This window comes from Planctomycetota bacterium (assembly GCA_039182125.1).
Classification (GTDB): domain Bacteria; phylum Planctomycetota; class Phycisphaerae; order Tepidisphaerales; family Tepidisphaeraceae; genus JBCDCH01.
Map to the genome: position 1 here is coordinate 1 of JBCDCH010000024.1, position 56,885 is coordinate 56,885.

Here is a 56,885-nt window from a genome sequence, read left to right on the forward strand (position 1 = left end):
GGGGGGGGCGGGGTTTTTTGGGTTTGGGCGGGGTTGACCTTTTGGTTGGGGGGGGGGGCTACGCCGCGGGGGTCCACTTTCCTCCAACGGGGGGGCTTCGCCGCAGCCGCAAAATGTGTATGTACGAGTTCTGCTTCGGCTATCGACGCCGGCGGATGAGCAAGGTGCCTGCGGCACCGAGCAGGCCGAGGCTGGCCGGTTCGGGCACGACGATCTGGCCGCGTAGCTCACCGGGTCCGTTCTGCTCAGTGTGGAAGTTGACGTAGTAGTTTCCGCCGAGCAGGCCGTCGATGAACATCTGGTCGATGTTGGCGGTGCCGGTGAGGTTGCCGGTGGCGGGTTGGCCGTTGGGCACGATACCGCCGATGGGGTCAACGCCCGACGGCGTGTCGCCGACGAGATCGACCACGGTCGGCCCGTTGCCGCCAAAGGTCTCGGCCGAGTGGACGTGCGCACCAGGCGCCACAATCGGGCCGGTCAGATCCTGGTAATCAATGTCCCAAGAGAAAGTCATCGCGTCGGTGTCGAGCGTCAGCACGGCGTTGCCCGTGGGCAGCGTCTGGCCGGGATCAAAGTTCGCGCCCGGGTTGGTCTGCAGGCTGTCGAGCGGGACGGTAAAGGTCTGGGCCGACGCGACGCCCGCAGTCAGTGTGACGGCGGCGGCAGCGGGCAGGGCAAAGCGAAGTAAGTCGTGCATGGATTCTCCTTGAGAGAAAAATTGAGTGAGTATTGCGTGTCGGATGGGATTACGAAGTCCCTCGCCCGACGGATGTCGAAAATCCCGGTCGATGGAAGGTCAGGGAGAAAGCCCGTGCCAGCGCCGTGCATGTGCTGCAAATGTCCACCTATCCTCACCGCGTGTCTGAACCAACCGCCAAACCCCGCCTGCTCACCGGCGATACGCCCACCGGGCAACTTCACCTGGGCCACTGGGTCGGGTCGCTGGAAAACCGGCTGGCGATGCAGGAAACGCATGACTGCTTCTTCCTGATCGCCAACAAGCACGCATTCACCACGCGGGCCGACAAGCCGGAGGAGATCCGCCAGTCCGTGCTCGACGTCGCGACCGACTGGCTCGCGATCGGCATCGACCCGGACAAGTCGGCGATGTTCGTTCAGTCGGAGGTCCCCGCGATTGACGAACTGACGTTCTTCTTCGCGATGCTTTTGCCGTTCAACCGCGTGATGCGCAACCCGACGCTCGCGCAGGAGATCAAGGACAAGGGCCTGGGCGACAAGCACAGCTTCGGATTTCCGTTGTACGCGGTGGGGCAGTGTGCGGACATTCTCGCGTTTCGACCGGACGTGGTGCCGGTCGGCGAGGATCAGACGCCGCACTTGGAGATGACGCGCGAGGTCGCTCGCAAGTTCGATCAGCTCTACTGCGGCGTCGACAGTCACGCGGACGATGCCGACTACGCCAAACTCGGCGGTGTGCTGCCGGTGCCGCAGTTGAAGATCGGCCGCGTCGGTCGCCTGCCCGGCATCAACGGCCCCGTCGAGCCGGGCGGCCCGCTGCAGAAAATGTCCAAGTCGCTCAACAACGCGATCTACCTCGGCGACTCCGCCGATGAGCTTCAGGCCAAGGTCCGCAGCATGTACACCGATCCGGCCCGCCTGCGCAAGACCGACGCGGGCAATCCCGATCCCGACGCCAACCCGCTCTTCGCTTTCCTGCGCAGCTTCCATCCGGACCAAGCGTGGGTCGACGAACAGGCCGACGCCTACGCCAAGGGCGGCGACACCGCCCCCGGCGACATGCAGCTCAAGAAAGAGCTTGTCCAAGTCCTCGAAGCCGTCATCGCCCCGATCCGCGAGAAGCGTGCCCACTTCGAGCAACGCCCCGACGACGTGATGGACGCTCTCAAGTCCGGCACCGCGCGGGCCAACGCCGTCGCCGAGGAAACCCTTGCGTTGTGCAAAGCCGCGATGAAGCAGGACTTCTTCGAGCGGACGCTGACGATCAAGTAGCGCGGTATCCGTAGCCCGGTCGCCACGCAACCGAGCTACATCATTCGGTTTGATCATCCGGCTCCACGCTCGTGGGCATGATCGGCTCGAAGCCGCGGGGGGCGTTGTCCTCGGGGCCCATGCGGATCACGTCGAAGGATTTGATCAGCAGGTAGAGCAACTGCGAAAACGCGATGAGAAACAAGACACCGACGCCGAGCATGACGTAGCCGCCGATGTTGACGTCGCCGTCATCGACGAGGAGCACGTTGATCAAGCCGCCTGCGATGATCATGAGACAGCCCAACAGCAGGAGCGACGTCAACACCAGCCCGACGATCACCGCCCATGTCTGGTACCGCTTGAGATAGATCGACGTGATGATCAGCAGTGTGCCGGGGACGACGTAGAACGTCGAGAACACCACGATTGCGATGACGGCCGCAGAGCCTCCGGCGGAGATGGTGAGCGCGCCAAGCAGCACGGCGATGCTGATCAACAGCACACCCACCGACTGCATTGAGGATGCTGCGGCGAACAGTGGCCGCCGTGGATCGCCACGTTTAGGTAACCCCATCGATCAAACGCTACCGGCTTGTCGGGCCGGTGCAAGCATTGCCCGCTTGACGCTCACCCAGGTCCGGGCAACTCGCCGGGGCCGATGGGGACTTGAAACGTGGCCGGGCGGACGTCACCGATCTCGGGCTCCGGGCCAACGTCGTCGCGGGCCTTTGCCATGAGCGCGATGACCCACCCCAGCAGCATCGCCGGCCCCGCGAGCAGGATCGACACCAACGCCGACCCCGGCGCGAACAGCGCACCGAGTACGCCAACGAAACCGATGGCGACGAACGCGAACATCAGCACGCCCACCGCGATCGCGCCCGTTCGCAAGGCCCGCGCGCTCCCGCTCCGTAGCCGAACGCCCGAAACCGCCAGGACGACCGACGCGATGATCAGCCCGCTGATCAGCACCGCGAGAATCGACAGCAGCCATGTCGCGCCTCGTACGCCGATCGGCGGCTGGCCGATGCTGCTCTGTTCATATGTCGCGTTGATGGCCGCAAGCATCTCTGACGGCGTCGTCGTCACGACGGGCAGGAGGTTCATGCCGAGCAGCACCGCGCATGCCACGCCGGTGAAAAGCATGAACCAACTCGCCCGTTCGCGGGGTGTCTGCGACGATGTCGGCGGCTGCGACATGCGAAAGTCTACGACCCCCGCAGCAGCGTCGCGAACACGCCGGTGCCCACGACGGCCGCGGTTTCGATCCGCAGCACCGTCGGCCCGAGCGTGACGGCGGTCGCCCGCCGGTCGGCCATCAGCGTGAGCTCGCGATCCGTCCATCCGCCCTCGGGTCCGATCAGCAGCGTGGCGGCTTCGCCCGGCGTCGGTCGGGGCGGTTCGGAATCCACGGTGCTCAACACATGCAAGGGGCCGTCGGCGGTTTCGAGGAACCGCTCGAGCTTTACCGGTTCGCCGATGCTCATTACGCCGGGCGTGCCCGCTTGCTTGGCCGCTTCGATCACACGGCGGCGGAGTTTCTCGAGTTTACCCGGACGCGGGTCCACCGTGCTCCGCTCGGTGAGCAGGGGATGCCAGGACGCCACGCCGAGTTCCGCGAGCTTTTCGACGAGCCACTCCACGCGATCCCCCTTGGGCACGGCCGACGCAACGCTCAGCGTGACGTCCCGTTCTCGACGCGTCGGCGGTGCGTGTTCGATGGCGTCGCCAGCGATCGTGCCGTTCGCCTCGTTGCCGTGCGCGTCAAAGAGCTGGACATGGTTACCATCGCCGAGCCGCAAGACGTTTCGTAGGTGGTGACGTTCTTCGGGGGCGGGAACGGTGCGTGGCGGCGTGAACTTCTCGATGAACACGCGCGGCATTCGGCTTGGTCCCTTGGCCATGCGGGCATGCTAAGGAACGATCGAGGTTTCGCTTGAGATTCGTGTGGGCTGACCGATAATGAACCGGAGCCGCGCTGCGTGGCACGGATGGACGATGGTGTAGAAGCATGGACGCTGACCGCGATCAACCCGAGTCTGCCACCGCCGTTGCCGATCGCGACGGCCGGCCCGAAGTCGCCGAGCGCGCCGAGTCCGCCGCCGCCGAAAAACTTGCCGAAGCGGACGGCGTTCTCGAAGCCGAGCTCGACGAGTTGTTCAGCGCGGTCGGCGGCGAGGAGGGTGACGAAAAGCCCCTCGATCCGACCGATGAGCTGATCCAGCACCTGTCCGTCGAGTCGCAGGACGATCCGGAGGTCGACGAAGAACTCGCTGACGGCGACGCGCTCGACGAACTGCTCGGCGAGCTTCAAAGCGATACACCCGCAGCACCATCCGAGCCGGCTGCCAAGCCCGCCGAGTCAGCGGAGACGGTCGATGAATCGGAGCTCGACGCGTTGTTCGATGAGATGCGGGATGCCGACTCGGCCGAGGCACCCGCAGCGGAAGCCGATGTTGCCGCTCCCGAACCGGAGCCCGTGCAAGCCACCGAAAAGGTCGCGTCCAAGGCCGAAGGTCTCGAAGGCGAACTGAACGAGTTGTTCGACGCGATCGAAACCGGTGTGGTGCCTGACGACCCCGAGCCGGCCGCGAGCGTTGCGGCCGAGCCGGCCGAACAGAAGGACGGCATCGACGGCGAGCTTGATGAGTTGTTCGACGCGATGCAAAGCGGCGAAGTCCCGCCTGATGCCGAACCGGTAGCTGAATCTGTTGCCGAGGACGACAGCCCCGACGCGGCGGCATTGCGGGCCGAGATGGCGATCGACGAAGCCCCCGCGCCCGCGAAAGACGTCGCCGAAACCGCTCCGGCTGATGACCCAGTTGCTGAAGATGAGCCGGCGGACCCGCCCGTTGCCGACACGGCCCCGTCGGATACCGCCGATGATCCGTGGTGGGTCAAGGCATTGATCATTGCCAATCGCCCGTTGGACAATCTCAGCGATGCCCATCGCGACGCGGTCGGCAAGATCGGCATCGTCACGCTCGCAAACGCGCTGGCGCTGATCGTTTACACGCTCGTGATCCGATAGCGCGGCGTGAACGCCGGCGGCTGGTATCATGTCACCGGAGAGCGTCACATGCGTTTGTTGATCCTGGGACTCTTGTTGTTCGGTGTCACCACGGCCGCGACCGCCGACGTCGTCGTGCTCAACGATGGCAGCGAAGTACAGGGTGACATTCGCCGTGCCACTGGCGGCTACGACGTCATTCTCAAGGACGGCACTCGGCAGTTCATCCCCGACTCCCAGGTCAAGTCCCTGCGGATGGGCCCGTCGCAGACCGACGCCGATGTGCAGTTGGCCAACCTTCGGCGCAGTGTCGAGCCGCTGGAAGATCTCGACCTCGTCATCGAGCGATACGAGCAGTTCCTGGAGCGTATCGGTGAAGGCGAGGTTGCCGACAAGGCTCGCGTCGAACTCGCCCAATGGGTGCGGTGGCGCGAGGAAGGCCGGGTGTTGTTCGACGGCGAATGGATGAAGCCGCAGGAACAGCGTGAGCGTGCGGCACAAAACATCGTTGCGGTCAACGAAGTTCGCGGCATGATCAAGTCGGGCAAGCGCGGCGAAGCGCTCAAGCTCGTACACGACCGATTGCGCGAGAACCCGCGTGATGTGTCGTCGCACTACCTGCTTGGGCTGATGCAGTATCGCAGTGGCGATGTCGCCGGCGCGCGGCGAAGCTTCGAGGAGGCCGCCGTGCTCGCGCCGGACCACGCGCCGACGGCCAACAACCTCGCCGTCGTGCTTGTGCGGCAAAATCAACTGCCGCGTGCCGTCCTCGCGCTCGGCAACGCCCTGCGTGACGCGCCCGACACCAAGAGCCTGCTCGACAACGCCGCCGAACTGATCGAGCTTGTTCCCGAAGCGCAACGTGACACGACCGTCTATGCAAACCTCCGCACGCGATTCGAGGCGCAGGATCGAATCCTCGGCTCGCGACTCGCCGAGCAGGGTTGGCATCGTTTCGGGGCCAAGTGGGTCGATGCCGCCACGTTTGCCACGATCGAAGCCCAGCGCAAGGAAGCGAATGATCGGCTCGATGCGCTCCAGGCCGATTACGACGTGACCAACCAGCGGATCGTGGCCGTGCAAAATGACATCGCCGAGGCCGAGCAAACGCTCGCCAGCATCCGTGCCAACAGCCTGCGTCGCACCGGCGACGGTCGGATCATCCAACTGCCGCTGCCGGACGTATACTTCGAGATCGAGCGTGAGAAGCAGGCCGATGAGCGCGACTTGGGCGATCTCGCGAGCCGGATCGGCCTGCTCCAACAGGAAGCCATGCGGGTTCGTGAGCGGATGCCCAAGCCCCTGTACGACGGCACTCTCGAGCTGATCGGCGCGGACGGCGTCCCGGTAACGATGCCGATGCCGGAGTGAGTTCAGCGGGTCGGTCGATTCAGGCGGGCATCCCGTGCGGCGGCAGCGTGACGGTGAAGACGCTGCCACGGTCGGGGCCATCCGTTTTGCTCTCGGCTTCGGCGCTACCCCCGTGCAGTTCGACCAGGTGCCGCACCAGCGCCAGTCCAATGCCGAGCCCGCCGGGCCGTGTGCGGCCGTTAGTGTTGACATCCAACCGGGTGTCGCCCTGGCGGAAGCGGTCGAAAATGAACGGAAGGTCTTTCGCGCCGATGCCCGGCCCGTTGTCGGCGACGGTGATGACGACGTTGGTGTCGTCGGCCGTGAGCCGCAGCGCGACGTGGCCGCCGTCTTGCGTGAACTTCACCGCATTGTTGGCCAGGTTCCAGACGATCTGTTGCAGCCGGGTCGGGTCGCCGAAGAACGCACCCATCGTGTCAGCCGCGGCGAGGTCGCTGGTCACCTGAATCTGTTTGGCCAAAGCCAGGGACTGACAGCCCTCGAGCGCATCCTCGCAAACCCGCGCGAGATCGACCGGTTGTCGCTTGAGTTCGAGCTTGCCGGCGACGATTCGGCTCACGTCCAGCAAGTCGTCGACGAGTTGTGCCTGCAGACGCACGTTGCGCCCGATGGCGTCGATCGCTTCGGCGAGTGTTTCGGTGTCGATTTGATTTACGTCGTCGAGTTCGAGCAGCTGCACCCAGTTCGAGATCGCATTGAGTGGCGTGCGGAGTTCGTGGCTGAGCAGAGCGAGGAAGTCGTCCTTTGCCTGATTGGCGGCTTCGGCGGCGCGGCGGGCGGCCTTCTCGCGGATCAATCGACTCCGCTGTCGTTCGAGCCGTCTGCTCTGGATCGCGTACCGAACCGCGCGCTCTAGCTCCACCGCCGTGAGCGTGCCTTTCTGCAGGAAGTCCGCCGCACCCGCGCGCATGGCGTCGGGATCGACCGATTGGTCTTCGGACCCCGCCAGCAAAAGAATCGGAACATTGGAAGTCCGCACGTCTTCGTCGTCGAGCAGGTCAATACCCGTTTGCTCTCCGAGTCGATAGTTGAGCAGGGCGACGTTGTGACACGCATCGGTGAGCATCCGCTTGCCCGCCGCGTAGCCCTCGGCCAAGTCCGCCTCGAACGGTTCGCGCATGCCTTCCGCAAGCAACCCGCGTACTCGCCGCGCGTTGGCTTCGTCGTTGTCGATGATGAGCACGCGGACGGGCATGGTGCGGGTCCAACGGACTTGGACTCCGTGCTGGGAAAATATCCGCCTAGTTTGGGCATGGGTAGCCGGGCAACCCCCAAATCAACCGACAACGTGATCTCGCTCACGCCCAGTCTGTTTGGTTCGAACCTCTACCGGTTTCGGAGGAAGTAGCCCATGACCAGCAGCATCGCCATGCCCGCGAGGCAGATGCCCGCCGTCGCGGCGAGACCGACGTAGGCGATGAGCGCAGGAAAGCCCGCGACGGTGAGGATCCCGCCGCCGATGAACGGCGCGGTCAGCGGGGCGGCGGCGGCATACGTCTCGGCCGCGGGGGTGTCGAGATCGCGGTCGACGATCCGCAGCAGCAGCATGCCCTGCGCCGTCGTCGCGGTGCTCATGCCGTAGTTGATCAGGCCGAGCTCGAACCAGTAATCCCTTGGCAGCAGCCAGCGCCCGATGACGACGAGTCCGACGATCGCCCAAAGGCTCCCGACGATGAGCAGCACGACCGCCGGCGCGAAGTACGTCGCGATCGCCTCGACCCGCAACGACGCGATCGCCGCGACGATCAAGAACTCCATGGCAAAGCCGATGATCCGCTGCACGCTCGGCGGATCGATCAGGTCGCCGAGCTTCATGGCGTGCAGCACTTCGCGGACGATCCAACCGCCGACGAGCGCGAAGAGAAACAACGGGATGTTGTCGATGAACCCCATGGCCCGCTCGGTCGCAACCAGGCCGGTCGCGGCGAGGAAGAGCTGTTGCAGTCCGTAGCCGACGCCTAGCGCCGCACCGACGATGAGCACTTGAAAGACGAACGGGTCGATCACCTGCCCGCCGACACGTCCGAAGGCGACGGGCTTGGGGGCGCGGCGTGGTTCGAGGCCGGTATCGGCGGCGGTTTGCAGGTCGGCGGTTTGCAGGTCGGCGGTTTCGCCCGAACGCTGGGCGAGCCAGCCGGCACGGACGCCGATGTTGACCAGCACGATGCCGGAGAGGGTGCCGTAGATCAAGCCGTAGGTGGCGAAGAAAAATCCGAGGTCGCGGCCGGCGGTGAAGTCGAGGCTCGCGAAGACCTCGCCCATTGCCGCTGCGGTGCCGTGTCCGCCGGCGAAGCCGGTTTCGATCAGTTGGCCGAAGCTGCCGGGCACGTCGGCGTCGAGCAAGCCCAACGGCTTGAGCACTAGGAGCACCGTGAGCAATCCGACGGTGACTTGCCCGAGGATGATCAGCCAAGCCACGACGCCTTGCTTGGCCGTACCAACGGCGGTGTCGGCCAGCGACTTGCTCGACCGCTCCAACAGCAGCCCGGCGAAGACGACGCTGATCAGAAAGCCCGGCCACTTGGAAAGCACGCCGCTGACTTCGGTCGCGAAGCCGGCGATCGCATCGACCCGCAGCAATCCCTGTATCAGCCCGAGCCCGACGACGCCCCCGACCACCGCCGCCGGGACGTACAGAACCCGCAGCAGCCCGACCCCCGCCCGCAGCGCGAAGCCGATCAGCAGCAGCCCGCAGGCAAGCAGGATCGCGTGCATGAACGCGTCAGGCATCGCTTACTCGATCTCCAGTCCGAGCAGCGTCGCCGCGTTGTCGAAGTAGATCTTCTTCAGCACGTCATCGGGCAGGAACACGCCATAGATGCGCCAGTCGCCGGTCGGTGGGAACGGGTGGTCGTAGTACTTGAAGTACTCGTCATCGGTCTCGAGGAAGCGGAAGTAAATGCGATGGCGTGGCTGACGCTCGCGTCCCGGGTACCGGTCGGTGCCGAAGAGCACGCGGTCCTGGAACTCGATGAGGAACTTGCGTGCCGTGTACGGCTGACGCCCGAGCTCGGCGACCCGGCCGCTGATGTCCACGCTCAGGTTCGGCAGCTTCCGCATCCGCTCGGCCAGCGTCGCAAGGTCCTCCGCGTCACCCGCCATGTGTGGGCCGATGAACTTCGTGTTCGGATGGTTCGCGAACATGCGGTCCTGTTCGTCGAGCACCTCGCGGAAGCTCGGGAACTGCTCGCCGTGGAAGCTCCATGACGGATGGCGATGCAGCTGCATCCAGCGTTCGTTGTGCTCATCGATCGGCTCGAAGAACGCCACGGGGTCGCCCGAGTGGATGAGCACCGGCACCCCGAGCTCGCCGGCCTTGTCCCAGATCGGCGCGAGGCGCGGGTCGTCGATCGCGAGCCGCTGGCCCGTCTCGTCCAACACCGTCAGGCCCAGATCCTTCCAAACCTTCAATCCACCGGCGCCCGCTTGCACCGCTCGCTCGAAGTCGGCGACCGTCCGCTCCACCCACGCCTCGCCGTCGAAGCCGTCCCACGAGATCGTGTAGAACATGATCAGCCGAGGGTCGTCGTACTGCTCCAGCATCGCGATCACGTCGTCGCCGTTGCCGCCGGAGAGGTTCACGACGTACGCGACATTCCTTGCTTCCATCGCGGCGAGGAGCTGGGCTTGGGGCACGTCCTTCGACCAGTGGCCATGCACGTCGATAACCGGAAACTTCGCGGCCTGCACCGGGTTCGCGTCGACCTTCAACGCCGGCGTCGGGTCGTAGCCGAAGATGACCGTGTCGCCCACATACACCGCCATCCCCGTCTCGGGCACCTCGGCGGGGCGCGTCGCGGGGAGCGTGACGATCGTGGCATCGTGTTGGGGCTCGGCCGGCTGCGTGGTCGGTGGACCGGGGTGCAGCAGCGTCAATAGCAGGAGCAAGTGGGCCATGCGAGTATTGCAAACCGTCCCGCCCGCCGACGCAACCCGCTAACATGACATTGTCATGGGCAAACGCACGATCGAACTGAGCGACGCGGACTGGGCCGGCCTTGAACGCGAAGCCCACCGCACCGGCCACGCGAGTGCTCAGCAGTACGCCCAGCACCTGCTGCACGAAGCGGTCCAGCTTGCACCCGAATCCGACGGGCTCGGTGACATCCTTGGCGATGACCACAAAGCTGTTCTCACCGAAGTCCGTCGCCGGCAGGATACGCCGCTGGAAGACTCCATCCCGGCCGACGAGTTCTTCGAGCGGCTGCGAAACCGCATCGCTGAGCGAACCGGTCGCCGGCCCGATGAGGTGGAGTTCTAAGTGGGCCGGGCCGACATTGCTTACGCGATCGAGTACCACCCCGGCGCGTTGATTGATCTGGACATCATGCATGGCTTCATCGCGGCACGCTCCGAGTCTCTGCGTCCGGCGGATCGGTTCGTCGCGGCAGTGCGAGCCGAGGTTGAGCGTCTTGATCGGCTCCCTGACGGGTACCCGATTGCCAGCGAACCACCCCCGCGACACGCGTTCTGGATTCCGTTCAAGCGGAAGTACCTAATCTTTTTCGAGGTCTTTGAAGTCGAGCGGGTGTGCCGGGTGTTGTACCTTTGGCACGCTGCCCGATCGGACCGGCCGGACTTCGCGCGGCAGGATGACCAACTGCCATGACCCTCGCCTTGGGCCCCATCATGCTCGACGCGCCGCTTATGCAGGCGGGGCTCGCCGGGTATTCCGACCGGGCGATGCGGAGCGTCGCGCGGCGGCGGGGGTGTCCGTACGCCGTCACCGAAGCGCTGCTCGACATCACGCTCCTCGCCGGCGGCAAGGGGCTGACCAACTCCATCGACATCGACGACGAGGATCACCCGGTCGCCGGCCAGATCATGGGCAGCGAGCCGGCGCAGGTCGCGGCGGCGTCGGCCATTCTTGCCAACCATGGGTATGACGTGATCGACCTGAACTTCGCCTGCCCGGTGAAGAAGGTGAAAAACAAGGCACGCGGCGGGTGGATGCTCAAGGACCTGCCGCGCGGCTTCGGCATCCTGCGCGCCGTGCGCGACGCGTTGCCGAACTATCCGCTGAGCGTGAGCCTGCGGCGTGGCTTCGACGACACGCCCGAGTCGGCCGAGTGTTTCTTCAAGCTCTGCGACGAGGCGTGGCAGCTCGGCTTCGTTGCGGTGCGCGTGCATGGCCGAACCGTCGAGCAGAAGTACGCCGGCCGCAGCAAACGCCCGTTCCTCGCCGAGGCCAAAGCGGCCTATCCGGACCAAATCATCTGGGGCAGCGGCGACGTCTTTACCGCGCAGGACGCCGTCGACATGCTGCGCGAAACCAACGTCGATGGCGTCTGGATCGCCCGCGGCGCGATCGGCAACCCGTGGATCTTCCGCGACACGATCAAGCTTCTCGCCGACGAGCCGATCACGCCCCCGACCGTCGCCGAGCAACGCGACGCCCTCGCCGAGCACTTCGACATCGCGATGGCGATTCACGGCGAACAGCTCGCCGGCCGACGCATGCGCAAGATGGGCATCAAGTACAGCCGCTTCCATCCCGACCACTCTTTTGTCAAGCAACGCTTCATCAACATCCGCAGCCTGCGCGACTGGCAAGCGGTGTTGGACGAGCACTACACCGACGATCGTCCCGGCGTTTGGCCGGCGAGCGAAGCGGTGGATGAGGTGAACGCTTGTGCCCCGACCGCGGCGCGGTAGGCTTGGCGGGCGTGGTCTCGGCCGCGCCCGGTCCGCGGGAAGGGCTCAGCCCACCGATCCGATTCGTACATTTCATCGGCACCTTCTTTCCAGCCCGATCGTGCGGACACCGGGCATTACCGAAGGAAGGTCCGCATGGACTCCATCAAGAAACTCCCGGTCGACCCGTCGGTCGAGCACCTCCGCAAGCAGGCCAAGCGTCTGCTCGCCGATCATCGCCTTGCCCAGCCGTGGGCAACGCAGCGGTGCTCAGCAGTCCTGCCCGGCAAGGCGATCAAGCTCGCCGATGCGCAGCATGTCGTCGCCGTCGAGTATGGATTTACGAGTTGGGTAAAACTGATCGGCCACGTCGAGTCGGTCACCGCGGACTCCGCGGCGTGGAGTGCTGATCCCAATGACAACATCCCGAAGGCGGCGACCGCCGGCGACTTCGAGCGCGTCCGCCGGCTCGTTGACGAAGGCCGCTTCACGCAGCACGACCTCGACCTTGGACTCGCCCGCGCGACGCACCAGCACCTCGACATTGCTCAGTACCTGGTCGACCACGGTGCCGACGTCAACGGCGAGTACGGTGGCGGCTACGGGCCGATCCTGCTCGCGTCATGCGAAGGGGCCAACCTCGCGGGAATCCGCTTTCTGCTCGAACGCGGGGCCGACCCCGACAGCGACCCGGACCGACGGACCAAGTACGCCAACCACAACACGCCAATGCGGATGCTGCTCGGCAGTTACATGCGCGTCGACCCGGCGACGAAACACGCGGCCATCGATCTGTTGCGCGAGTACGGCGCGACGCAGCCGAGTGAAGTGGACGACCTTGCATTTGCGGTCTTCCGTGACGACGCGGATCAGCTCGCGGCGTTGCTCGACGCCGACCCGTCGCGGATTGCACAACGACTCGCCGGCTTCGACTACGGCAACATCAAACTCGAAGGCGCGACTTACCTCCACCATGCCGTCGAGCATCAGGCGGTCCGTTGTGTCGATCTACTCTGCGAGCGTGGCTACGCGCACGGGATCGAGATCAACACGCGGGCCAATCAGACCGAAGGTCCGATCAACGATCGCCGCGATTTCCGTGGTGGCGGGCAGACACCCATCTTCCATGCCATCGCCTCCAACGGCGGTGGCAACTTTCCCATGTTCGAGCACCTGCTTGAGCGCTACGGCCGATGGATCGACTTCTCCATGCGGGCGACGATCCGCATGTATAGCTGGCGCACCAAGCGTGATGAAACGTTCGAGAACGTCACGCCGCTTGAGTTCGCTAAGGCGAATTTTGATTCTGAAGACGCTAACTCGTGGTGGAAGACGCGTGACCGAGAGCTGGCGATTCTCAGACAACGCGACGTGCGCAGCGCAATGGAGCAGGCGGTCAAGCGCGGCGATCTTCTTGTAGCTTCCGAGTTGATGGACGCGCATCGCCAGCATGTTGGGCCGCACCTCTGGGCGGCGGCGGTTCACGATGCACGTTCGTTGGCGTTAACCGAAGCGTTGCTTGAACGCGGACTCAACCCCAATGCTCGGGCCGACCCACGCTCGGCATTGGATATGGCATGTTACATCGGCAATCCGGCGATCATTGCCGCCCTTGTTGCCGGCGGGGCGAAGGTAAACACGACCAATCCGTTGGGCGAGTTTCCGGCCGAGCTACTCGGCCGATACGAACCGCTCACGGAAGATCGGCTAGCCGCGTGCCGCGCCGCTCTAGGCCTGTCAACGACGTAGACTGCCGCGTGCCCGATGAGCCGCCCATCGACTACGCCACCGGTACCAACCAGCGACTTCCGTTCTGGTGGACGCCGTGGGTGGCGGCGGCGATTGGGGCGTTCGGGTTGCTTTGGATGAGCGTGGGCTGGGGGAGCGTGTTTCTCGCCGAGCCGAGGAAGGCCCAAGCGTCGGGCGTCCTGCTCGGGATGCTCACGCTGGCGATCCTGCCCGGGGCGGCGGTCGGAATTTTCCTCTCGGTCGTCGCGTTGCAACGTGTCGGCGGTTCGATCGCGTGGATCGCGCTCGGGCTCAACCTGACGAACCTCGCCGCCGGTCTTGCGGGGATTGTCTGGAGCTTCTTCTGACCCCACCACCATGGCCGGCCCGACCCGCAATCGCCTCGCTAAACCCCTGCCCGATCGCTGGCGGGATTGTCTCGTCGAGCTCGGTTGTCCTCGCCGCAAATACACGGCGGTCTGCACGTTGACGCTTGCCGACGGCACGGTCGTCGAGCAGGCGGTGGTCGAGGACGGTTGGCTCATCGCCATCGGTACCGATGTGCTGACCGCGAAGTTCGAGCAGCGGATCGACATCGATCCGGACACGGTCATCGCGCTCACGCTCGATCTGCTGGTGTGACCATGACGTCGCTTGCAGTAGCATGGCAAACCTCAGTGAGGAAGCCCATGAACACATTCGCGTTGGTCACATTGCTTGTTCTCGCCGGTTGTCAGATGTCTCGTGTCGCGGGAGGCGATGACAGGGCGGGTGTGCCCATCGAGCCGACTCGTGAACCAACCTTGCCCGAAGCGGCCGAAGGGCGGTTCCTCATCGGCACGGCGATCATGGCACGTGCGTTGGACGATCCCGCCGTCGCCGATCTGATCCGCACGCAGTACAACGCGATCACCGCCGAGAACGAGTTGAAACCTAAATCAGTTCAACCCGAGCCCGGCGCTTTCGATTTCACGGCCGGCGACAAGCTCGCCGATTTCGCCGAGGCCAACGACATCGCGCTTATCGGCCACACGCTGGTCTGGCATCAGCAGGCACCCGCATGGATGTTCGAGGACGAGGCCGGCGAGCCGTTGCCGCGCGACGAAGCCCTGGAGAATATGCGGGCGCACATCCACACGGTGGTCAAGCATTTCAAGGGCCGCGTGCACGGTTGGGACGTGGTCAACGAAGCGATCTCCGACAACGGTCCGTACCTGCGTGACACGCCGGCCCTTCGCGCGATCGGCGACGACTATGTGATCAAGGCGTTCGAGTTCGCCCGCGAAGCCGACCCGGACGTCGAACTCTACTACAACGACTTCAATATCGAACTCGACTACAAACGGGACAAGGCCTTGCGCCTGCTCGCCGAACTCGATGCCGCCGGCGTCCGACCGGATCGCGTCGGCATCCAGGGCCATTGGCTCATCGGCGGTCCCGACATCGAGCAACTCGAGCGCGGCCTCACCGCCTACTTCGACGCCGGATACGACATCGACATCACCGAACTCGACATCGACATGCTCCCCCGCGACGCGGCCGGTGCCGATCTGGACATCAGCCCCGGCGCGGTCGGCAACCCGTATGCCGACGGCCTGCCCGACGAAAGGCAACAAGCGTTGGCCGACCGCTACCGCGAGATTTTCGAACTGCTCACCAAGTACGACGAACGCATCAGTCGCGTGACGTTCTGGGGGACGCACGACGGAGCGACCTGGCTCAACGGCTGGCCGGTCAGGGGCCGCACGAACCACCCATTGCTCTTCGATCGCCAACTCCAGCCCAAGCCCGCATTCGACGCGGTGATTGAAGTGTTGCAAGCGAAGAAACAATGAACCCGTCGCGGCGTCACTGGGGTATGGACATGGGGTATCGAGTTGAAGTGTTGGAACCTCGCCGTCTCTTGGCAGCGGGTGTTTCGCTTGTTGATGGCGTGCTGCGTGTAAGCGGAACACCAGCGGACGATCGGATCGAGATTGTGCAGTCGTCACGGCCGCCCGCAGACGGGTCTGGCCCCTGGACACTCGGCCTGATTGCGCGGATCACGAACAGTCATGACAACGTGGTTGGTGAGTTCGTGCCGTATGGCATTCTTGAGCGTGTCGAAGTGGAAGCGGGCGGGGGCGATGATTGGGTCGAGTCCGGGCGCTACCGCGTGCCGATGACATTCATCGGCGGCCGCGGCGACGACGTGCTGATTGGCGGCGATGGGGCCGACCTGCTCTCGGGCGGACCGGGTGCGGACATCCTCTACGGCTTCCTTGATGCCGACACGCTGCTGGGCAACGACGGTGATGACGAACTCTGGCCCGGCACCGGTTCCAACATCGTCGGCGGCGGAAGGGGGACGGACCAACTCGTTCGGGATGGCGGCAGCGCACGCGGCCCGGCGTTCGGCGAGGCGGACCTCTCCGCCGAGCGCGTCACCGATACCGATGGCAACCCGATCAATGGCGACTACACCCCGCGCATCAACCTCCGCAACGCAGTCGGCAACATCTACCTCGGCAGCGCCAACGGCAACCGCGCCGCACTGGTCAGTTTCTATCTCTCCGACTCCGGCTTCCGGCTCGACTGGGTGGTGCTTCCGAGCTTTGACCGCACGTTGCGTATCCGAGTGACACCGACCGACCCGCCGGTCGGAGCTGCACAGGCGTTTACCAACTACAACGGGCGGTTCGACCTCGGCCCGGCTGGCGGCGAGTCGTTCGACCGCATCGAAGTCATCACCCCCGACGACGGCGTCGTGCTCAGTCGCAACGTCGTTCGCGGCGACGACGACCTGCGCGGTCTGACGGGTGTCGGGTCCATCGCGATGTTCCCGCCGGTCACTCATGCGGTTCCGCTGGAAGGTCCCGGCCTGCCGGCAGGAAGCGTTTACATCGGCGGAACGGTCTTCGGCGACGAGCTGCTTATCACAACAACTGGGTCACAGATCCTCGTAACCGGCCGGTATATCGAGCCCATCGCGATCAACCAGGAGAACGTGATCCGCCTGAGCGTAGAGGTCGGCGCGGGTAACGACAGCGTCGCGGTATCGGGTGACCTGCCAGTCGTGTTGCGCGGCGGCGACGGCGACGACCTGCTCATCGGTGGTGACGGCGGGGGGTACCTCGTCGGCGGTGAGGGCGACGACACCCTTGGCGGCGGTGACAGTCGCGACCGCATCGAAGGCAATGCCGGAAACGACCTGCTCTCGGGCGTGGACGGCGACGACGTGCTCAACGGCGGCGCGGGCGACGATCGGCTCTTCGCCGGTACCGGCATCAACGAACTCATCGGCGGTGATGGTTTCGACTGGTTCCGCGACGGCGGCGACGACGGCTGGGACCGCACCGTCGGCGTCGAACAACGGCGCAGCTTTCCTGGTGATCGTCGCGAGCCACGCATCGACTGGGTCGACACTGGTCTCTTTGAACGTGCCCGCACCGTCTTCGGCGGTCCGGCGTTCGATCTCTTCCGCAACGTCTTCACCAACGACGGCACGGGCTTCCAGGCACAGTTCTTCCTCAACGTCCCCGACAACTACACCTACGACATCACCTCCCGCCGTGAGGGCGAGGTGCTTTTCATCGACTTGAGCAGGCCGCGGGAGGGGCGGGGCTTCAACAATACCGCCACCGTCGTCTTTGGCACGGAGAATCCGCCGGCCGAGGTCGTCCTGTTCGACGCGTTTGCCGGCCGCGAGATCGAGCGCCAGACGCTCGACCCGACCACCGTCCCCGACGAGCCCGGCCCGTTCGGCACTCGCGGATTAATAGGCTAGCAACGAAACAACCCCCGCCGATCGGCGAGGGTTGAAAAGTGCGGATGAGAGGACTCGAACCTCCACGACCAATGGTCACCGCCACCTGAAGACGGCGCGTCTGCCAATTCCGCCACATCCGCAGTAGTGGGTATTGTTCCCCGACCGGCGCGGCGAATCAAGCTACACTTTCGCCGTGGCCAAGAAGGGCAAACAGAAAGTCGACCACAGCCCGCGGCTACTCAACCGCCGGGCCCGGCATGACTACTTCCTCTCCGATCACATCGAGTGCGGCATCGCGCTGCTCGGGTCGGAAGTGAAAGCCCTGCGCGCCGGCCAGGGCAATCTCGGTGAGGCCTACGCACGGTTCACGCCGCGTGGTGAACTCGAGGTCGCCAACTTCCACATCGACCCCTACCGCAAGTCGGGCATCGCGAACCAGCACGAGCCGCTGCGGTCCAAGAAGCTGCTCGTCCACAAGCGTGAGATCCGCAAGCTGCAGGAAGCGACGCGCGAGAAGGGCACGAGCCTGATCCCGACAAGCGTGTACTGGAAGAACGGCCGGGCCAAGCTTGAGCTCGCGGTCGCCAAGGGCAAAAAGGAACACGACAAACGCGAGACGCTCAAGCGAAAAGTGCAGGAGCGCGAGATCCGCCGGGCGATGACGGTGAAGCAGTGACTTCCCGGAACGGGTAGATTGCGGCGGTGAACGTTCTCCTGCTGCTCACCGACCAACTGACGTCCCGTGCCTTGTCGATGTACGCAAAGGGTGATGCGACGCTTGCGCCGACGCCGAACCTTGATCGGCTGGCGACCGAGGGGGTGGTCATCGACGACATGTGTTCGACGTGTCCGGTGTGTACGCCGGCACGGGCGATGCTGTTGACCGGTCGACATCCGCAGACGACCGGACACGTGATGAACTCCGTCCGCCTGCGGCATGACGAGGTGACGCTCGCCGACGTGTTCCGCGATGCGGGGTACCGCACCGGCTGGATCGGCAAATGGCACCTGCACACGGGTGCGTTCCCCGCGGCGAACGTTCCGGATTACGTCCCCGTCGGCCGTGACCGCGGCGGCTTCGAGCATTGGCGGGGCTACAACCAACACATGATCTACTGGGATGGCCCGCTCGCCGGTGACGATTGGGACACGATCCGGTGGAAGGGCTATGAGACCGACGGGCTGGGCGATTTTGCGTTGGACTTTCTCCGGGCGGACGATGATCGGCCGTTCCTGTTGTGCGTGTCGCCTCACCAGCCGCACGACTCGACGTGGTCGGACCTGAAGCAACACGCGCCGGACTGGGCCTACGAAGGTCTGCCCAACGAGGCGAATTTGGTGCTCCCGCCCAACGTCGCGGCGTTCGAGGAACACGAAACCACCCGCTGGGGCTACCGCGAGTACCTCGCCATGATCCGCTGCGTCGACGCAATGGTCGGCCGACTGCTCGACGAACTCGAAGCACTCGGCAAGCTCGACGACACGCTGTTCATCTTCACCAGCGATCACGGCAACGAGGGCGGCGCACGCGGCGGGCGGTTCTTCGAGAAGCGCTCGCCTCACGAGGAGTCGATCAGCATTCCGCTCATCCTGCGGCATCCGGCGTTGGGCAGCGGTCGGCGGTCGGTGCTGATGGGGATGCCGGACATGATGCCGACGCTCTGCTGCATGTGCGGGTTGGGCGTGCCGGCCACGGTCGAGGGCGTCGATTGCTCGGCCGGCTGGCGGGGTGCGTCGGCGGGGCAAGACGCGTTGCTGCTCATGCGGTTCAGCGAGGCGTTCGATCACCTCAAGACCGGTGCCGAGTGGCGCGGCGTCCGCACGCCGACGCACACCTACGCCCGCTGGCTGACCGGCGAGCGTGTGCTCTTTGACAACGCGGCCGACCCGTGGCAGATGAACAACCTCGCGGATACGCCGTTGGCCGACGAGTTGGAAGCGACGATGCAAACACTCATGGCCGAGCGCGGCGACGCACTGGGACCGTGTACGAACTACGCCGACTGGTTCGACGAACAACGCCGCGTGGTACGCAATGCCTGGGGGCCGTTGCCGGTATCGGGTTGATGACGTCGGAGACCTTCGCGATGCCTCACGCCCAACGGCGGACGGCGTCGACGGTGTCGAACGGCAGCGTGTTGAACGCGATTCGGCAGCCGGGGGCGTGCCGGACCACGAGGTTGATCACCTTCTCGAAGAGCAACAGGTGGTCCGGGTCGTTGCGCACACCCGCGCCGATCACCACCACGTCCGGGGCGAACTCGTCGAGCGTCTCGACGACGACTTGCTCGGCCGTCTCGCCGGTGTCGACCAGGCAGTTGCGTGGCTCGAACCCTTGGGCGGCTAGCTCGTTGAGGAGGTCCTTGAACCCTGCCTCGAGTTTCTCGGGCGTGAGTTGTGGCCACTTCTCGAAGTCGACCGCGGACGTCTTCAAACCGATCAGCATGACTTTGGTCTGGCTCATGGTGGTTCCTTTCAGGCGGTTTCGGAAAGCGCCGCGAGGGTCGCGTCGATTCGGGTGAGGGTTTTGTCCTTGCCGAGGAAGGCCAGCGTGTCGAAGATCGGCGGGCTGACCGGCCCGCCGGCGACGGCGATGCGCAGCGGCTGGGCGACCTTGCCGAGGCCGGCGCCGCTGCCCTCGCATTGTTTGCGGATCGCGGCCTCGATCGTCGCAGTGTCCCACGTCTCGACCGCCGCGAGCACCTCGCGGCTGGTTCGCAGATGCTCCAACCCGCTCGGCTCGCCCTTGCGGATGAACTTCGCGACCGCCTTCTCGTCATACTCGGTCGGTGCTTCGAAGAACAGGGTCGACTTTTGCTCGACCTCGGCGAGGACGTGAAAGCCGGTGTTCATCGCGAGAAGCGTGCGCAGCTGATCGTCGTCGCACCGGTGCAACGGGCTGTCGGGGTTGACGCTGAGCCAGTCCGTCATGGCGCCGAACACGCGTTGCGGCTCGGCGTGTTCGAACGCCTCGGTGCTGAACTTGGTCAGCTTCGCGCGGTCGAACTTGGCCGAGCTCTTGCCGATGCGGTCGAGGCTGAAGCGTGACACGAGCTCGTCCATGCTCATCCGCTCGGTGTCGTCGCCGGTGGACCAGCCGAGCAGGGCGAGGAAGTTGTTGAGCGTTTCCGGCAGGTAGCCGGCCGCGCGGAAGTCGGCGATGTTAATCTCCGGCAACTCACGCCGCTCCATCCCGATCACCGCCATCACTTTGTCCTGCTCGGCGGTTTCGAGCTGGCTCTTCTTGTCGCTGAGGAACTTCTCCACGTCCACGCCGTCGACGACGATCTCGCCGTGCGCGTCACGCCACTCCCGGGCACGCTCGCGGATGAGTTTGTCCTGATCGCGCTTGGACATCTTGCCGCCGCCCATCTTCTCGATGACCGGCAGGTGCGCGTACTTGGGCCGGTCGTAGCCGAGGGCTTCTTGCAGGGCGATGTGTTGGCAGGTGTTGAGTAGGTGCTCGGCCCCGCGCAGGATGTGCGTGATGCCCATCTCCGCGTCATCGATGACGACGGCGAAGTGGTACGTCGGCATGCCGTCGGTCTTTCGGATGACGAAGTCCTGAGCCTGGTCCGCGTCGACGCCGCACTTGGGCCCGAGCACCTCGTCGTCGAAGTAGTACGGCTTCTCCGCCATCGCGAACCGCACGACCGGCTTGCGGCCCTCGTCCTTGAACTTCGCCAGCTGCTCGTGGGTGTAGTTCTGCCGCTTGTACAGGAACGGTCGCTTGGCGATCGCGGCTTGGCCGCGCATGTTGTCGAGCTCGGCCTTGGTCTCCCACGCCTCGTACGCAAGTCCGCGCTCCATCAACTCACTGATCAGCTTGTCGTAGATCGGCACGCGCTTCGACTGGTACATCAGGTCGTCGGCGTTGTCCCAGTCGTAGCCGATCCACTTCAGGTCGCGCAGCAGCGATTCGACCGACGACTGGGTGGAGCGTGCTTGGTCGGTGTCCTCGATACGGAGGTAGAACTTGCCGCCGGTGTTGCGGGCCAGCAGCCAGTTGAACAGTGCGGTGCGAGCGCCGCCGACGTGCTGCTCGCCGGTGGGGGAAGGTGCGTAGCGGGTGACGATCTGGGACATGGGGTCAAGCGTAGGCCGGGCATTGCCCGGACTACGACGCGCTCGCATGGGCTCGGCGCCAGCGGCCGTGGAGCCACACGATCGGTCCGCTGAGCATGAGCGTCAAGGCGAACAGTCCCAGCACATAGCGGTGTTGCACGATGAGCAAGGCCACGATGCCAACGGCGAGAACCAGAACGCCGAGGTTTCTGCGACCGCGTAGCCCGCGGTTGACCAAGTGCGGGTAGCGGATGTTGCTGACCATGAGCAAAGCCGCGCCGAGCGTGACGACCGGAACGGCGATGGTCGCGATGATGCTCAACACGTGCAGCGTGGAACCGATCCCGCTGCCGGCGAAGCGGACGGCCTCTTGCAATAGATCTTGTTGCATGAGCGCGAGCCCGCAGACCGCGCCACCGGCCGCGGGTGAGGGCAGGCCGAGAAACGACATGTGATGCTGCTCGCCGTGCTCGTTGGTGACGTTGAACCGCGCGAGCCGCAGCGCGGCACAGGCGACGTACATCATGCTCACGCCGAAGATGAGCCGAGTGAGTACGAGCGGCAGATCGACGCCGTCGAAGCGGAAGACCTTGAGCGCGATGATCGCCGGGGCGACGCCGAAGCTGACCATGTCGGCCATCGAATCAAGCTGCCCGCCGAAGTCCGTGGTGTGGCGGGCGATGCGGGCCAGGCGGCCGTCGAGCGCGTCGAAGATCATGGCCAGCGCGATGAGATAGATGGCCGCGACAACGGTGTGTCGCATGAAGAACGCGGTGATCGGGTCGACGCTCGTGATGGTGGCTGCGTCGACCGCGTCGATCGGTGTGAGTGTCGCGACATAGATGGCCGCGAAGCCGCTGACCGCGTTGCCGAGGGTGGCGAGCGACGGAAGCGTGTGGACGCCGCGGATCACCGCTTTGCGTCGCACCCGCGCCCGGCGGTGCCGCTTGCGATCGCGTTCGACGTGGGAGTCCATTATGCAGAGGATAGCAAGTCGGCCGAGTGTGTTGCTTACACCGGCGTCGTGCTCGCCAACGGCTCGGCCTCGTCGTGGGTCTCGCCGACGCCGACCATGACCGTCCTGGCCCCCTGCACCTTGTCGCCGACGGCCACGAGCACGTCCGGGTACAACGCTTTGGGGACGGTCAGCTCGGTGCGGGAGCCGAACTTGATCATGCCGATGCGCTCGCCGCGGGTGACGGTGTCGCCGGCCTGCTTCGTGCAGACGATGCGGCGGGCGATGAGGCCGACGATCTGCTTGACCACCGCACGGACCTCGCCGGTTTCGGGGTCGGCGATCACGAGCGTGTTGCTCTCGTTCTCGTCGGACGCCTTGGCGTGGTCGAGGGCGTTGATGAACTTGCCCTTTTTGTAGATGACTTCCTTCACGACGCCGTCGCAGGGGCTGCGGTTGACGTGAACGTTGAAGACCGAGAGGAAGATGCCCACGCGCGTCGCCGGGCCGCCGACGAGTGGGTCGTCGTCAATCGTGGTGACGTCCGAGACCTTCCCGTCGGCCGGCGAGACATAGGTCTGCACGTCATCCGGCGAGGAACGTTCCGGGTCTCGGAAGAACGCGAACAGGAAGACGAGTGCCGGCAAGATCACCAGAGCGAGTGGCCACCAAACCCATCCGAGCGCGAAGCCGGTGAGCGCGAGCACGAGCGAACCGACGAGCAGTTCACGAAAGCCGTGTCGGGTGAAGGGCATGGCCAAGCGTAGGTCGCGCGTCGACCGGGTCGGTGGATCGGAGTTCAACGCTGCGCGCCGCGTTGGGCCGCCGATCGACCGAGCCGATCGATGACCTTCGGCCAGCCGAAGCCGAGAAACAGTCGGGCCGTCAGGTCGCCCCAGCCGAAGCCGGTGTGCGTCAGCGTGAGCCGAGTTTGATCGGTGCCGAGCGGTTCGAGCGTGAAGGTGACGATGGTGTCGAGCTTGCCCGCCTGCCAGCGGAGTTGAAGCATCTTCTCCGGTTCGACTGCGAGCACCTCGCCGTGGGCGATTCCGTCGAAGCCGGGTCCGGGCTTGGTGCGGAACGTGAAGGTGTGTCCGACGGTCGGGCGGAAATCGTTGGGCATCAACCATTCCGCCATCGCGTCGGCGTCGGTCAGTGCCTCCCACGCGTCAGCGACGGGGTGGGGAAGAGTGCGTTGGAGGCGGATCTGCTTCATGGTGCTTGTTTGCGGCGTGCGGCGGCTTTGCGGTCGAGGTGTCGCCCGAGGGCGTCGAGGCGGTCGGTCCAAAAGTGGCGATAGTGGTCGAGCCAGCTGTCGATGACAGCCAGCCCCGCCGCGTCGGCGGCGTAGAAGCGTCGGCGACCCTCCTCCCGCACCTTCCACCAGCCCCGCCTCGTACAGCGTCCGAAGCTGCTGCGAGATGTCCATGATGTCGACCAACGTTCCGACCGGCTGTTCCTCATCCTGGACCGCGTCGAGCAATCGACGACGGTTCGGGTCGGCGATGGCCTTGAAGATCAAGTCCGGGGAGCGCTTCACGGAGGCAATCGTGTAATCATTTGATTATGAATCAAATCGTGTCTCATCGACGCATCACGCGCACCGCATGTGCGTGAGCACTCAGCGTTGCGGCCGGTGCGTCAATCTTCATCCAGTCGGATCAGTCCGGCCTTGGCCGGTCGAAACCCGCAAGCCCGGTAAAAGGGTTCGAGATGATCCTCGAAGTCGACGTGCAGCCAATGGAGTCTTCGCGCCCGGCACGCTTGCGTCGCCTCATGTACGAGTCGACGACCAATGCCGTGGCGCTGGTGAGAGCGTCGCACGGTCGGCTCCAGAAGAAATCCATGTACGCCGCCGTCCCAAGCGACGAAAGCGAAGCCGACGAGTGAGTCGATCACCGTCAAACGCCGCGACGTGGAGCAGGCAGTGCTTGAGCTCGGCCTGCCATGACCCGGTGGTGTGGTTCGGCCATGTCGAGTCGGCGTACAGCTCGTTGAGCGTCTCGTCGTCGAGGGGCGGAGAGATGTCGTAGGTGATGGCGGCCATTCGGCCGCGAGCTTACTTGATGAAGAACCGCTTGAGCGCGTAGAAGGTTGCTTGGCGTTGGACGCTGGCGATGGACTCGAGGAGCGGGATTTCCTTCGGGCAGACTTCGACGCAGTTGCCGGCCTTCGAGCAGTCGGCGACGCCGCCGGGCTTCATCAGTTCTTCGAGGCGCTCGTTCTTGAGCGCCTCGCCGGTGGGGTGGTCGTTGAAGAGGCGGACTTGGCTGATCACGGCGGCCCCGACAAACTCGTTGGTCGGCGTGTACTGCGGGCACGCTTCGAGGCAGCAACCGCAGGAAATGCAGCGGGAAAGTGGGTAGCGCTCTTCTTGCAGGTCTTCGCTAATCGGTGGACCGGCACCGAGGTCGTAGGTGCCGTCGATCGGGACCCACGCCATGACCTTCTTCAGATCGTTGAACAACCGCGAGCGGTCCACCCAGAGATCGCGGATGAGCGGGAATTTGGTCATCGGCTCGAGCGTGATCGTGTTGTTGTCGTCGGTGATCTCGTCGACCAACGCCGAGCAAGATTGCCGCACGCGGCCATTGATAACCATGGTGCAAGCGCCGCAGACTTCCTCGAGGCAACCGGAGTCCCAGACCGGCGGGGTGGTGTTCTTGCCGTCGACGGTCGTGGGGTTGGCGGCGATGTACTGCAAGACCGAGATGATGTTCATGTTAGCCCGGACGGGCACATCGAAGGCTTCCCAGCGAGGCTCGGCGTCCGGCGAGTCCTGACGTTTGATGCGTACACGGACCGTTTTCTCGGCCGTCGCACGGCCGTTGGCGGTGTCATCAATCACGGCGGTTTCGGTCGGGGCAAAGTTCATCATCGGACTTGAAGTTTAGGTTACACCAAAACAGACGACGACCGCGACAGGGCGTTCATCAGGCGATTTGAAACAGGTCACGCCATCAAAACGCGGGTTTGTCGCGGTCGTCGGGGGTAAGCGAGCAACCGATGTTTATCGGCTGTCGGCAATCTGGATTTGATCGCGAAGCTCGTCGACTTGGTCATCGGAGAGGTCGGCCTTGCCGCGAATCTGTACTCGACCGTCGGTGTGAATGAGCACAGCGACGCGTTCGTTAGTGGCCGGGTCTTGGCGGACGTCGGCAAGGATCCAGCCGGTGGTGTAGTCGATGTCGTCCTTCATGCCGCCGATGGGATCCCCCGGGCTTGCAGTGAAACTCTCTTCGTTCATGGTTCCGTCTTTCCAACGGAAAACAGTGAACTCGGGCGAGTTGTCGTTGCCGCGGATTTCCTTGGCGAGGAACAGGTAGGTGTCGGGCTCGACTTCGATCTGTTCGGACCAGCCGGTGGCCAGTTGGTCGCTCTCGATGAACAGCGGGTCAAGCAGGGCGAGCTTGTCCTCGGGGAATTCGTCGCCCGCGTCGTAGTTCCAGAGCGGGTTCTGCAGGGCGTACATGACCTTGTAGCGGTAGGTCTTGCCCGGCTCGGCGGTGATGTCGTAGAGCCAGCCTCGGACATTGGCGTCGAGGTCGCTGTCGTCGAGAGGGTTGAAGAACGACCGGGGGGCGTAGCCGATTTCCTGGTCGCCGCGTCGGATGCCGGGCCGGCCACCGCGTGGATCACCGAACTCGTCGCCGTAGCCGAAACCGCCGAAGCCGAACTCGCCGCCATAACCTCCGAACTCGCCAAAGTTCTCAAATTCCCTGCCGCTTGGCGGACGGGACTGGGCGATGGGCAGGAAAGCACCGCTGTCAGGGCCGAACTCACCGCCGTAGCCTTCAAAGCCTCCGAATCCGCCAGGGCCACCGCCACGAGGACGATTGCCTTCCCTTTGACGACGCTGGGCTTCCTTCCGGCGGGCGTCGAGAACCGCTTCACGCTGTTCCGGGGTCAGGTCGTCGGGGATGGGACCTTCGAGGAAGTCCTCGGGGTTGAAGTCATCATCCCGGCCGGCCACGTTGCCCTCATCGCCTTCCTCTTCTTGCACCGGCTCAAACCGTGGGTCGTCGCCTTCCTCGAACTGGAAGAACGGTTCCATCACGATGTCGACCTGCTGTTGGGCCATGAAGTTGCGGAACGACTCTTCCTGGCCCTTGTTGCCGACGGCCGGTTCTTCGGGGATGAAGACGGTGGGCAGTCGGTCGATCTTGATCGCCGGGCCCCATTCGCCGTTGGGCAGGAGTTCCTCGCGGACGAGATGGGCGTCCAGGAAGACGGTCTGCTTGGCGACGTTCGGCAGAGCCGCCTGCTGCCAAGACTGACGCAGTTGTGCCAGGGGGATTTCGTAAACGACCTTCACCCAGTTGGTGTCGATCGCGTCATCAGGATTGCCTTCGGGCGCGACGTCGTCGATGCCTTCGAGGGCGAAGGGGATGGCCTTGGCCTTGCCGTCGTAGACCAACGCGACCGTGGCCGGGGGAATCTTGGGAAGTTCAGCGATGAAGACGCCGCCGCTTTCTTCGGGCATCTCGCCGCCCTCAGGGAGGTCCGGCAGTTCGAAGTCCGCGCCGAGGCTGGGCACGGTTTCCCGGGCGATTTGCGGGAACGTGTCGTCTTGCTTGTCGAACTTGGCCGCGATCGCTTCGACGACGTTTTCGACCTCGATGTCGACGGTGCGTGGATTGTTGATAGCCGATTGCAGGCGGGTCGCGTTGCCTTCAAGGAGCTTTTCGTCCACCTCGCCCGGTCCGACTTTGTCGCCGGCGAGTTCGGCGGTGGTCGGGTTGTTCAAGACGTACAGGTACACCATGAACAGAACGAACACGCCCGCCACGGCCAGGACGACCCATTCCAGATACTTCTCGGCAAATGCGGTGAGCTTTTCCATGTGAACTCCGTGTCATGTCCGGCGTCATCGCCGGGTCGAGGTGGGATAATAACAAAACTGGGGTGATAAGCGTGGAAGGTGGCGAGGCGAGAACGGGTCAGAACCCGCCGAACTCACCGCCGTAGCCCTCGAATCCGCCAAAGTTCGCGCCGCCGGGGAAGCCGAAGTTGCCGCGGTCGGATTCTTCTTCGACGTTCATGATCGCCGCCTGAACCGCCTTGGGCACATAGCTGGCGAGCCAGGAGCGGAGCATCAAGGCTTCGCCTTCGACCTCGAGTTCGACGACCGGCGCATCGCCGTAGAGGAACGACTGGCTTTTGGCCAACCCGTTGTCGATGACTTCCATGCTCGTGATGTTGAGCACCGACAGCAAGCGGTTGTCGCTGAAGGCAGCGAGCACCGCCGGTACCTCGGTCGCGTCGACCCGCATACGGACCGTGAAGGGCACGACCTCGTAGAAGGAGTTGCTCTTGCGGCCGGTGAGCGAAACGGTGTAGTCCGGCTCGATCGTCGCGGCTGGGTCGGCGGGGTAGTCCACGTCGGTCGGCGTGTTGCGTTGGTTGCTGCCACGGCCCGACTCCAGGCCGCCCAGTGCGTTGGCATCGACCTCCACGCGTAGCAGGTGCTTGACCGGGGCATCAAGGATGTTGGTCGCGTCGGCATTCGCGTCGGCGATCGCACCGGCGATTTCTTCCTGGGCCCAGAGTGCGACCTGGGCGTAGAAGACGTCGATGTTCGTCGGGGCCGTGTCGGCCGTCATGGACTGCGAAACTTCGAACGCGTCGGGGCTGACATAGAGCTTGGCCGTCTGGGCCTTGCGGGCGACCAATCGGTCGGCGAGCGCTTCGAGTTGTTCGTCGATCTGGGCCATGACCTCGTCCTCGTTGATCGCTTGGCCGGCCGCGTCGAACTGGATGCGCTGGCGAAGCACGCTCTCGATCCGCTCGGCTTCGCGATCGAGCTCATCGCTGTCGAGCGGGAACGTGCCCTGCAGTGGGTTGGCCACAAGCGAGCTTTCGGGCGTATCGCCGTTGGCGTTCATCCGACGCTGGTAGGTGCGTTGGAACCCTTGCAGCAGCACGATGCGGTTCGGCTCGCCGAGTTCGAGGGGGAGTGCGCCGTCGACCAACGGCCGCTTGGCGTTGATCGCGTCGATGAGGCTGATGACCTGATCGGCCGACTGGCTGAAGTTTTCGACGGCTTCGACGCCGAGGTTGTAGTTGGCCTCGGTCGGGAAGACGGTCAGCTCTTCCGGCTCGTCGCCGTCGATGCTGATGTCAGGCAGCGAGCGCGACTTGTTCAGCAGGCTCGACAGGTCCGAGTCGAGATTGGCGCGTGTTTCCACCTCGCCTTGCAGGCTCGCAAGCATGCCGGGCAGCGGATAGAACAGGCCGGCCACGATCGAGGCGATGGCGATCAGGCCGAACACGATGTACAGGCCGAATTTCTTGATGAAGTCCATGGGGCCACCTTGTTGGGGCAAAAAGGTCGGTTAACTGACTCATGTTACTGGTTCAATGCGGTGGCGTTGAAGTCGCCGTCGACGGGGTCCTCACCCTCGGGGGCAGCTTCCGGCTCGTACGGCTCGGGATCGACCATGACCGCGAGGTACACGGTGATTTCCCAGTCGTCGAGCTGTGACTCGCCGGTCAGTCGGTCGAGATAGGCGGCGTTTCCGTCCTCGTCGTCGTAAAGATTGCCTTGGCGACCAGATCGGTTGCGTTGGTTGTTGCGAGGGCGGAAGTCTCTGGGCGGTCCCCCGAACTCGCCAAAGTTCTCGAAGCCCCCGAACTCGCCCCCGTAGCCTTCGAACCCGCCAAACCCGCCGCGGTTGCCACGGGTGTTGTTGCGGCGGGTGCCGAGGTCGGCGCCGAGTTGAGTTTCTTCCTGTGTGGCGGTGTACGCTCGTTCCATGTCGTCGAGACGCTGGTTATTGCGCTTGAACTGGTCGGAATCGGCGACGACGGCTTTGACGACTTTGTAGCGTGCGTTGGGGTTGTCCGGGTTGGGGCCGATCGCTTCGAGGGCGGGGATGACCTCGCTGGACACGAACACGTCCGCCTGGGCCATCGGTGAGATCAGGTCAAGCTGGACGACAAAGCCACGGGCGTCGGCGGGGACTGGGCCTTCGGTGGCCGGTGCTTCCTCGGCGTCTCTGCCACGGCCGAACTGTCGGCCGCGGGTGCGTTCGCCCAGTGCCGAGCCGGCCGCGGTGACGAAGTCGGTGTCGTTAGCGATGCTCGCCAAATCCGAGACGTACTTGGCTTGGAAACCCTCGATCTGCACGATCGTTCGCTGGTCGCGGGGGACTTGCTTGACCATGTCGGCATCGCCTTCGGCCAGCCCTCGGGCGACCTCTGGCTGTGGTTGTGGCAACGCGACGAAGGGTGCGGGATAGAAGTCGGCCCAGAACGTCTGGTACTCGGCGAGGTCGCGGGCGTTGCGGATCTTGACCAGGTTGTCACCGCCGGCATCCTGGACGTTGCTGGCCCACTGACTGTCGAGGTTGCGTGCCTTGGAAAGGATCTGGTCCACGTCGCGGCGGTTGTCCTCGGCAACGGGGTTGTTGAACGCCAGTGAGTTCACGCCGAACGCCGCCAGCGGCACCATCGCGCCCACGACGAACAGTGCGGCAGCCGCGGCGAACCACTTGGTCTTTCCGGCCCAAAGTTGTTCCTTGCGGATGTGCTCGGGCAGGAGGTTGGCTTGCACGGACGTTTCTCCCAGCCCTTGCAACGCGAGTCCGTAGGCCGCTCCGAGCGAGAGCAGTTGGTCGGAGTACGCCGAAGCCTTGGCGCTGTCGCTCGGCGGGTTGGCCAGGAACCGATCGGGCCGATCGACCGGCATCGAGAGGTTCTGCTGGAGGTACTTGGCCAGCATGGGCAGCTTGAACCCGCCGCCCATCGGGATCACCTTGCGGATCTTCTTGTCCTTGTGGGTCGAGGTATAGAAGCCCTGCGAACGTTGGATCTCGGAGACGAGCTCGGCGAAGATCGGCCGCATGGCCTGGAAGATCTGCCGCGAGTACTTGGAGGATTTGGCTTCACGCTTGAGCTTTTCGGCCTTGGCGAAGTCGACCTTGAACGCCGACTCGATCGCCTCGGTGAAGCTGTTGCCGCCGATGGGGATATTGCGGGTCCAGATCGTGTGATCGTCGGCGATGATCAGGTCGGTGTTGTCCATCCCCATGTCGAGGATCATCGCCGCACCCTTGACCAGCCGACCGTCGTGCTGGACGCCGTTGTAGAGGGCCAGCGGGTTGGTCTGGACGAGTTGGACGTTGAGTTCGAGATCAGTGAAGTTCGCGACGTGCTGGTTCACCAACTCTTTTCGCATCGCGAAGATGCCGACTTCGAGGTCCGGATCATCGGGTTCCTGGAAGAGCTGGTATGACCATTCGACATCGTCGAGCGGGAAGGGGATCTGCTGGATGGCTTCGAAGTTGACAATCTTGTCGACTTCTTTGGCCTCGACGGGCGGGAGCTTGACGAACTTGGAGAACGTCTGCCCGCCGGTGACGCCGACGGCGATCGGGAGTTTCTTGGTTTCGTTTTCCTCGACGAACTTGCCCAGCGACTGCTGGATGAGCGTGTCGCGGTTGTCGCCGGCCTGGGAGAGCGGGGTCTCGTGCTCAACGAAGGCGAAGTCCTCGACTTTCAGCTCGCCGCCTTCGCGGGTGAGCTTGATCGCCTTGAGGGCGCGGTTGCCGATATCAATGCCCCATGCGGTGGATGCCATGGTCAGTCCCTTTCTTCGTGGGCCGATTCTTAACTGGCCGGGTCGGTGTACAGCTGTTTCACGAACAGTCGGTCGGACGGGTCCGGCCGGTGATGCAATGTGATCGAACACCGCCCTTGGCACAAGTGGGAGCGGGTTTCACATCCGGGTTTTCGGCACCGCAATCCTCCGATCGCGGCGATACTTCAAGCGGCCACGTCTGGTCGCGGCCGGCGGGGATCGAACCGGACAAGCGTTTCTCGTGTCCGGCTCGGGGCGACCCGCGACGCCACCTCCTGTAGCTTCGCGCGACGCCCCAGCATAACACATCCTCCACGCGCCACAAGCTTCTACGATGCACGCGTGCCTGAGGTTTTCGTTGAAAAGAAGCACCGGACCTTCTCCGTGCACACGCTCGGGTGCCGGGTCAACCATTACGAATCGGAGCAGATCGCTCAACTCCTGCGACAGCGTGGCCTGCGGCAGGTGGCGAAAGACGGCGACCTGCGCGTCGTGAACTCGTGCGCCGTGACCAACGAAGCGTCGGCCAAGAGCCGAAAGCTTACGCGCAAGCTCGGTCGGGGTATGGGACGTTCGCTGCCGGTGCTCGGCCAGGACGAGCCGGCGGGTGACGTGATCGTCGTCGGCTGCTGGGCAACGGCCGAGCCGGAGCAGGCCGCGACGATCGACGGTGTCGCGGCGGTCGTGACCCATCGCGATTCCGCCGCCGACAAGATCGATCGTGTTCTGGGCACACGTCATCGCGCGACGTATCTGCCGATGCTCGGCACCGAGGGCGCGGACCGGACCCGCGCGTTCCTGAAAATCCAGGACGGCTGCAACGCCCACTGCACCTATTGCATCATCCCGTCCCTCCGCGCGCGGCTCGAGAGCAAGCCGATCGAGGACGTGGTGGACGAGGCACGCAGGCTCGTCGACGCCGGGCACCGGGAAATCGTGCTCACCGGCATCTTCCTTGGCGCGTACGGCCAACCCACCGCGCTGCGTCGCCGACAGGATCGGCCCACCGCCGAAGCACTGGCGGAACTCGTCGAGGCGTTGTGCACGCGGGTGCCCGGTTTGCCGCGGCTGCGGCTTTCTTCGCTCGAACCGGGCGATATGAACGATCGACTCATCGGCGTACTGCTCGACCATCCGCAGCCGGTGCCGCACTTTCACCTGCCGTTGCAGTCCGGTTCGGACCGGTTGCTGCGTCGGATGAACCGGCAGTACGGCCGGGATGATTTTCTCCGGCTCGTCGACCTCGTGCGCGGCCGCTTCGATCGACCGGCGCTCTCCACCGACATCATCACCGGCTTCCCCGGCGAGGCCGACGCCGACTTCGCCGACACGATCGCCGTCGCACGCCACGCCGGGTTCATGCACATCCATGCGTTCCCGTACTCGCCCCGTCCCGGCACTGCGGCGGCACGCTGGACCAAGGACCACGTCAATGGCGCGGTTGCCAGGGACCGGGTCAGGCAACTCAACGATCTCGCGGCCGAGCAATCGCTGGCATTCCGTCGGCAGTTCGTCGGTGAAACGATGGACGTACTCGTCGAGCGTGGAACACCGTGTCACGGGCGAACCGGGCGGTACTTCGATGTGCAGCTTGACGACGTGCTTGACCCGGGCGACATCGTGAACGTGCGGATCGAGAACGTTGGCGAGGTGACACACGGCACGGTGGTACGGCCATGAGGACGGTCCTCCAACGCGTCGATGAAGCCCGTGTTGTTGTCGGCGGCAAACGGGTCGCACGGATCGAGCGTGGACTTCTGCTGCTGACGGCCGTGGAGGCCGGCGACACCGAGGCGTCCGCGATGGCTCATGCCGAGAAGCTCGCCGCGTTGCGTGTTTTCCCCGATGGCGAGAAGGCGTTCGACAAACCGGTGGGCGATGTCGGCGAGGTGCTGGCCGTGAGCAACTTCACGGTCGCCGCCGCGACGGCGAAAGGACGTCGACCCGCGCTCGCCCCGGCCGCAGGGCCGAAGGAGGCCAACGCGCTGTTCGGCCGGTTCGTCGATCGGCTGCGCGAGCTCGGGCTGCCCGTCGCCACCGGCATCTTCGGCGCGGACATGAAGGTCCACAGCATCAACGACGGTCCGGTGACGTTCATTGTCGGCGGGGCTGGCGACGCCCGATGAACTTCGCCATCAGCGCCGCCCGGCTCGTGACACCGAAGATTCGATAGATTTCCTTTACGTTGGCATGCACGGTGTGCGGCGAGCGATGCACGGCTTCGGCGATCTCTGCCTCGGACTTGCCGGTGAGAAGCTCGTCAAGGGTGAGCCCCAGCCGGGGGCGGAGGTTGGGCGAGACCTTGCCGGTGGTGATGAGCTTCGCGGTGTGCGCATGAACGGCACGTAGCGGCGGGGCGGTTTGGCCGGTCGGAGTCCGTGCGTGCATCAGCGTGAGAAAAACCCGATCGTCGTTGATCATCGTGCTGCCCATCCAAGAGGCGCGATCGTCTTCTTGTCGGGTCAAGTCGATCAACGGTACCACGACTGGCCGACCGGCACGGGCGACCGTCACACGCATGACCCGCTTCAGCCAGCCCGGTCTTTCGGCGAGTCGGTCGTGAAGACGGCCGGACCCGGACGCGCGATCCTCGACCGGGATCCCGGACGCTTCGATCATTCGGTCCGGCGTCAGTGTGATGCAGACCACGTCCGGCTTAGCTTTGGCGGAATTCGGTGGTTTGACGGCGTCGAGATCGGCCAGTTCGTTGGCGATGGTCCGGAGTTGCCATCCCGTGTCAGGCGGACCGTCCATGAGCTTGACAGTGAGGCGGAGCAGCCGACCGACGATGTTCAACGGCAGTTGGCGGGGTGCGTGTCGCCGCACGGCGTTTCGCCCGTTGGGGGCTTTCTCATGCGGATCGTTTTCATCACGGACGAGCAGGGCTGAACCAGGAGAGCGGTTTGATTGTTTCGGTCTTGATTTGGTGTCGTCCATGTCCCTGCCCGTCACTGCTCGCGTGTGCGGTATCCAACCCGGGTTGGCCCCTGGAACCTTGTCCCACGCGTTTGCATTGGGGCGTCCGTTGCCCCGTGGCTCAATCGCCTGATCGGGTAGTAACCGGAATCGGGTAATGGGATTTTCAAGTGTTATGCTCCGCCCGATGTCCCAAGCCCGATCCGCTCCCCACGTCACCCTCGACGGCGCACGTTTCCTTTTTGACGGCCGGCCGACCAATCCCGGCAGTTCGTGCGAAGGCTTGCTCATGAACTGCCGGATGGTGCAGGCGACGTTCGACGACCTGAACCCCGAGACGCACTCACGTTGGAAGTACCCCGACGGAATGCCGTTCGACGCCGAGGAGAACACCCGGCGGTTTTGCGCGATGGTGCCGACCTACGCCGAGTGCGGGCTCAATGCCGTGACGATCAACCTGCAAGGCGGCAGTCCGCAGGGGTACTCCAAGCATCAGCCCTGGCACAACTCCGCTTACACCGCCGACGGGTCGCTTCGTACCGAGTACCTGCGCCGCACGTCCATGGTGCTCGACGAATGCGGCAAGCACGGCATCGCCGTCATCCTCGGGCTGTTCTACTTCGGGCAGGATGAACGCCTCGCCGACGAGGAGGCGGTCTGCCGAGCGGTCGATGGCGTCGTCGATTGGCTGCTCCAGCGCGGCGACCCGCACGTGCTCATCGAGATCGCCAACGAGTCCGACATCGATGACTGCGGCTTTCCTGGAAATTTCGGTTACGAGCACCTCATCCTCCGCGCCAACCCGCGCGGCCATGAGCTGATCAAGCGCGTCCAACAACGCTCGCAAGGCAAGCTGCTCTGCTCGACCAGCTACCGCGGCGGCGGTCGGCTCACGCCCAACGTCGCCGAGGCCGCCGACTTCATCCTGCTGCACGGCAACGCGGTCGACGACCCGGAAGAACTTCGCAAACTCATCCACGACGCCCGCAAGTGCGAGGGCTACCACGGCCAGCCGATCGTGATCAACGAGGACGATCATTTCGACTTCGACAAGCCCAACTCCAACATGCAAACCGCCATCGACGAAGGCGTCGGCTGGGGCTATTTCGACTACCGCATGGACGGCGAAGGCTACGAGGCCGGCTACCAAAGCGTTCCGACGGATTGGAGCGCCGACCACGAACGCAAACGCGGCTTCTTCGAGAAGCTACGGGCGGTGACGGGGCAAGGCGCTGGGCGCTAGGAGTTAGGCGCCAGGGCTTGAGACGGTGCATCGTGGCGAGCCCTAGCGCCTAACCCCTAGCGCCTATGCTCCCCCACATGGCACACGATTACGATTTGATTGTCGTCGGCGGCGGGCCGGCGGGGTACGCGGGGGCGATTCGGGCCGGGCAGTTGGGCAAGAAAGTCCTCTGCGTCGAGAAGGAAAACCTCGGCGGCACTTGCCTCAACTGGGGCTGCATCCCCACCAAAGCCCTGCTCGACAGCGGCGCGTTCGTCCGCAAACTCCGCGAGGAAGCCGACGAGTGGGGGGTCTCCTACGACAATCTGAAAGTCGACTTCAATAAGCCCATCCAACGCAGCCGGGCGATCGCCGCCCAGCTCAACAAGGGCATCGCGCACCTGTTCAAGAAGTACAAGGTCGAGCACGTCATGGCGACGGCGAAGGTCACCGGGCCCAACGAAGTCACCTTCGAAAAGGACGGCCGACCGACGAAGAAGACCGGGCAGTTCCTCCTGCTCGCGACCGGTGCCAAGCCCAAGAGCCTGCCGGGCATCGAGTTCGACGGCAAGAAGATCATCAGCAGCCGCGAGGCGATGAGCCTGACCGAGCAGCCCAAGCGGCTCGCGGTCATCGGTGCCGGTGCGATCGGCTGTGAGTTCGCGGACTTCTACAACGCGATGGGCACCGACGTGACGATCGTCGAGTACCTGGATCACTTGCTGCCGATCGAGGACACCGACTGCTCGTCGGCGTTGGAGCGCGTGTTCAAGAAGCGCGGGATCAATGTGATGACCGCGAGCAAGACAACGGCGGTGAAGACCGACGGCGACGGCGTCGTGCTGACGGTTGAGCCGCGCGACGGCGGAGATGCGACGACCGTGGAGGCCGACGTGTGCCTGCTCGCGGTCGGCGTGACCGGCAACATCGACGGGCTCTTCGACGGCGTCGATGTCGAGATCGACCGCGGCCACATCAAGGCCGGGCCGGACTACAAGACCAACATCGACAGCATCTACGCCGTCGGCGACGTCATCGGCCCGCCGTGGCTCGCGCACGTCGCCCACCACGAGGCCGTCGGCTGCGTCGAGGACATGTTCGGCGAGGGTCATGCCGCCATCGACTACCACCAGATCCCCGGCTGCACTTACACCCACCCGCAGGTCGCGTCCCTCGGCATGACCGAGCGCAAGGTCAAAGAGAGCGGCCGTGAATACAAAGTCGGCAAGTTCCCCTTCCAAGCCAGCGGCCGCGCCCTCGCCGCCGGCGAAACCGACGGCTTCGTCAAGCTCATCTTCGACAAGGACACCGGCGAACTCCTCGGCACCCACATGATCGGCGAACACGTCACCGAGCTGCTCAGCGAACTGATCATGGCCCAACGCCTCGAAGCCACCGAAGACGAAATCATCGCCATGATGCACCCCCACCCGACGCTCAGCGAAGCGGTGATGGAAGCGGCAGGCGTGGCCGACGGGCGGGCGATTCACTTGTAGGGAGAATGCTATGAACGATTATCCGTTGCCGCTGTACCTCAATCAGAAATACGTATTCGATGTGCTGGCGATGATGGAGAATGGGTTCTCGCATATATCAAATCTCAAAAGCCGATCGAGTTCCGAAGATGGCAATGCTCGCAGTCTAAGTGTCGATGTTGGCGGTAGTAATCTCTTCTCGTTCTTGGGCGTTACTCTTGGAGGCGGCCGTAATACGACTACTGCTAACGCGGAAACTGTCGAGGTGAGTACGGAGAAGGTCCACACGCCTAACTCGTTGTTTGAGAGAGTTCGTCGACACCTGCTCGAGCAATCTCTCGTCTCAACCGGCCCGGCGGGCGAAATGAAGCTAGGCGATTTTGCCGAGATTCGTTGCCGATTGCAGCCGAATCCTCTGGTGCGAACCCTTGAAGGAATGAGATCTATTCTGGAAAGTGCATTGGCTTTTGTTGAGCCGAAGGCGAAACCTAAAGACCACCCAGAGTCCAAAGCCTCATTGGAAAAGCAAGTGCAGCAGATTGATCACTTGTTGAAGTCGTTCTCTGATGCTCGCACTGTCGATCTCGTTGGATCAGTCAAAGACCAGGAAGTCCGCGTGGTGCTTTCGCTGGACCGAAACTATCTACTCGATCCGAGTCTTGGTGATCTTTTAGAAGCCGATCTTGCCGTTTTCGGTAAAGTAACTGCGGTGCTGGCCAGCGAGTCTGATCGCCCTGTGAATTTACTGCGGAAAACGCCGCTCGGGCTATTGGCCGCCGAGCGTGTTGCGGAGTTGTCCAAGCCACTGTCCGACGAATCTACAACTGACTTTGATCTTCCAGAAATGAGTACCACGGTAGTTGCTCCAGCAATTCAGCTTCTTCCGATTGCCGTGTTTGCGTGAGTGTTCCCAGCGATCGGTGAACGTGACGTTAAAGTTCGCTGGCCTCTTGGGCGGCATCGCGTTACCCGGCCCGGCGACGCTTGAGCCGAAGTCGGACGGTTAGCGGCTTCCTATCCGAATAGCTTTTTCACGGCGACGCTGAAGTTCGGCAGCACGTCCTCGCCGGTGAGCGTGTCTTTGACGCCCAAGCGGGTGTTGTTTCCGTCGGGGCGATGGACCATGACGTAGCGTTGTTCGCGCTGCACTTCCCACACGAGCTTCGCTCCGGCCGCGAGGTACTCGGCGATCTTGGCCGCTACTTCGAACGATGTGTCGTTGGGTGAGACGATCTCGACGCAGATCTCCGGGCAGACGTCGATGTAGGCCGCGTCGGTCGGGCGATCGCCGAGGCGATCGAAGGTGACAAAGGCGACGTCCGGTCGTCGGCCGCGCTTCGGGTCGTTCGGATTAATTCGGACCAGCCCTTCGACCGTTGCAATCCCGATCGGCTTGGCGTCTTGGGCTTCGTCGATGTACCTGCCGACCTTCAGCTGCACGCTTCGTTCTAGGTATCCCATCTCAAGTTTCTCTACGGGCGCACCATCGATCAGCTCCATGTGATCGCTGTCGGGCAGGTCGACAAACTGGTCGAGGGTCAGATCGGTGCTGGGTGCGTCGATGACGGACATGGCGTTGCTCCGGCAGAGAGTATAACACGTTGCCCCTTGTCGAAGTGCGTCGTTTGCCGTTACGTTTGGCCACGGTGAAGACCATCGGCTGGCGAGAACGAATCGACTTCCCCGAGTGGGGTGTTTATGGCATCCTCGCCAAGAGCGACACCGGGGCCGCGACGGGTGCGGTTGATACCGGGACGATCAAGGAGCTCGATAACGACCGGGTGCGGTTTCGCGTGCGGACCGGACGGGGGTTGTCGGAGAAGATCACGGCCAAGGTCAGCCGTCGCGGCGACGTCCGCTCGGCGCACGGCCATGCCCAGCCGCGGGTGTTTGTGGAGACGACGCTGCGTGTTGGGAAGACGGAGAAGAAAGTCGAGATCGGGCTGGTGTGCCGGATGCACATGAAGTGCCGCGTGTTGCTGGGTCGGGCGGCGCTGGAGGGGACGTTCCTCGTCGACAGCGGCCGGACGTACCTGCTGACCAGCCGAAGGACCAAAACATGAAGATCGGGATTCTCTCTCGTTCCATCCGGGCTTACAGCACCAAACGTTTGCGCGAGGCCGCCGAGCAGCGCGGGCACAAGGTCAAGGTGCTCGACACGCTCAAGTTCGGCCTGTATGTCGACGCGGAAAATCCGGCGCTGACCTTCCGCGGCAAAGCACTGACCGACTACGACGCCGTCGTCCCGCGCATCGGCGCGAGCATCACGTTCTTTGGCTGCGCCGTCGTTCGCCAGTTCGAGCAACTCGGCATCTTCACGCTCAACGGTTCCAACGGCATCAGCGTCTCGCGCGACAAGCTCCGCTCGATGCAGATCCTTTCGCGCCACGACATCGGCATGCCGCCCACGGCGTTCGTGCGTGATCGCAAGGACATCGCCCGCGCCGTCGAGTCCGTCGGCGGGGCACCGGTCATCATCAAACTGCTCGAAGGCACGCAGGGCATCGGCGTCGTGCTTGCCGAGACGGAGAAGATCGCCGAGGCGGTCATCGAAGCGTTGCAGTCCGGCGGACAGAACGTGCTCGTGCAGAAGTTCGTCGCCGAGTCCAAGGGCAAGGACGTGCGGGCGTTGGTCGTCGGCGATCGCGTGGTCGCGGCGATGCGCCGCAGTGCCGTTGGCACCGAGTTCCGCAGCAACGTCCATCGCGGCGGCACGACCGAGTCCATCGAGCTTGACGATGACTACCAACGCACCGCCGTCCACGCTGCGGCGATCATGGGCTTGAAGGTCGCCGGCGTCGACATGCTCGAAGGCAAGGACGGCCCGCAGGTCATGGAGGTGAACTCGAGCCCCGGCCTCGAAGGCATCGAGAACGCCACTGGCCGCGACATCGCTGGCGAGATCATCGAGCACCTCGAACAGCAGGTGCAGTTCCCCGACATCGACATCCGCCAACGCCTCTCGATCAAGGCCGGCTACGTCGTGTCCGAGTTCGTCGTCGACGAGAACAGCGAACTCGCCGGCAAGACGATCGCCGACAGCAATCTCCGCGATCGCGACGTGCTGGTACTCACCATCGTCCGTGGCTCGATCTCCATCCCCAACCCCCACGGCCACCGCGAAATCCTCCCCGGCGACAAGCTCTTCTGCTTCGGCAAGAAGGACGTCCTGCAACATCTCGCCCCGGCCAAGCGCTGATCGCTTGCGGTCACGCCGGCATCGGCGACGATCAGGGGATGCCTTCCATCCTCGACGACTACCCGACCAAGCTCGACGCCCTGCGTCGCAAACATGCCGACCTCATCGAACGGCCCAACGCGGTCGATGAGCGTTGGTACAACGGCGTATTTGATCGCTTCGAGCATCCGATCCTCACCGCCGAGCACGCGCCGATCGAGTGGCGGTACGATCTGAATCCCGAAACAGATCCCCGCCTCCAGCAACGCATCGGCGTCAACGCGACGATGAACAGCGGCGCGATCTTCCACGAGGGCAAGGTCAAGTTGATGGTCCGCGTCGAGGGGGATGACCGGAAAAGCTTCTTCGGTTTGGCCGAGAGCATCAACGGGCTCGACGGCTTTCGCTTCGTCGGCGATCCGATCGTGATGCCACCGCTGGAGGACGACGAAACCAACCACTACGACATGCGTTTCGTCGAGCACGAGGACGGCACGATCTACGGCATGTTCTGCGTCGAGAAACACGACCCGAGCGGCGCGACCAATGCGGCGATTGCACTGGGTGGGCTCGCGCGGACGACCGACCTCGTCAACTGGGAACGCCTGCCGAACCTGCAAACGACGACCGCTCAGCAGCGCAACCACGTCCTGCATCCCAAGTTCGTTGATGGCAAGTACGCCTTCTACACCCGGCCGCAGAACTCGTTCATCCACGCCGAGAAGGACACCGGCGAGACCGCGACCGGCATCGGCTTCGGCCTCTGCGACTCGATGGACAAGCCGGTGATCGAAACCGAACGCCCCGTCGACGATCGCGTGTATCACACGATCAAGGAACTCAAGAACGGCCAGGGCCCGGCGCCGATCGAGACCAACGCCGGCTGGCTGCACCTCGCTCATGGCGTCCGCGAGTGCGCCGCCGGCTTCCGCTACGTGCTGTACATGTTCCTCACCGCGCTCGACGACCCGGCCAAGATCATCGCCGCCCCGGGCGGTCACTTCCTCGCGCCGATGTTCGACGAGCGCGTCGGCGACGTGAGCAACGTCGCCTTCACCAACGGCTGGGTCCGCATGCCCGACGACACCGTGCTGATCTACTACGCCAGCTGCGACACCCGCATGCACGTCGCCCGCAGCACCGTCGGCCACCTGCTCGACTACGTCCAGAACACGCCAAGTGATCCGCGGCGGACGTACAAGTGCGTCGAGCAACGCCGGGCGTTGTGTGCCGCGAATCGCTCAAGATGACGATGGGTAGCTAGGCCGTCGCAGCTTCAGTACGTTCAGCCGCCTTCCCTGAAACCGTTGCTTCGACGTCGTCGATCATCTTGGCGCAGAGGATGTCCTGGCTCAGCGAGTTGCGGAGCACGCGCTGGGCTTCAGCGCCCATGTCAGCCAACCGCTGTTCGCTGGCGTCGGCCAGGTTGCGGATGGCGTTGACCGCGGCGTCGACGTCGCCGTGCGAGACGTGTTTGCCGAAGTCGTGGTTGTCCAACAGATCACTGACGTGCGACGGACGCGGGCCGAAGAACAGCACCGGTCGGCCCACCGCCATCGAGCCGTACACCTTGCACGGGTGAATGATCCCGACCATGTCGTCGCCGAGCGAAACCACATGCACGTCGCCCGCACTGAGCGAGTAGCGCAGCGTTTCAATCGGCTGGTAGGGCAGCGAGATGACGTTCTTCGCGCCGTGCTTCTTGATGAACGCTTCGACGTCCTTCTTGCCGAGCCCGCCGCCGACGAAGAGGAAGCGAATGCGGTCGTCGTCCTTGAAAGCGCGGGTCGCTTCGAGCAGCGTGTCGAGCGGGTTGCTGGGCGAGTGGTTGCCCGAGTACATGATGACGAACTTGCCGTCGAGTTCGTGCTTCTTGCGCCAGTGGTTCTCGTCGTGCGAAAGCGGGGCGTCGGCTTTCTCGTGGGGCCAGGGCGGGATGATGCTCATGCGATCCGCGACGGGCGCGCGAGCTTCGAGCCGGGCGGCCATGAACCGGTCCAGCGCGATCACGCGGGTGCTGTTGTGCAGGATCGTCTTGTTGATCGACTCGAGCAGGCGAGTGATGAGATCGCCTTCCTTGATCTTCCCGAGCGCGATGAGCTGATCGGGGTTGAGGTCCATCGCCCAGTAGACGGTTGGCACCCGGCGGAACATGCGGACAATCGTGACCGCCGCCCCGATCAATGGCGGCGACGTGCTGAAGAGGATCGCATGGACGTTGCGCGTGAATAGCCCGGCGAAGATCGCCTGCAGTGCGAAGCTCGCGGTGCCGAGGATGCGCAGGAGGATGTTCTTCTTGCCGAAGGATGAAAAGGGGAGCCGGCGGATGTGGACGCCGTCGCGCTCCTCGCGCGGCTCGTATTTCCGCGTCGGATCGTCGTACCCAGCCCGGGACGTCACGACCTGCACGTTCCACCCACGTCGCGCCAGCTCCGCGGCGGCATCGTGCATGTGCTGGCCCACCGACGCGGGGTCGGGGACGTAAACCTGGCTGAGAATGAGGATGGACTTGGACATGGCGGGTACGACGCCGAGGGGGCTCGCGCGTGGTCAATGATGCCACACGAACGTTAGCGCGGACGGGGTGCGGATTATCAGACCCGTTGCAAGGCAGGGTCTTCAACGGCGTAGCGCCTGCTGCGCCCTGTTCGCGGCACTGGCGGCGGCGATGTGCTTGCCGATGATGTCCATGACCACCGGCCCGCGGTCGGCGTAATCGGGCGGCAAGGTGGAGGTAATCACGCGCGTCGCCACCGCGCCCATCGGCTTGTTTTGGAAGTCCGCGTACGGGTCGGCTTCGGCTTCGTAACTGTCGAGGTCGTCGCGGTAGGTGATCGCCGTATCCCCGGAGGCCTCGATGGCTTCGGACATCCGACGCGCGTCTGGCTCGTCACGAATCAACATTACCGGTAGCACGCCCATTGTCCGCGCCTCGGTCACCATCGCCGCCAGCACGGGTACCGAACCGACCGTTGGATCGTCGTCGGCCTGGAGCACAACGACCTTTGCCCGGCCCTTTCGACTCTGCTCACCCAGCAGTCGCACTGCGACTTCGAACCCTGCAGCAGGTGCGCCCGCGGATCCGTCGGCTTGACCGCCGGGGTGGCCGGTGGGGACACCCGAGAGTCGATCTTTGGCCATCGCCTGCAGCAGCGCGTTGTAGTTGTTCGTGAGCGGGATGACGTCGAAGAGAAACGCATTGGGGTGGTTGTTGGCCATCGCTTCGCGACAACGGTCGGTCTGCAGCTCGGGGCGGATCTCGTGCCGGTAATAGGCGACGCCGACTCGGATATTGTCGCTGAGCACGGACAATGCTTGAAGTGTCACGGCCAGGTAGTGCTTGAGGTAGGCGTTACTTTGCTCGAGGCTCCCGGTCGCGTCGATGGCGAGAACCAAATCGACGCCGGAGATGCTCAAGTCGCCCAACTCGACCTCGCGACGAAACCGGGGGTCCTCCGCATCGTCGATCACGGTCGGCTCGTCGAACCAGATGCTGCCGCCGTCGTAAGCCCGCGGCATCGGCGTGAGTTCGAGCGTGTTGGCCCACTTTCGCCAGTCGCCGACCGACGCTTCGGGCGAGGGCGTGTCGGGTAGTTGGTTCAGCACGAAGCGGGTGCGATTGGCTTCGGCGTTGTCACCCCGAACGTTCCGGACGAGCCGCCCGATCATGTTCTTGTCGCCCCAGGCGAGCAGCGCCTGACCGGCGGCCTCGAGCGTTGCACGGCCGTCGTCGGTGCCGAGGTCGTTCTGGGCGATCGCGCGATTGATCAGGTCGGCAAACCGCGGCATGTCCCGTTCGACCGGCCGACCCGCCAGCGCGAGCAATAGCGGCCGCAACTCCGACCCGAGGAACACTTCGTCTTTGTACCGGCCGGTCGCGAGCTTGAGTCCCGCGTCCTGCCATGCGCGGACCTGTTCGTCGGTGAGCGAGGCATGGCGTGCGGCGAGTGCTTCCCATGCCGCTTGTGCGATGATCGGGTCCCCGCCGTCGGCGACTTCGACAAGTCGGGCCGTGAGTGGGGCACCGTCGTATCGGCTCAGCGAAATCACCGACACCAATCCGCCGAGCCGCGACTCGAAGTTCTCCGGTTTTCCGTAGAGCTTGGCGTAGAAGTCGAGCAACTGCGCGACGCCGTCATCCGTTGCGGCTTCCGATGTCGGCGCCGGTGCGGCGGGTTGGGCGATCGACGATCTCGGCGTCGTGCCGACGGCCAGTAGCAAGCCGGCCGCGACGAAGGGGCTGAACCAATGCATGGCGGGATGTTACCACGTCGGCCGTGATGCTTGCCGGGTTAACCCAACGAAAACGGACCGGGCCTGACTATCGCCGGACGATGACCACCAGCGCCCCGGCCGCGATCAGTCCGCAGGCCGGGAAAAACATCGCTTGTGGCACCTCGCCGAGCACCGGCACCGCGAGCAGAGTCGCGAACACGACCTGCCCGAGTGACGTGATCGCGACCACCTGCCCGCGGAGTTTGACCATCGCGAGGTTGAGAATGCTGTGCCCGACGGCGGTGGGGATGATGGCCAGCGCCAAGAGCAGTGCGATCTCTCGGCCGACATGGAGCGAGCCATCGGTGAGTTGGCTCACCTCACCGAGGGCAACGCCGCTGGCAAGGGTGATGACCGCCGCAGTGGCGTAGAGCGGCACGAGATAGCCGAAAATGCCCAACGCCTGATCCCCGGTCTTCTGCCGGGCACGCTTGGCCGAGACGAGATAGCCGACGGCGAGCGTCATGCTCCCGATGCAGATCAGGTCACCGATCAGGCCGGCCTTCTCGACCCGTGCCGATCCCGCTGCAAGAACCAGGACGCCAACCACGGCCAGCGCGCTGCCCCAGACCTCCCGCCGGGTGACCTTTTCCCCGACCATCAGGTACAGCGCGAACGGCATCGCGACCGGGGAGAGGTTGACGATGAGCGACGCGTTGGCGGCGGTGGTCAGGCGGATGCCGATGAACCACGTGATGAAGTGGGCCGCGAGCAGCGTCGCCGCCGGCAGCAACGCACGCACCGGGAGTACGGCTTTACCCGTTCGCCGCTCGGCGATCAGGAACGGCACCAACACCGCCGCCGCCACGAGCAACCGTCCCGACGCGAGCAAAGACGGCGGCATGTCCGAGAGCTTGACAAAGATCACCGCCGTCGAAAGCGCGACCACACCGACGCCGAGCAGGATGTACATCGAAAGCAGTGACTCGGATGCGGCGGGGCGTTCCACTGGTGGACAAGCGTAGGTGTTTGTCCTGGTAGGGGCTGATGCCGGTGGAGCGGCATCCTGAAGCCGGTCGAGAAAGGCACATACTCGGATCGGTCAACGGGCTGCCTATTGTCGAAACCAAACGGCTTTAGATTTTACCGATGTTGATCAAGTAGCACCTGACTCCGCTGATGACACCGCTTGGCGCCAATCGTGGTGATTGGCTGCTCTGTTGTGGCATGGGCGGAAGTTTCGTCGGGCGTTCTGCCCGCGGGTGCTTCCATCAACGCGTCATTCATCTGACGCCCAGTCGGGGCCAGCCTGATGGCTTTACAACATTCGCAGAACTTCCTGCACAGCCGTCGGCTTGTACGGGAGATGGTCGCGGCTTCTTCGCTGTCCGCCGTGGACCATGTCTATGAAATTGGTCCCGGTCGAGGGATCATCACATCGGAACTTGCTCGACGTTGTCGGCGTGTCGACGCGATCGAGGCGGATACGGCTTTGGTTGCCGAGCTTCGTCGGCGTTTTGCCGGCGATCCGCACGTCCACATCCGGAACGGCGACGTGCTGAGAGACAGATTGCCGAGAGGGCCGTTCAAGGTGTTCGCCAATCTTCCGTTCAATCGAACGGCCGCGATCATGCGGCTCTTGTTCGCCGGCCGGCATCCTCCCACCGATGCGTACCTGATCCTTCAGCGTGAGGCGGCCGCAAAGTATGCGGGGTTCGGGCGTAGGACGCTGCTATCGACGGTGCATGAGCCTTGGTATGTGATGGAAAAAGTCAGATCGCTGGCCCGTTCGGACTTCCGCCCACGACCGGGAGTCGAGACGGTGTTGCTACGGGTGCTTCCGCGTCGATCACCGCCAATCCCGTTGTCGGCACGCGGTGAGTTCGCGGACCTTGTCGCGATTGGCTTTTGCGGCAAGCGGAAGAACCTGCAGAACAACTTACGGGGATTACTCGGGCGACGGCAGTTTCGGCGGTTGGCGGATGATCTCGGTTTTCATGCCCAAACACTCGCGAGTGGATTGACGTCCAAGCAGTGGCATGCCTTGTTCGATTACGTTCGGCGCGAGGTTTGTCCACGACGCAGGGCCATAGTTGCTGGCGCGTTCGCTAGAGCCGGTCGGCCGACGAGGCGCGGTCGATCATGAGCCATGACGAAAAACCGCCGACCGGTGTGGATGCACCGGTCGGCGGTTCATTCGCTGTTCCCGAGCGGCACGTGTTACGCCGTCGCGTATTGGCTCACCTTGTACTTCTCTTGGCCCTTCATCTGGTCGTAGATCCAGGCGTAGGTTTGCTCCATGCCGTGGCGGAGGGAGATCGACGGGGCCCAGCCGAGCTTTTCCTTGATGAGGGTGTTGTCGGAGTTGCGGCCGCGGACGCCTTTGGGGGCGTCGAGGTTGTAGCTGCGTTCGAGCTTGATGCCGGCGATGTCCTCGACGATGTCGACGAGTTGGTTGATCGAGACGAGTTCGTCAGATCCGAGGTTCAGCGGCTCGGTCACGTCGGAGTGCGTGATGCGGTCGATGCCTTCGAGGCAGTCGTCGATGTACATGAACGAGCGGGTCTGCTCGCCGTCGCCCCAGATTTCCATGCGGTGGTCGCCGGACATCTTGGCCTGGATGACCTTGCGACACATGGCGGCGGGGGCTTTCTCACGACCGCCGTCGTAGGTGCCGTACGGGCCGTAGACGTTGTGGAATCGGGCGACGCGGGCGCGGAAGCCTTCGTCCTCTCGGAAGTGCCGGCAGAGGCGTTCGGAGAAGAGTTTTTCCCACCCGTAGCCGTCCTCGGGCATGGCGGGGTAGGCGTCGGCTTCCTTGAGCGCGGTGACGTCGGCTTCGACCTGCTTGTCGCCGTTGTAGACGCAGGCGCTCGAAGCGTAGAAGTAGTTCTTGACGTCGGCCTTGTTGGCTTCCTGCAGCAGGTGTGTGTTGATGAGGATGCTCATCATGCACAGCAGCTTGTTGTTCTCGATGAAGCCCATCCCGCCCATGTTGCAGGCGAGGTTGTAGACGGTGTCGCGGCCCTTGACGGCGTCGGTGCACTTCTCGACGAGGTTGAGATCGGCTTGGACGTTCTCGGCCTCGGGGTGGACCATGTACCATTGGTCGAACGGTTTGATGTCGACGACGCGGACGTCGGTGTGGCCGGTGGCGATGAGTTTCTTGGCGAGGTGTCCGCCGATGAATCCGCCGCCGCCGCAGACGACGACCTTTCCGTCTTTTCCGTTGCTCATGTCTTTTCTCCGAGTGGAACGTGCTTGGCTGTTGAAGTTGGGACGCCGCCACCGACGAGTCGGGTCGCGGCCTTGGATGATGAGAGCATGGCACACGGGAATCAAGAACGTTCTCCGTACTCTGAAAGAATGCCGCCCCATAACATGCGACGCACGCAGCGGATGCGGTCGATTCGGCAGAACCGGCACGACCCGACCGCATGAACTTGTGTCTAGTCCGTTGGAGGCCGTTATGACCGATGTTCAAGCCGAACCGACAACCCAGCCCCAAGGCGACACACCCAAGCCCCGCAAGCGGCGTTGGCTCCGATGGCTGTTGGGCGTCGTGGCGGTGCTGCTCATTGGTTTGGTGTTGTTTGTCGCACTGTTGCCGACGCTGATTTCGACCGGGCCTGGCACGAAGGCCGCGCTCGGCTTTGTCGAGCCGTTAATCGATGGGAAGCTGACCGTCGACGAGTTGTCGGTCGGCTGGTTCAGCGGCACATCGCTGGGCGGCGTCGCGCTCTACGACAACGCCGGCCAACTCGTCGCTTCGGTCGATCGGCTCGACTCCGAACTCACGCTGCTCGGCGCGCTCGGCAGCGAACTCGACTTCGGCGAAACCACCGGCGTCATCGACCTCAACCGCGTCCGCATCGACAAGGACGGCAACACCAACCTCGCCACGATCTTTGCCCCGATGATGGAAGGCGACTCGGATTCCGAGTTGCCAGGGATTGTCGGCAACTTCGACGTGAAGATCGAAGGCGCGCTGGAGTACATGATTCCCGACGAGCAGGGCGGCGGGGCCGGGACGTTGATGATCCGCGACGGCCGTCTGGCGGCGGACGTGACCGACCTCAACGGGCCGATCACCGTGCAGGTGTCGCTGCCGCTGACGCAGGACGGCCAGACGCGGAGCCGCATCGTGATCGACGGGACCGCCGACGTTCTCGACGACGGTGCGTTGGACATGCAGGGCTTGACCGCGTCGGGCGACCTGATGCTCGAGCAGTTCGATCTGGCGTTGCTCGATCCGGTGCTGCAGTTGCTTGGCAAGTCCGAGCGTTTCGCCGGTGTTGTCGATGGCAAGATCACCGCGACACGGACGGGCGAAGTCACCCAGATCGCCGGCACGATCGGTGCGGCCGATCTGGTCACGTCGGGGTTGCCGGGCGAGGTCACGACGTTGGCGGTCGGCGTGCTCGAGGTCCGGCCGACGGTGTCGTTCGATCCCGGCGGCGACCTGTCGTTGGACATTGATCTTATCCACGAAGGCCGGGCGGTCTTTCACGCCGACGGCGTGATGCCGGTGGCCACGTTGGGTGCGATCGACGGCCTGCCCGCCGGCCGGATGAACGTGCAGGCGGACCTGCCGACGGGGGTGCTCGCGCTGGCCGGGCCGTTCGTCCCGGCCGATTATCGTGCGATGCTGACCGACCTCGCGGTGACCGCCGAGGCCAACCTTAACCCGTCGGCCGGTGGCCCCGCGTTGCCGTTCGCCGTCACCGCCAACCGTGGCGACAAACGCATCCTCAACGCGTTCGGCACCATTACCGAACTCCAGCTCGGCGAAGACTTCGCGGTGGCGTTCGAGGGTGTCGACATCGGCAAGATCGACGTGGCGGATCTGCTGGCGTTTACCAACATCGAGGCTGTCGAGGCCACGCTTGCCGAGCAGCAGATCACCTTGCCCAGCGGCATCGTTTCGTTTAGTGGCGGCGGGCGGTTTGCTGGCGATGTGTTCACCCCGACCGAGTCGGTCGTGGCCAAGGTCAGCTATCTCACCATCGGCAAGGCCGGCCGGGGGTTGGTCGCCGACCATCTCGTTCAAGTGAGCACCGACCGGCCGGTCGATCTGACCGCCGGTATCACGGCCGAGCAATTCCGCGTGATCGTCAACGGCAATCGCGTCATCCTCGATGCCGATGTTCAGGATCTCATCCAAGGTGATGCCGGGGTCGCGGCACGGGTCAACGTGCGGAAGTTCCAGGCGGGCGATCCGAGCCAACTGGCCGAGGCGTTCGACGTGCCGATCGAGGGCTTCGACATCGACGGCGGCGCGGTCGTCTTCGGCGGCGCGCTCACGCTCGACACCACCACGCCACAACCGACGATCGCGACGGTCGGTCAGGTCCGCCTGATGCTCGATCGCATGGGCGTGGTGCAACAAGCCGACCCGGCGGACCCGGCGAGCGAGCCGCGGACGTTGCTCGAACGGTCCGACACGTTCGTGCTCCTCGCCGACATGAACCTGTCGGACGATCTCAATCTCCGGTCCCTGCGTGGCTCGCTCAACGACGACGCGCTGCTCATCGAAGCTCACGCCAACGTCTACGACCTCGAACGCCAACGCTCCTTGGACAACGCCCGGCTGCTGATCAACGCCGACATGGATCGGCTGACGCCGAAGCTGCGGGACATCCTCGGCGACACGGCACGCGGGGCGGGGCCGATGATCGTCGATATGCGTGTGGCCGGGAGTTACCCGGCCGACGCCGACGAGCCGTTGCGGATGCTCTCCGCCGAAGGCAAGGTCACCTTGCAGGAACTCGACGCGTACGGCATGGAGATGCGCAGCGGCAACATGCCGATCACGCTCGCCGGTGGCGTGTTGGACATCGACGGCGGGGCCTTGGTCAACGGCGGGCGCGGCAACACCGATCTGTCGATCGACCTCACGCAGGACGTGCCGGTGCTGTCGATGCCCGACCGCGTGCAGGTGCTGCGTGATTCGCAGATCAACTCGCTCGCGATGCAGATCATCGGCTCGACGGCCGGCTCGTTCGGACGCGAAACTACCCGCGCGGCTGGTTTCATCGACGTGTCACTTCTCGAAGCCAGACAAGTCCCGCTGAATTTCGAGCAACTCGCGGCGGGCCGTGGTCGGTTGCGGGTTGCGTTTTCCCTACGCGAGATGGACATCGAGTCCGAGGCGATCGGTAACGCCCTGGCGGCGGTGGCGCAGGTCCCGCAGCTGGGCTCGGTGCTCGGCCGGGCGAGCAATCTCAACCGCCTGAGCGGCCTCATCAATGACGGCGAGTTGCTCATCGACGACGGCGTCGCCAACATCAACATCTCGCTCAACGTGTTTGATCCCCGCGAAGGCATGGGCGGTCCGCTGTATCCGATTGGACTGGCCGGGCGAGTCAACCTCTCGACGTTCAGCCAGGAAATGACGATGACGCTCGGGCCGGAGCTGACCAAAAAGTGGTTCGGTGACGACATCGCACGGCTGCTGCCGGCGACGGGGCTGCCGGTGAAGATCACCGGCACACTGGATGCCCCGAAGTACGAGCCGGCCATTCAGGTCGAAAACCTGTTGCAGAATCAGCTCGAGCGCGGACTGAGGGATCTGTTCGACTGACGCCGGGCTTACTGCTGTTGCTGCTGTGCTTGCCGGTAGACGTCGGTGAGCACATGCGGGCGGTGGATGAGTTCGCCGACGTCGAGGACGCGGTTGGGGCGGTCGGTGATGTCGGTCGGCAGCGTGTCGAGAACTTCGCTCTCGACGGTGGCGGTGATCATCTCGTCGGAGCCGCCGCGATAGACGCCTTTGTTGGGCGGAACGTCGCGGTAGTCGCGGCCGATGGCGATCTTGACGTATTCGGGACCGACGGTCGTGTTGTTGGTCGGGTCGAAACCGACCCACAGGTTGGGCCCGACGAGCAACTCACACCACGCGTGGGTCTGAGTGAAGCCGCGGAACGATTCCTTCATCGGATGCACCAGCCCCGAGACGTACCGCGCGGGAATGCCCAGCGCTCGCGATAGGCCGAGCATGAGGTGGGTGAAGTCCTGGCAGACGCCCTTGTATCCTTCGAGCAGGTCCGTGATCGGGCTGGCTGATGTGGTGACGCCGGGCTCGTAGGTGAAGGATGTGAAAATGTGATTCATGATCCGTCCGGCGATCGCGCCGATCGGTTCGCCTGGCTGTGGGGCGATCGCGTCGAGGTGCGTTTGGAGCAGATCGGACTTGACGACGGGCCCGCCGAAGTCGACGAAGTCGTGCAGTGCCGGGGGCGGGGCGGCATCATACGGGTCGCCAAGGTCGGCGGCGGGGCTTTTCTCGCGCCGGGTCTCAACGTAGCTGGTCGCTTCGACGACGACCTTGCGGTGGGGTGCGTTGACGGTCAGGGCATGCACCGTGTTGCCCAGCCAGTCGACGTAGCTCGTCGGCGACGAGGGCGGCCCGACCGCGAGGTTGAACGAAAGCCGGCGTTGATCCGGCTCCTGACGCGGCATCACCCGCAACTCCATCACGCTCTCGGTGACGGTTTCGGTGTAATCCAGTTGGGTTCGGTGCGTGAGTTTGAGGAGGAGTCGTGACTTCATGGGGTTCCGCGGTCTGGGCGGAGCGCCTCAGCAGCGTACCAGAATGGGGTGGAATCGGCATCCGTGGAATCGTCGGCTATCCTTGTCGCCCGCTCATGTACCGCACGTTCGTCATCGCCCGCCACACCGCCGTCGAAGCCATCGCACAGCCGATCTACCTGCTGCTGTTGGCCGTCGGTGCGGCCCTCATGGGGATTTTCGGGCTGCTCCCGTTCTTCACGCTCGGCGAGGACACCAAGATGTTTCTCGATGTCGGGCGTGATTTCGTGTTGCTGCTCGTGCTGATCGCGACGCTTTTTGCCACCAGCGCGACGGTGTTCAACGAGATCGAGAACCGCACGATGCTCACGCTCATGAGCAAGCCAGTCGGGCGGTTGGAAGTGTTGCTCGGTAAGTACCTCGGGCTGCTCGCGTCGGCGCTGCTGGCGGTGGTGGCGTTGGGGCTGGTGCTCGGTCTGGCGACGTGGCTGCGTGTGCCGACCGATTACACGCTCAACCCGGAAACCGTCGACGGCGAGGAAGCGGCCCGGCTCTTCGACACGCGCATGATGCACCTGACCGGGCTGGCCGTGTCGTTGTTGATGGCGTGGATGCAGATCGGCGTGCTCGCCGCGATCAGCGTGGCGATCAGCACACGCGTCTCGCTGGTGGTGAATCTGCCGGTGCTGTTTCTGCTGTACCTCGCGGGCAACCTCGCCCGGTTCCTCGATGTGCTGGGCGGCGAGGCGAACGTACTGGTTCGCGGGATCGCGCAGGTCGTCAACACGTTGCTGCCGTTCCTCGCGGTGTTCGATCTGCGGGAGCTGACGCTGTACGCGCCGATCGCGCTGCCGGGTAGTGTCTTCGCGGCCGACCCGGGTGCCACCTCGGTGGGCACGCTCACGGCGGAGGTGGGGCTGAGCAGCTTGTACTTCGTGCTCTACGTCACCGCGGCTCTCACCACCGGGTTGCTTCTCTTTCGTGGGCGTGAACTGGGCGGAGGGGAATGAGGAGAATTGCGTTGCCGCGTCCTCCCCTTTCCCGTTCGGTCGGTAGACTATGTGCATGGCCCACCTCTCCCGCGAGCAGTTTGCGCAGGACGTTGTCCGTCGGGTGCGGGCAAGGTTTCCGTTGGTGCAGATCGGTCGGGCCGAGCAGCCGTTCTCGCTGCGGGTCAACGGCCACGTCGCGTCGCTGGAGAATCTCTATCGCATCGCCGAGCTTCAGCCCGACGAGCTGCAGCACCAGATCGAGCGGTGGGCCGTGGAGTTGCTACGTGTGGGCGAAGGTCGGCCGGACCATGGCGATTCGTTCGAGGCCGTTGCCGACAACATCATGCCGATCCTGCTCAACGGCGCAAGTGAGGGCAAACGGGTCGAGACGCTCGCCAGCCAGCCCCTGGTGGCGGACCTGCACGTCGGCTACGTCATCGACGGCGACCGCACCATCGCGTACATCCCCCAGGGCATGTTGCAGAAGTGGGAAGTGACCCACGAGCGCATGCACGAACAGGCGATCGCCAACCTCGTCGGGCGGAGCCAGAACATGAGCGCCCATGCGATGCCTGACGAAGACGGTGAACTGTCTCTGATGTTGTTTCAGTTGATGGACGGTTATGACGCGAGTCGGCTTCTGTTGCCGGCTTTGCACGATCGTCTGCGTGAACACCTCGACAGCCCGTTCTGCGCGGCAGTGCCTAATCGGGACATTCTGCTCTGTTTCCGTGACGACGAGCAGACGGTCGAGAAAGTCCGTGGCCAGATCAAAGCGGACTATCGCACGATGCCGTACCACGTCAGCGACGCGGTGCTGTTGGTGACCGCCGACGGTGTTGCCGCGTATCGCTAAGCAAAACAGTGCGAAACCTGCTACAACCTTGACATGCCTTCCTTTGGCGTTTGTACATCCGTGGACCGGGCGGCGGTTCTGCAATCGGTCGGCTTCGATCACGTCGAGGCGGCGGCCGTGCCGTTGTTCGACGGGCGGGTCGCCGACGATTCCGATCTGGACATCGACGCCGTCCGCCGCGCCGTGCTGCCGGTGCCGGCGTGCAACATGCTGCTTCCCGGGGACGACATCACGATCACCGGGCCGACTTTCGATCTGCGTCGGTTGACCACGTACATCGATCGGACCTTCCGCCGTGCCGCGAGTGTTGGCGTCGGGATTCTGGTCTTCGGTTCAGGTGCCGCCCGTCCGATCCGCGATGGCCAAACACCCGAACGGGCGCGGGAGCGGATTCTGACGTTCCTTCGCACCGCCGCACCGCTGGCCGAACTGCACGGAGTAACCTTGGCTATCGAGCCGCTGCGCTCCGAGGAGTGCAACATCATCAACACCGTTAGCGAGGCGATGGAGTACGTTGACGAGGTCGACCACCCCGGCGTGCGCTGTCTGGTCGACAGCTTCCACATGTGGGAAGAACGTGAGCCGCTGGCCAGTGTCGAGGAGGCGATGGGGTGCGTCGTTCACGTTCACGTCGCCGATCGCGGGACACGCGCCGGCAGCGGTGCCGACCCGCGACGTGCCGGTGAGTACCGCGACTTTTTCGCATTGCTCAAGGGCGCGGGCTACGACGGTGCGGTCAGCGTCGAAGGCAAACACCGCTGGGACGAGGATTCGCTGCGGACGATTCACGACTTTCTGCACGAGCAGTGGAACGCGGCGTAACCGGCGGTAACGTGCGGGACTCATCCGATCACCCGCCCATGCTCAACAAGTACCGCCTTTACTGCCCCGGTCCCACGCCCGTCCCCGAAGAAGTGCTCGCCAAGTGCGCTGAGCCTCAGCTACACCACCGCACGCCGGCCTTCCGCAAAACGCTCGAGTCGGTTACCGGCAAGCTCCAGACGATTTTCAAGACCACCCAGCCGGTCTACACGATCACCGGCTCGGGAAGCAGTGCGTTCGAGGCCGGCCTGCTCGCGGTGCTCAAGCCCGGCATGCGTGTGCTCAACGTTGCCAACGGCAAGTTCTCCGAGCGTTGGAGCACGATGGCCAAGCAGTACGGCGGCGACGTCACCGATATCACCAAGGACTACGGCGATCACGTCACCCCGGCCGACATCCAGGTACACATCAACCAGGACGGCACGCCGCCGGATCTGTTCATCGTCACGCACTCGGAGACGTCGACCGGCGCGGTCTGCGATCTCAAGGCGGTGCTGGACAAGTTGCGTGACCACGCGCCCGACTGCCTGATCATGGTCGACGGCATCACGTCGATCGGCGCGTTGCCTTTCGATATGGACGGGTGGGGCGTCGACATCGCGATCACCGGTAGTCAGAAGGCGATGATGCTCCCGCCGGGGCTCGGGTTCGCGTCGCTGTCCGAACGCGCGTGGGCTGCCTATGACGCCAACGACCGCAAGGACAACTTCTACCTCGACCTCGGTGCGTATCGGACGTCGTACGAGAACTGGGACACGCCCTACACGCCCAACAACCAACTCATCAACGCGGCCGACGTGTCGCTCGGCATGATCGTTGACGAAGGGCTCGACACGATCTGGCAGCGCACCGAGGCGTGTGCCGAGGCGGTCCGGTCCGGGGTCACCGCGCTAGGGCTGGAGCTGTTCGCGATGATGCCGGGCAACTCCGTCAGCTCCGTCCGCTATCCAGCCGGGGTCGAGAACCCGGACAAGGCGTTCCGCCTCGCGATCCGCAAGCGGTTCAACATCCACCTCGCTGGCGGGCAGGGCAGCATGAAACCCGAGCTGTTCCGCATCAACCACATGGGTTACACCGACGTGTTCGAGGCGATCAGCGTGATCGCCGCGATCGAGTACGGCTTGGCCGAGTGCGGCAAGGACATTACGTTCGGCAAGGGTGTTGCCGCGGCCCAGGCGGCAGCGGCGGCCGTGCTCAACCGGTAAGCCATGCTCATCGAACGCGTCGTCCATGCCCTGCGTGAACGTTTCGGCGGCTCCGCTGCGGCGGGCGTGGGCGGTGACGGTGAGAACGCCGCGGCCAACCACTTGCGTGCCGCCGGCTTGCGCATCCTCGGCCGCAACTTCCGCACCTCTGCCGGTGAGATCGATCTCGTCTGCAAGGACGGCGACGTGGTCGTGTTCGTCGAGGTCAAGACCCGGGCCGACACCAACAGCCTGCCCGAGAGTGCCGTCACGCCGCGCAAGCAGCGCCAGATCAGCCGGGTTGCCGAGGGGTACCTCGCCCGGTTCGGCACGGAACGGCCGGCGTTTCGTCACGACGTGGTCGCGGTGCACTGGTCGGGCCAGGGCGAGTCGGTGGTGCATCACTACCCGAGCTTTTTCGAGCACCGCCCATGATCGACACGCACTGCCACCTCACCGACCCGCGTTTGCACGGCCAGCTCGACAACGTGCTGCGGCGTGCCGCCGATGCGGGTGTGGATCGCGTTGTGTCCATCGGCACCGGGCTCGACGACGATGTCGCGACGATCGCACTCGCCGAACGCCACGAGAACGTCTACGCCGTCGTCGGTGTTCATCCGCATTACGCCGCCAACGACCCGGCCGACCCGACGCCCCGCTTGCGCGAGATCCAGGCCCACCCCAAGGTCGTCGCGCTCGGTGAGATGGGGCTCGAGTATCACTGGGACGACACGCCGCGGGACGTGCAGTGGAAGAGCTTCGAACACCAGCTCGCGCTCGCCGCCGAGCTCGGTCGGCCGGTCGTGATCCACAGCCGCGAGGCGATCGACGACACCTTGGCGATCCTTGCCCAGCAGCCGGGTGTTCCCTGCGTATTCCATTGCTTCACCGGCACGCCCGACGAAGCAACGAGGATCGTCGACGCCGGCTACCTCGTCGGCTTCACCGGCGCGGTGACGTTCAACAAGAACGCCGATCTGCGTGATGCCTGCAAGCGCGTTCCGCTCGACCGACTGCTCGTCGAGACCGATGGCCCTTATCTCTCGCCCGAACCGGTGCGGAAACAGAAGACCTGCGAGCCGGCGTTCGTGATGCACACCGCCAGGCTCGTCGGCGCGTTGCACGGCAAGACGCTCGACGAGATCGACGCGATCACGACGGCGAATGCGGAGCGGTTTTATCGCTTGCCGACGAACTCGACTTAGGGAAGCTCTTTCGAGCCCGCGCGGCCAGTGATTGCAGCGCGACCCGCGGATCGCCGGGATGGAACTTGCGATGTAACGCGCCGAGTCCCAGGCCGATCCGGCGGTACAGCGGAATCTGTTTCTGGCATGCGGGGCAGAGCTTGACGTCGACCGTCGGCTGATCGTCGCCGCCGAGGACGAGGTGTCGGCAGTGCGGGCATTGGACGTGATGGCCGCGATACTTCCAGCGGCGCACGATGCCGAAA

General features: G+C 64.2%; 55 protein-coding genes and 1 tRNA gene (1 of these 56 running past the window's edge). 28 read left to right on the forward strand and 28 right to left on the reverse strand.

Annotated elements, in window-relative coordinates; genetic code table 11:
* Positions 1-139: 139 nt before the first annotated feature.
* Complete coding sequence (locus AAGD32_08180; GenBank protein MEM8874225.1) at positions 140-697, reverse strand: CHRD domain-containing protein; 558 nt, start codon at positions 695-697, stop codon at positions 140-142.
* Between the two features lie 161 nt (positions 698-858).
* Here AAGD32_08180 and trpS point away from each other — a divergent pair, with 161 nt between their 5' ends.
* Positions 859-1,971: a tryptophan--tRNA ligase gene (gene trpS, locus AAGD32_08185; GenBank protein ID MEM8874226.1), complete on the forward strand. Its 1,113-nt coding sequence runs from the start codon at positions 859-861 to the stop codon at positions 1,969-1,971.
* Positions 1,972-2,011: 40 nt separating this feature from the next.
* On the opposite strand, the gene AAGD32_08190 is transcribed toward trpS, so the two are convergent.
* The 3 genes from AAGD32_08190 to AAGD32_08200 form a co-directional block, all read right to left on the reverse strand.
* Complete coding sequence (locus AAGD32_08190; protein ID MEM8874227.1) at positions 2,012-2,470, reverse strand: hypothetical protein; 459 nt, start codon at positions 2,468-2,470, stop codon at positions 2,012-2,014.
* Positions 2,471-2,580: 110 nt separating this feature from the next.
* Positions 2,581-3,153 carry a hypothetical protein gene (locus AAGD32_08195; GenBank protein ID MEM8874228.1) on the reverse strand — a complete coding sequence of 191 codons (573 nt, stop codon included), beginning with the start codon at positions 3,151-3,153 and terminating at the stop codon, positions 2,581-2,583.
* Between the two features lie 8 nt (positions 3,154-3,161).
* Positions 3,162-3,857, reverse strand: a complete 696-nt coding sequence (locus AAGD32_08200; GenBank protein ID MEM8874229.1) for an RsmE family RNA methyltransferase — start codon at positions 3,855-3,857, stop codon at positions 3,162-3,164.
* Between the two features lie 107 nt (positions 3,858-3,964).
* Here AAGD32_08200 and AAGD32_08205 point away from each other — a divergent pair, with 107 nt between their 5' ends.
* Both AAGD32_08205 and AAGD32_08210 read left to right on the forward strand, forming a co-directional pair.
* Positions 3,965-4,984 carry a hypothetical protein gene (locus AAGD32_08205; protein ID MEM8874230.1) on the forward strand — a complete coding sequence of 340 codons (1,020 nt, stop codon included), beginning with the start codon at positions 3,965-3,967 and terminating at the stop codon, positions 4,982-4,984.
* Positions 4,985-5,032: 48 nt separating this feature from the next.
* Positions 5,033-6,334, forward strand: coding sequence for a tetratricopeptide repeat protein (locus AAGD32_08210; GenBank protein ID MEM8874231.1), 1,302 nt, complete (start codon positions 5,033-5,035; stop codon positions 6,332-6,334).
* A 19-nt stretch (positions 6,335-6,353) separates the two neighbouring features.
* Here AAGD32_08210 and AAGD32_08215 read toward each other — a convergent pair whose 3' ends face one another.
* The 3 genes from AAGD32_08215 to AAGD32_08225 all read right to left on the reverse strand — a co-directional run bounded on the left by AAGD32_08215 (position 6,354) and on the right by AAGD32_08225 (position 10,231).
* A complete protein-coding gene (locus AAGD32_08215; protein MEM8874232.1) occupies positions 6,354-7,529 on the reverse strand; it encodes an ATP-binding protein in 1,176 nt (391 codons plus the stop codon).
* 131 nt (positions 7,530-7,660) lie between these two features.
* The gene (locus AAGD32_08220; GenBank protein MEM8874233.1) at positions 7,661-9,064 is read right to left on the reverse strand and encodes a sodium/glutamate symporter; all 1,404 of its coding nucleotides are present in this window, start codon (positions 9,062-9,064) and stop codon (positions 7,661-7,663) included.
* Between the two features lie 3 nt (positions 9,065-9,067).
* Positions 9,068-10,231: an amidohydrolase family protein gene (locus tag AAGD32_08225; protein MEM8874234.1), complete on the reverse strand. Its 1,164-nt coding sequence runs from the start codon at positions 10,229-10,231 to the stop codon at positions 9,068-9,070.
* A gap of 55 nt (positions 10,232-10,286) precedes the next feature.
* Here AAGD32_08225 and AAGD32_08230 point away from each other — a divergent pair, with 55 nt between their 5' ends.
* The 8 genes from AAGD32_08230 (at position 10,287) to AAGD32_08265 (ending at position 17,462) form a co-directional block, all read left to right on the forward strand.
* Positions 10,287-10,595: a hypothetical protein gene (locus AAGD32_08230; protein ID MEM8874235.1), complete on the forward strand. Its 309-nt coding sequence runs from the start codon at positions 10,287-10,289 to the stop codon at positions 10,593-10,595.
* Positions 10,596-10,943 (forward strand): type II toxin-antitoxin system RelE/ParE family toxin, encoded by a 348-nt coding sequence (locus tag AAGD32_08235; GenBank protein ID MEM8874236.1) that lies wholly within the window; start codon positions 10,596-10,598, stop codon positions 10,941-10,943.
* Positions 10,940-11,989 (forward strand): tRNA-dihydrouridine synthase, encoded by a 1,050-nt coding sequence (locus tag AAGD32_08240; protein MEM8874237.1) that lies wholly within the window; start codon positions 10,940-10,942, stop codon positions 11,987-11,989. Before AAGD32_08235 ends, AAGD32_08240 begins: the two co-directional genes overlap by 4 nt.
* Positions 11,990-12,124: 135 nt before the next feature.
* Positions 12,125-13,717, forward strand: a complete 1,593-nt coding sequence (locus AAGD32_08245; protein MEM8874238.1) for a hypothetical protein — start codon at positions 12,125-12,127, stop codon at positions 13,715-13,717.
* A gap of 8 nt (positions 13,718-13,725) precedes the next feature.
* Positions 13,726-14,064: a hypothetical protein gene (locus AAGD32_08250; GenBank protein MEM8874239.1), complete on the forward strand. Its 339-nt coding sequence runs from the start codon at positions 13,726-13,728 to the stop codon at positions 14,062-14,064.
* Between the two features lie 10 nt (positions 14,065-14,074).
* Complete coding sequence (locus AAGD32_08255; GenBank protein MEM8874240.1) at positions 14,075-14,338, forward strand: hypothetical protein; 264 nt, start codon at positions 14,075-14,077, stop codon at positions 14,336-14,338.
* Positions 14,339-14,385: 47 nt separating this feature from the next.
* Positions 14,386-15,531 carry an endo-1,4-beta-xylanase gene (locus AAGD32_08260; protein MEM8874241.1) on the forward strand — a complete coding sequence of 382 codons (1,146 nt, stop codon included), beginning with the start codon at positions 14,386-14,388 and terminating at the stop codon, positions 15,529-15,531.
* A 227-nt stretch (positions 15,532-15,758) separates the two neighbouring features.
* Complete coding sequence (locus tag AAGD32_08265; GenBank protein ID MEM8874242.1) at positions 15,759-17,462, forward strand: calcium-binding protein; 1,704 nt, start codon at positions 15,759-15,761, stop codon at positions 17,460-17,462.
* Positions 17,463-17,501: 39 nt separating this feature from the next.
* Here AAGD32_08265 and AAGD32_08270 read toward each other — a convergent pair.
* Positions 17,502-17,584: transfer RNA gene (locus tag AAGD32_08270), tRNA-Leu, on the reverse strand.
* Between the two features lie 53 nt (positions 17,585-17,637).
* Here AAGD32_08270 and smpB point away from each other — a divergent pair.
* Together smpB and AAGD32_08280 are read left to right on the forward strand one after the other, a co-directional pair.
* Positions 17,638-18,120 (forward strand): SsrA-binding protein SmpB, encoded by a 483-nt coding sequence (gene smpB, locus AAGD32_08275; protein ID MEM8874243.1) that lies wholly within the window; start codon positions 17,638-17,640, stop codon positions 18,118-18,120.
* Positions 18,121-18,146: 26 nt separating this feature from the next.
* Complete coding sequence (locus AAGD32_08280; protein MEM8874244.1) at positions 18,147-19,511, forward strand: sulfatase; 1,365 nt, start codon at positions 18,147-18,149, stop codon at positions 19,509-19,511.
* 25 nt (positions 19,512-19,536) lie between these two features.
* Here the strand turns inward: AAGD32_08280 and AAGD32_08285 are convergent, their stop codons facing one another.
* From AAGD32_08285 to pilM, 11 genes are all read right to left on the reverse strand, one after another.
* On the reverse strand, positions 19,537-19,908 hold the full coding sequence (locus AAGD32_08285; GenBank protein ID MEM8874245.1) for a hypothetical protein: 372 nt from the start codon (positions 19,906-19,908) through the stop codon (positions 19,537-19,539).
* Between the two features lie 11 nt (positions 19,909-19,919).
* Positions 19,920-21,530, reverse strand: coding sequence for a glutamate--tRNA ligase (gltX, locus tag AAGD32_08290; protein MEM8874246.1), 1,611 nt, complete (start codon positions 21,528-21,530; stop codon positions 19,920-19,922).
* A 31-nt stretch (positions 21,531-21,561) separates the two neighbouring features.
* Positions 21,562-22,485, reverse strand: coding sequence for a CDP-alcohol phosphatidyltransferase family protein (locus AAGD32_08295; protein ID MEM8874247.1), 924 nt, complete (start codon positions 22,483-22,485; stop codon positions 21,562-21,564).
* Between the two features lie 35 nt (positions 22,486-22,520).
* On the reverse strand, positions 22,521-23,219 hold the full coding sequence (locus AAGD32_08300) for a phosphatidylserine decarboxylase (protein ID MEM8874248.1): 699 nt from the start codon (positions 23,217-23,219) through the stop codon (positions 22,521-22,523).
* Positions 23,220-23,263: 44 nt separating this feature from the next.
* On the reverse strand, positions 23,264-23,680 hold the full coding sequence (locus AAGD32_08305) for an SRPBCC domain-containing protein (protein MEM8874249.1): 417 nt from the start codon (positions 23,678-23,680) through the stop codon (positions 23,264-23,266).
* A complete protein-coding gene (locus AAGD32_08310) occupies positions 23,677-23,841 on the reverse strand; it encodes a hypothetical protein (GenBank protein ID MEM8874250.1) in 165 nt (54 codons plus the stop codon). Before AAGD32_08310 ends, AAGD32_08305 begins: the two co-directional genes overlap by 4 nt.
* Before the next feature lie 264 nt (positions 23,842-24,105).
* A complete protein-coding gene (locus AAGD32_08315) occupies positions 24,106-24,363 on the reverse strand; it encodes a GNAT family N-acetyltransferase (protein MEM8874251.1) in 258 nt (85 codons plus the stop codon).
* 160 nt (positions 24,364-24,523) lie between these two features.
* Complete coding sequence (gene sdhB, locus AAGD32_08320) at positions 24,524-25,339, reverse strand: succinate dehydrogenase iron-sulfur subunit (protein ID MEM8874252.1); 816 nt, start codon at positions 25,337-25,339, stop codon at positions 24,524-24,526.
* Between the two features lie 135 nt (positions 25,340-25,474).
* Positions 25,475-27,307 (reverse strand): hypothetical protein, encoded by a 1,833-nt coding sequence (locus AAGD32_08325; GenBank protein ID MEM8874253.1) that lies wholly within the window; start codon positions 27,305-27,307, stop codon positions 25,475-25,477.
* Between the two features lie 97 nt (positions 27,308-27,404).
* Positions 27,405-28,769: a hypothetical protein gene (locus AAGD32_08330; protein ID MEM8874254.1), complete on the reverse strand. Its 1,365-nt coding sequence runs from the start codon at positions 28,767-28,769 to the stop codon at positions 27,405-27,407.
* 44 nt (positions 28,770-28,813) lie between these two features.
* The gene (gene pilM / locus AAGD32_08335; GenBank protein MEM8874255.1) at positions 28,814-31,045 is read right to left on the reverse strand and encodes a type IV pilus assembly protein PilM; all 2,232 of its coding nucleotides are present in this window, start codon (positions 31,043-31,045) and stop codon (positions 28,814-28,816) included.
* A 342-nt stretch (positions 31,046-31,387) separates the two neighbouring features.
* Here pilM and AAGD32_08340 point away from each other — a divergent pair, with 342 nt between their 5' ends.
* Complete coding sequence (locus AAGD32_08340; protein ID MEM8874256.1) at positions 31,388-32,725, forward strand: MiaB/RimO family radical SAM methylthiotransferase; 1,338 nt, start codon at positions 31,388-31,390, stop codon at positions 32,723-32,725.
* The gene (dtd, locus tag AAGD32_08345) at positions 32,722-33,171 is read left to right on the forward strand and encodes a D-aminoacyl-tRNA deacylase (protein ID MEM8874257.1); all 450 of its coding nucleotides are present in this window, start codon (positions 32,722-32,724) and stop codon (positions 33,169-33,171) included. Before AAGD32_08340 ends, dtd begins: the two co-directional genes overlap by 4 nt.
* Here dtd and AAGD32_08350 read toward each other — a convergent pair.
* A complete protein-coding gene (locus tag AAGD32_08350) occupies positions 33,140-33,871 on the reverse strand; it encodes a LuxR C-terminal-related transcriptional regulator (protein ID MEM8874258.1) in 732 nt (243 codons plus the stop codon). The two genes, dtd and AAGD32_08350, sit on opposite strands and share 32 nt — an antisense overlap.
* A 277-nt stretch (positions 33,872-34,148) precedes the next feature.
* Here AAGD32_08350 and AAGD32_08355 point away from each other — a divergent pair, with 277 nt between their 5' ends.
* The 3 genes from AAGD32_08355 to AAGD32_08365 all read left to right on the forward strand — a co-directional run bounded on the left by AAGD32_08355 (position 34,149) and on the right by AAGD32_08365 (position 37,562).
* On the forward strand, positions 34,149-35,204 hold the full coding sequence (locus AAGD32_08355; protein ID MEM8874259.1) for a hypothetical protein: 1,056 nt from the start codon (positions 34,149-34,151) through the stop codon (positions 35,202-35,204).
* 77 nt (positions 35,205-35,281) lie between these two features.
* Positions 35,282-36,679 (forward strand): dihydrolipoyl dehydrogenase, encoded by a 1,398-nt coding sequence (lpdA, locus tag AAGD32_08360; protein ID MEM8874260.1) that lies wholly within the window; start codon positions 35,282-35,284, stop codon positions 36,677-36,679.
* A gap of 10 nt (positions 36,680-36,689) precedes the next feature.
* Positions 36,690-37,562, forward strand: coding sequence for a hypothetical protein (locus tag AAGD32_08365; protein ID MEM8874261.1), 873 nt, complete (start codon positions 36,690-36,692; stop codon positions 37,560-37,562).
* 110 nt (positions 37,563-37,672) lie between these two features.
* Here the strand turns inward: AAGD32_08365 and AAGD32_08370 are convergent, their stop codons facing one another.
* Positions 37,673-38,230 (reverse strand): Uma2 family endonuclease, encoded by a 558-nt coding sequence (locus AAGD32_08370; GenBank protein MEM8874262.1) that lies wholly within the window; start codon positions 38,228-38,230, stop codon positions 37,673-37,675.
* Between the two features lie 74 nt (positions 38,231-38,304).
* Between AAGD32_08370 and AAGD32_08375 the strand changes: the two genes are divergently transcribed.
* The 3 genes from AAGD32_08375 to AAGD32_08385 are packed head-to-tail and all read left to right on the forward strand — an operon-like array spanning position 38,305 to position 41,086.
* Complete coding sequence (locus AAGD32_08375) at positions 38,305-38,721, forward strand: RimK/LysX family protein (protein MEM8874263.1); 417 nt, start codon at positions 38,305-38,307, stop codon at positions 38,719-38,721.
* Positions 38,718-39,857 carry a 30S ribosomal protein S6--L-glutamate ligase gene (gene rimK / locus AAGD32_08380; GenBank protein ID MEM8874264.1) on the forward strand — a complete coding sequence of 380 codons (1,140 nt, stop codon included), beginning with the start codon at positions 38,718-38,720 and terminating at the stop codon, positions 39,855-39,857. Before AAGD32_08375 ends, rimK begins: the two co-directional genes overlap by 4 nt.
* Before the next feature lie 38 nt (positions 39,858-39,895).
* Positions 39,896-41,086 (forward strand): glycosidase, encoded by a 1,191-nt coding sequence (locus AAGD32_08385; protein ID MEM8874265.1) that lies wholly within the window; start codon positions 39,896-39,898, stop codon positions 41,084-41,086.
* Positions 41,087-41,096: 10 nt separating this feature from the next.
* Here AAGD32_08385 and AAGD32_08390 read toward each other — a convergent pair whose 3' ends face one another.
* From AAGD32_08390 to AAGD32_08410, 5 genes are all read right to left on the reverse strand, one after another.
* Entirely contained in the window at positions 41,097-42,353 is a 1,257-nt protein-coding gene (locus AAGD32_08390) for a glycosyltransferase family 4 protein (protein MEM8874266.1), read from the reverse strand.
* A gap of 102 nt (positions 42,354-42,455) precedes the next feature.
* Positions 42,456-44,090, reverse strand: coding sequence for a vWA domain-containing protein (locus tag AAGD32_08395; protein ID MEM8874267.1), 1,635 nt, complete (start codon positions 44,088-44,090; stop codon positions 42,456-42,458).
* Positions 44,091-44,157: 67 nt separating this feature from the next.
* Positions 44,158-45,060, reverse strand: coding sequence for a DMT family transporter (locus AAGD32_08400; protein MEM8874268.1), 903 nt, complete (start codon positions 45,058-45,060; stop codon positions 44,158-44,160).
* Positions 45,061-45,369: 309 nt separating this feature from the next.
* Positions 45,370-45,708, reverse strand: a complete 339-nt coding sequence (locus AAGD32_08405; GenBank protein ID MEM8874269.1) for a hypothetical protein — start codon at positions 45,706-45,708, stop codon at positions 45,370-45,372.
* A gap of 563 nt (positions 45,709-46,271) precedes the next feature.
* Positions 46,272-47,288, reverse strand: coding sequence for an NAD-dependent epimerase/dehydratase family protein (locus AAGD32_08410; GenBank protein ID MEM8874270.1), 1,017 nt, complete (start codon positions 47,286-47,288; stop codon positions 46,272-46,274).
* Between the two features lie 232 nt (positions 47,289-47,520).
* Here AAGD32_08410 and AAGD32_08415 point away from each other — a divergent pair, with 232 nt between their 5' ends.
* Positions 47,521-50,634 carry a hypothetical protein gene (locus tag AAGD32_08415; protein MEM8874271.1) on the forward strand — a complete coding sequence of 1,038 codons (3,114 nt, stop codon included), beginning with the start codon at positions 47,521-47,523 and terminating at the stop codon, positions 50,632-50,634.
* Positions 50,635-50,642: 8 nt separating this feature from the next.
* Here AAGD32_08415 and AAGD32_08420 read toward each other — a convergent pair whose 3' ends face one another.
* Complete coding sequence (locus AAGD32_08420; GenBank protein ID MEM8874272.1) at positions 50,643-51,602, reverse strand: transglutaminase family protein; 960 nt, start codon at positions 51,600-51,602, stop codon at positions 50,643-50,645.
* 95 nt (positions 51,603-51,697) lie between these two features.
* On the opposite strand from AAGD32_08420, the gene AAGD32_08425 reads away from it, so the two are divergent.
* From AAGD32_08425 to AAGD32_08450, 6 genes are read left to right on the forward strand one after another with little or no spacing between them, the layout of a single operon-like run.
* Positions 51,698-52,591 carry a hypothetical protein gene (locus AAGD32_08425; GenBank protein MEM8874273.1) on the forward strand — a complete coding sequence of 298 codons (894 nt, stop codon included), beginning with the start codon at positions 51,698-51,700 and terminating at the stop codon, positions 52,589-52,591.
* A 55-nt stretch (positions 52,592-52,646) separates the two neighbouring features.
* The gene (locus AAGD32_08430) at positions 52,647-53,429 is read left to right on the forward strand and encodes a DUF1444 family protein (protein MEM8874274.1); all 783 of its coding nucleotides are present in this window, start codon (positions 52,647-52,649) and stop codon (positions 53,427-53,429) included.
* A 33-nt stretch (positions 53,430-53,462) separates the two neighbouring features.
* Positions 53,463-54,251, forward strand: a complete 789-nt coding sequence (locus AAGD32_08435; GenBank protein MEM8874275.1) for a sugar phosphate isomerase/epimerase family protein — start codon at positions 53,463-53,465, stop codon at positions 54,249-54,251.
* 11 nt (positions 54,252-54,262) lie between these two features.
* The gene (locus AAGD32_08440) at positions 54,263-55,456 is read left to right on the forward strand and encodes an alanine--glyoxylate aminotransferase family protein (protein ID MEM8874276.1); all 1,194 of its coding nucleotides are present in this window, start codon (positions 54,263-54,265) and stop codon (positions 55,454-55,456) included.
* A gap of 3 nt (positions 55,457-55,459) precedes the next feature.
* Complete coding sequence (locus tag AAGD32_08445) at positions 55,460-55,870, forward strand: YraN family protein (GenBank protein ID MEM8874277.1); 411 nt, start codon at positions 55,460-55,462, stop codon at positions 55,868-55,870.
* The gene (locus AAGD32_08450; protein ID MEM8874278.1) at positions 55,867-56,640 is read left to right on the forward strand and encodes a TatD family hydrolase; all 774 of its coding nucleotides are present in this window, start codon (positions 55,867-55,869) and stop codon (positions 56,638-56,640) included. The genes AAGD32_08445 and AAGD32_08450 overlap by 4 nt, the downstream gene beginning before the upstream one ends.
* On the opposite strand, the gene AAGD32_08455 is transcribed toward AAGD32_08450, so the two are convergent.
* Positions 56,588-56,885, reverse strand: partial view of a DUF2062 domain-containing protein gene (locus tag AAGD32_08455; GenBank protein ID MEM8874279.1) — the final stretch only. Its footprint extends 524 nt past the window's final position; the window shows 298 of its 822 coding nt (coding positions 525-822); the start codon falls outside the window, past its right edge; it ends in the stop codon at positions 56,588-56,590. The two genes, AAGD32_08450 and AAGD32_08455, sit on opposite strands and share 53 nt — an antisense overlap.

What these genes read in the sequence shown, in the direction of transcription:
- AAGD32_08180 (MEM8874225.1), bottom strand. Translation starts at nt 697, where the DNA reads ATGCACGACTTACTTCGCTTTGCCCTGCCCGCTGCCGCCGCCGTCACA.
- AAGD32_08190 (MEM8874227.1), bottom strand. Translation starts at nt 2,470, where the DNA reads ATGCAGTCGGTGGGTGTGCTGTTGATCAGCATCGCCGTGCTGCTTGGC.
- AAGD32_08195 (MEM8874228.1), bottom strand. Translation starts at nt 3,153, where the DNA reads ATGTCGCAGCCGCCGACATCGTCGCAGACACCCCGCGAACGGGCGAGT.
- AAGD32_08200 (MEM8874229.1), bottom strand. Translation starts at nt 3,857, where the DNA reads ATGGCCAAGGGACCAAGCCGAATGCCGCGCGTGTTCATCGAGAAGTTC.
- AAGD32_08205 (MEM8874230.1), top strand. Translation starts at nt 3,965, where the DNA reads ATGGACGCTGACCGCGATCAACCCGAGTCTGCCACCGCCGTTGCCGAT.
- AAGD32_08210 (MEM8874231.1), top strand. Translation starts at nt 5,033, where the DNA reads ATGCGTTTGTTGATCCTGGGACTCTTGTTGTTCGGTGTCACCACGGCC.
- AAGD32_08215 (MEM8874232.1), bottom strand. Translation starts at nt 7,529, where the DNA reads ATGCCCGTCCGCGTGCTCATCATCGACAACGACGAAGCCAACGCGCGG.
- AAGD32_08220 (MEM8874233.1), bottom strand. Translation starts at nt 9,064, where the DNA reads ATGCCTGACGCGTTCATGCACGCGATCCTGCTTGCCTGCGGGCTGCTG.
- AAGD32_08225 (MEM8874234.1), bottom strand. Translation starts at nt 10,231, where the DNA reads ATGGCCCACTTGCTCCTGCTATTGACGCTGCTGCACCCCGGTCCACCG.
- AAGD32_08230 (MEM8874235.1), top strand. Translation starts at nt 10,287, where the DNA reads ATGGGCAAACGCACGATCGAACTGAGCGACGCGGACTGGGCCGGCCTT.
- AAGD32_08240 (MEM8874237.1), top strand. Translation starts at nt 10,940, where the DNA reads ATGACCCTCGCCTTGGGCCCCATCATGCTCGACGCGCCGCTTATGCAG.
- AAGD32_08245 (MEM8874238.1), top strand. Translation starts at nt 12,125, where the DNA reads ATGGACTCCATCAAGAAACTCCCGGTCGACCCGTCGGTCGAGCACCTC.
- AAGD32_08255 (MEM8874240.1), top strand. Translation starts at nt 14,075, where the DNA reads ATGGCCGGCCCGACCCGCAATCGCCTCGCTAAACCCCTGCCCGATCGC.
- AAGD32_08260 (MEM8874241.1), top strand. Translation starts at nt 14,386, where the DNA reads ATGAACACATTCGCGTTGGTCACATTGCTTGTTCTCGCCGGTTGTCAG.
- AAGD32_08285 (MEM8874245.1), bottom strand. Translation starts at nt 19,908, where the DNA reads ATGAGCCAGACCAAAGTCATGCTGATCGGTTTGAAGACGTCCGCGGTC.
- gltX (MEM8874246.1), bottom strand. Translation starts at nt 21,530, where the DNA reads ATGTCCCAGATCGTCACCCGCTACGCACCTTCCCCCACCGGCGAGCAG.
- AAGD32_08295 (MEM8874247.1), bottom strand. Translation starts at nt 22,485, where the DNA reads ATGGACTCCCACGTCGAACGCGATCGCAAGCGGCACCGCCGGGCGCGG.
- AAGD32_08300 (MEM8874248.1), bottom strand. Translation starts at nt 23,219, where the DNA reads ATGCCCTTCACCCGACACGGCTTTCGTGAACTGCTCGTCGGTTCGCTC.
- AAGD32_08305 (MEM8874249.1), bottom strand. Translation starts at nt 23,680, where the DNA reads ATGAAGCAGATCCGCCTCCAACGCACTCTTCCCCACCCCGTCGCTGAC.
- sdhB (MEM8874252.1), bottom strand. Translation starts at nt 25,339, where the DNA reads ATGAACTTTGCCCCGACCGAAACCGCCGTGATTGATGACACCGCCAAC.
- AAGD32_08325 (MEM8874253.1), bottom strand. Translation starts at nt 27,307, where the DNA reads ATGGAAAAGCTCACCGCATTTGCCGAGAAGTATCTGGAATGGGTCGTC.
- AAGD32_08330 (MEM8874254.1), bottom strand. Translation starts at nt 28,769, where the DNA reads ATGGACTTCATCAAGAAATTCGGCCTGTACATCGTGTTCGGCCTGATC.
- pilM (MEM8874255.1), bottom strand. Translation starts at nt 31,045, where the DNA reads ATGGCATCCACCGCATGGGGCATTGATATCGGCAACCGCGCCCTCAAG.
- dtd (MEM8874257.1), top strand. Translation starts at nt 32,722, where the DNA reads ATGAGGACGGTCCTCCAACGCGTCGATGAAGCCCGTGTTGTTGTCGGC.
- AAGD32_08355 (MEM8874259.1), top strand. Translation starts at nt 34,149, where the DNA reads ATGTCCCAAGCCCGATCCGCTCCCCACGTCACCCTCGACGGCGCACGT.
- lpdA (MEM8874260.1), top strand. Translation starts at nt 35,282, where the DNA reads ATGGCACACGATTACGATTTGATTGTCGTCGGCGGCGGGCCGGCGGGG.
- AAGD32_08365 (MEM8874261.1), top strand. Translation starts at nt 36,690, where the DNA reads ATGAACGATTATCCGTTGCCGCTGTACCTCAATCAGAAATACGTATTC.
- AAGD32_08370 (MEM8874262.1), bottom strand. Translation starts at nt 38,230, where the DNA reads ATGTCCGTCATCGACGCACCCAGCACCGATCTGACCCTCGACCAGTTT.
- rimK (MEM8874264.1), top strand. Translation starts at nt 38,718, where the DNA reads ATGAAGATCGGGATTCTCTCTCGTTCCATCCGGGCTTACAGCACCAAA.
- AAGD32_08385 (MEM8874265.1), top strand. Translation starts at nt 39,896, where the DNA reads ATGCCTTCCATCCTCGACGACTACCCGACCAAGCTCGACGCCCTGCGT.
- AAGD32_08390 (MEM8874266.1), bottom strand. Translation starts at nt 42,353, where the DNA reads ATGTCCAAGTCCATCCTCATTCTCAGCCAGGTTTACGTCCCCGACCCC.
- AAGD32_08395 (MEM8874267.1), bottom strand. Translation starts at nt 44,090, where the DNA reads ATGCATTGGTTCAGCCCCTTCGTCGCGGCCGGCTTGCTACTGGCCGTC.
- AAGD32_08405 (MEM8874269.1), bottom strand. Translation starts at nt 45,708, where the DNA reads ATGCCGGCCGGCGAACAAGAGCCGCATGATCGCGGCCGTTCGATTGAA.
- AAGD32_08410 (MEM8874270.1), bottom strand. Translation starts at nt 47,288, where the DNA reads ATGAGCAACGGAAAAGACGGAAAGGTCGTCGTCTGCGGCGGCGGCGGA.
- AAGD32_08415 (MEM8874271.1), top strand. Translation starts at nt 47,521, where the DNA reads ATGACCGATGTTCAAGCCGAACCGACAACCCAGCCCCAAGGCGACACA.
- AAGD32_08420 (MEM8874272.1), bottom strand. Translation starts at nt 51,602, where the DNA reads ATGAAGTCACGACTCCTCCTCAAACTCACGCACCGAACCCAACTGGAT.
- AAGD32_08425 (MEM8874273.1), top strand. Translation starts at nt 51,698, where the DNA reads ATGTACCGCACGTTCGTCATCGCCCGCCACACCGCCGTCGAAGCCATC.
- AAGD32_08430 (MEM8874274.1), top strand. Translation starts at nt 52,647, where the DNA reads ATGGCCCACCTCTCCCGCGAGCAGTTTGCGCAGGACGTTGTCCGTCGG.
- AAGD32_08435 (MEM8874275.1), top strand. Translation starts at nt 53,463, where the DNA reads ATGCCTTCCTTTGGCGTTTGTACATCCGTGGACCGGGCGGCGGTTCTG.
- AAGD32_08445 (MEM8874277.1), top strand. Translation starts at nt 55,460, where the DNA reads ATGCTCATCGAACGCGTCGTCCATGCCCTGCGTGAACGTTTCGGCGGC.
- AAGD32_08450 (MEM8874278.1), top strand. Translation starts at nt 55,867, where the DNA reads ATGATCGACACGCACTGCCACCTCACCGACCCGCGTTTGCACGGCCAG.